The sequence below is a fragment of the Neochlamydia sp. AcF95 genome (assembly GCF_018342455.1).
GTDB lineage: Bacteria > Chlamydiota > Chlamydiia > Chlamydiales > Parachlamydiaceae > Neochlamydia.
In genome coordinates this window covers 1-57,671 of record NZ_JAEMUC010000043.1, presented here as the reverse complement: position 1 = coordinate 57,671, position 57,671 = coordinate 1, and the positions used below count along the sequence as shown (strand labels likewise).

Sequence of the window (57,671 nt, the reverse complement as noted above, 5' to 3'; positions counted from 1 at the left end):
ATTATCTTAAAGCTGAGAATGAAAAGCCTATTAAGAAGGAATAGAAGTAGTTTTTTGGCTGCTCACTTAAAGCGAAGGAAGTACAAAGCTGCCTTTAAGCCTTGGTGCTTTTTAAGTAGTAAAGACCCCATTTAACAAAACTTTTCCTAATACTAATGAAGCGATGTTGTTAAATTCGTAAAAAAGGATACTATGAGTAATGCTGATATCGACGAACAACTAAATAAATTGCTATCTATTAAAGAGAAAAGTTACACTTTTACGATAGGTTCCAATTTGCATGATAAACTTGAAAAGCATCTTTTTTCGCTGAAAGCGATCAATAAAAAATGCTCTAAGGGAAAATGGGTTTATGAAGCTATCGCTGAAAAGCTTAAATTGGAAAACGTGGGTGATTTATCCAAACAAAGAAGAATTCAAGTTTTTTTAGATGACACTATCTCCAATGAGATTGAAAAACGTATTCAAATCTTCAAAAAAGTATACTCCAGCTATTCAAAAAAACAGTGGATCTTAGAAGCTATCCATGAAAAGCTAGATCGAGAATTAAAGCTTATTAAAGAAGAGTTTAAAAAGACTTATGCGACTGAAATGGATTCAAATGATTAACTTAACGTTATAAGCCTTTCAATAATTTATACTCTTACCTCTAAATTGCTTATCCTACACCTTTAAATTTAAACTTCATAAGCCTCTATACTCCATGATGTACTTATTTCTTGTTGACTAATTTTTAATAAAATAATGTTGTAGCTTATCAACTCGTTAAAAATAATTTTTTGTCTATATCCCCTCCTTCCCCTTTCCTTTTATTAAAGAATATCTAAATCAACGTGAAGTGGCTCTCAAACAAGAAAATTCCCCAATAGCTTATTCAAAATTCAATGGTGTTCGCTGGCTTTTTCTTGATGGGCATATTAATTACAAATTCAATCTGTTGGGCAAAATTTGAAAGGGCTGGACTTAAAAGCTATAAAAAGATGGCTTTATCGGCCATGTTTAGACGGGCTAAGATTGCTTAGAACAGGCTGCTAATCTGTAGTGTTCGTGCGGTCCTGCGTAAACATAGCATCACAGAAGGGGTTCTTATTATCGATGATAAAGATCACAGGCGATCAAAAAATGCTGAGAAATTGCATCATTTGCATAAAATCCGGGATAAAAAAACAAGTGGTTATTTTTGTGATCAAAATATAGTATTTCTTCAGCTAGTGACTAAAAAATTTTGCATTCCCGTCTCCTTTGCCTTTTATTCTCCCGATCCCGTACTCACAAGATGGTGACAGGAAGTGAGGAAGCTAAAAAGGTGGGGAATTTCTAAAAAAGCCCGTCCCAAAGAGCCTAAAAGGTCAATAGAATATCCAAAAAAGTATACACTAGCTTTGCAATTACTTAAAAATTTTGCCTGTGAATTTCCTGCTTTTAAAGTCGCTTGCGTACTCACTAATACTTTTTACGGCAATAGCTTGTTTGTAGATGGAGTAGAAGCTATTTGGCCTGGAGTGCAAATCATTACTCAACTCAAGAAAGAATCAAAAAGTCATGCGAAGTAAAAAGTCTCTCTCGTGCCAAGAATTCTTTAAAGCCTACCAAGGCTGGAAGCAGGAAATCCTCATTCGCGGTGATAAAAAAAAATGGAGTCCAAGCCGAGGGAGCAAGGTTATATGTTCCTTCTCATCATAGAAAACGATGGGCAATAGTCCTCATATATGAGGAAGAAAATGAGTATCGCTATCTTATGGCTGCAAATCTTTCATGGAAGATGAAAGATGTGGTGCAAGGATATATTTTGAGATGATTATTAGAGGTTTTTTATTGAAGATTGGAGTAGTCATTGTGGGTTTTGCAGTTTGGCCAACAGCGCGGCGTTGAGGGATCAGAACGACCTTTGATTCTAAGCCTGCTGTTTACCACTGCTTTCTTTTTCATTTGTCTCAAACAAATTTCATTAAGAACAAACTCCCTTTAGCAACCTTGGGGAGCCCAGTAGAAAAGTCTAGAGTGGATGCTTTGTGCCAAATTGGAAGAGAAATTATTGAAAATGAAAATTCAAAAGAACTCTTCCGTAATTTCGAAAAGACGCTAGATGCAATCTTTGTTTTAAGGCCTTCTTGTGAACATTTAAATGCAGTACAAGAAAATGTAACTGTTGAGTTATCAAGAAAAGTTGCCTAGCTGTCAAGAATAAAAAAGTATATCATCGTGTATGCAGTTTAAGAGAAATAAAGAAAAAAATTTTGGTAGCTAGGGTGGGTCACTAAAACTGCCGACCCTGGGTCGCTAACCATGACGGATGGCACAGCTGCCAAATTAGCGATTAAGGAATAGCGTTAGATTCTGTCATCCAAATGCAGCAAGAGGCTGTACAACAATCCGATCAGCTCGCTTAGACATTAATGAAAATGCCAGACCAAGAAGCAAGTATCTTCTCTTGGAGTGCCTAATTTTACTATGAATTATAGAATCCAAAAAGGATTCTACAATTCATTTGGCTCTTTAAACTTCCTTCAAAATGATAATTTTGGAGACACTGCTTTTTAGAATTGAGATGAAATGCGAAACATCATTTTCGAATGGCAAGCGATACATTTAAACCATCCAAAATAACGATTGCGTATATATTTGATAGCTTCTTTGCCCTGCACAGAAAAGATAAACAAAAAAATGATTTCCCAGACACAGTAGTGATCCCTCAATCCAGCTATAACAGCTTTCCATAGAATTTTTTGTCAAAAGGTGAACTAAGGAAATATTAACCCCTTCTCCAAACGATAAAACGGGAGTGCAAAATATAGGTCGGAAAGCTGCTCTTCTTTCTAGATGCACGCTATCCCAGCACTCGAAAATAAAGCATGCTAAAGATTAATCGACTCTCTCCAACTCTCAAAAAACAGGTATTTTTATCGAATAAACGATGCTTTTAGATGAGCTAAAAACTGGTTAAAATTCCATCAACTTGGCAATTCGCCAAGTCGATGCCAAAATTTATCAACCGCGGATGGTTCCTTCCCCAGAATAAGAAATAGGAGGCAAAGAATAGGGTTTTTTAAGAAGAGAATCAGGGTTAAGTTGTTGAACGACCTTAGCCAGCTGAGATTTCAATTTATTAATCGCTTCTTGGTACTGTTCCACTCCTTTTTGCTCATAAAATTATATCAAATAATCAATGGCTACAGGATCGTGATTTTGAGCAGCTTTTTGATATAAAAGATGGGCTATTTCTATCCGTCCTTTTTCTTCAAACTTTTGAGCAACATGGCGCAACAACGCCGTAAATTTATCTACTTTGGTCAAATAATTATCAAAAATGTTACTAATCATTTCAACTCTCCTTTTTAGTTTACATTTTTTTATTTAGTGATATGTTCATATTTATCATACACTCTATTAATGTCACCAATAATGTCACCTAGGAAAAAATTTATGCGAGGCGCAGGATCAACTCCCCCCTCCCCACCTCTTGAAAATATGCCAGTTGTTTCTTCCTTTAAAACACGTACAACTGAAATCTCTCAAACAGAAGAACAGCAACCTCAGAGAGAGGAAGGACAATCCACCTCTTTGCCTCCTTCTGCTTCTCAATTAGAGCGCATCCAACAGGCGAATTTGAATCAATCTGCCTAATACAGCCGCTTATTAAGCCTAGCTAAAAAGCGTAAAAGTGAAACATCTCAAATAGAGGAACAGCAATCTCAGAGAGAAGAAGGGCAATCTGCTTCTTCTGCTTCTCGCGTGCTTCCACTACAGCAGGATCAATCTGCTAAACGACAGCGCATATCCCCCTCAGCACCACCACCGCCAAATCGCCCTACTCCCCTACCTTGCCAGCGGCTCCAAGCCTACCCCTGTTCCAAATAGTCACCATCCTTACCGTGCACCATCTCCTCTACCCTTTCCTATGCCTTTTCCTCAGAGTCTGCCTCCAACCTCAGCTGGTTACTATTCTTATCATGCGCAACCTCCAGCTACTTGCGCATGGCTTGGGAAAGTCAATGTATGAACGTGAAGAATTGTATCACTGGAAGGCTCAGCACCCCAATGAGCTTCCTAATCAGCGGCCAGAAAATATTCCTTTTCTGCCTCAAAATATGATGGGCGACAAGAAAAACCGAAAGATTATTGATGAACGCCTAGAGGATTGTTCAAATTTTTTTAAAATTGGACTTAACGCAGCGAGAACCTAAAGAAAATACTCATGCTTTATTTTTGCTTGGGCCGTTAAATACTTGGAATAAAAGGCTTTAAAACAGCAAAATATGTATTTAATTTGATTGAGGATTTTGATAACAGAGCCAAAAATTATGAGAAAAAATCCTTTTTATTTTAATGAAGCTATGATTAAAGAATGGTGTTTTCCAAACACTTTCCTTAAGGGTGAAAATTACATTGAAAAAGTTACTTTTTTAACCATAGCCACGGATACTTTATATGCTACAGTTCAAGGTAGCTCACCCGAGCCTTACCAAGTAAAAGTTTCTCTAAAAAATCAAGATTGGCAAAAAGGCTACTGCTCCTGCCCGTGTGATTTTTATCCTTGCAAGCACCTTGTAGCAGTCTTACTTAAAATGGCTCGTCAAGGTATTGAATCCTTGGAACCTCCTTTAGAAGAGATACTAAGAACCTTAGATCTGAGCACGCTTAGATCATTATTATTAAGGCTGATCGAGCAACATCCTTATCTGGTGAAGGATATTCGAATCTTTCTTATCCGCCCTGTAGCAACCGGGGAACCAACATCTCTTCTGGATACTCAAGTCATTGTTAGTGAAATGGAAGATATCCTTTATCAGGATTATGATTTTTGGGACGATGAAGGAGAGGGTTTAAGCCAGATAGCTTTAAGAATTGAAGAACTAATGGAACAAGTTATTCCTTTCTTAAAAGCTGAAGATGGGGTTAATGCTTTTGCTATTCTAAAGGCGATCACTAAGCCGTTAATAGAAAGAAAAGAAACCTTTACCGACTTTGGCGGAGATGACCTTTACGAGGAACTTTTAGATGCTTTAGCGTCGCTTTGGATAGAAGCCATTCTTATCAGTCATTTTTCTTCGCAAGAAAAAGCAGTCTGGATTGAAATTTTTTATGATTGGAACGAAGAATCGGATGGCGCTTTTGATGCTGCTCTTGAATTGATGAAGGTTGGCTGGGACTATCCCTTACTGAAAGCAGCTCTTACTAATCAAGCAGTTTTTGCTACTGAGCTAGATGAAGAGGTCAGCAAAAAAATTGCCAGCGTTGCTTTTCATGTTTTAAAACGACGAAAAAAGCTTGATACCTGTCTACTTTTAGCTCATCTAGCGCGCATGGACGAAGAATATGCGAAATTACTCATTGAGCTTAAAAGATATGTTGAAGCAGAAAATTTCATTAGTAGCCATATTCGAGACCCTAATCTACTTTTAGAGCTTTCTCAGCAATTTTATGGATGTAAAGAGCTCCAATTGGCTTTAAAAACAGCTCTTTGCTATAAAAGACCCCATGAAGAAGGTTGGCTAGCAAGAAATTTATTAAGATGGACAAGAGATCTAGCTTTTGAAGCAGGTCAAATCCAGATAGGTATAAGAGCTGGAGTAGATTTGCTTACTATGGCCTCTTCTTTGGAAGACTATAAAGCTTTACAAAAGGGGGCGCAAAGCCAATGGGATATCATCAAACCAGGCATTTTAAAATTTGTTCAAATTGACAGGCCCTACCATTATGAGGAGTCAATTAAAATTCTTTTATATGAGAAAATGATTGATGAAGCTATTAAGATTGCAGAAAAATTTAGGACTATGCCGGAGTTTCTTATTGAGGAAGCTTTAACTCAGCGGCCTGAATGGGCTTTAAAAAACTGTCAAAAACTTGCCACAGAGGCCATTCAGCAAGGGGCATCTTATTATGACCGAGCAGCAGAGTGGTTGGATAAAGCTTATCTTGCTGCTATACAAGCACAATCTATCGCTCAATGGACTAAAAATATCCGGCAGCTTCTTGAGGAACACCATCGTAAACGCAATTTGGTTCCCAAGTTAAAAGAACTCCTTACCAAACATAACATTGACCTATAACTTCCATACCTTAGGAGAGAGAATCTCTTAAATAAGTATAGACGCAAAAGGCTTAAGCTCTATTCTTAAAGCACGCTTAACGAGATTTAAGTAAGCCATATCTATTTTTCTAAGTCGATAAGAGTTTTTGGAAAGGAACTGCCTCCCCCAGATTGCTAAATATTCTTCTCAATTTTGAGGAGAATTTTTAGGCTCCATCGTGTTTTTAAGCATCTTTCCCTATTGCAACAAGGCCCCCCTTTGTTACAAAATCTATTAAATGTCCTCAGAATTTGATAGAGAAACCTCAATCTGCTGCTATGGATAAATCTTATCAATCCTAGGCATGGCAGAAGCGGCAATGCGGATAAAATTTTAAACAACGCGCCTTATGGAAAGTAATCTCATTAGTCGACAGTAATTGATAGGTGCTCAGGATGATAAAGTCATTTTTCTGCTCGAAGTAAAAACAATATGCTTTTCATCTACTCTTTATGCACTCACGTACTTTATAAAGCTCCTTTTGTTAAGCATAAGCGGATCTTTCAGAAGGTTGGGTATGCAGACTAAGTTTTTTTAAAGCGTATAAACAGTTACCTTTGCACTCTATAGAAAGCGACTTAGATCTATTCTTGATTGAGTTTAAACGTGAAGTTGGCCATACGTGCTTTAAGCTTATAGTAACTTTTTTAACCTAGCTCTATCGTGATCTTTAGCTCTTCCTTTTCAAATCCTTAACTCTTCTCTATCATACTGAAGTGCTGCGTCTCTTTGCTTAACGGCAGCAAGCACTACTTCTTCATCTTCTTTTAACTCCTGGCTGGCGAACTGAAGTGCCCTATCATTTTGCTTAACGGCAGCAAGCACCACTTCTTTATCTTTGTTTAGCATCTGGCTTGCGTAATAAAAGGCTAAGCCATTTTGCTTAACGGCAGCAAGTACCACTTCTTTATCATTCTTTAATGCCAGGCTGGTGTACTGAAGTGCACAGCCATTTTGCTTAACGGCAGCGAGCACCACTTCTTTATCTTCTTTTAACTCCTGGCTTGCAAACTTAAGTGCCAAGCCATCTTGCTTAACTGCAGCAAGCACAATTTCTTTATCTTCCTTTAGCTCCTGGCTGGCGTACTCAAGTGCCCAGCCATTTTGCTCAACGGCAACAAGCATTACTTCTTTATCTTCTTTTAATGCCTGGCTGGCGTACTCAAGTGCCCAGCCATTTTGCTTAACAGCAGCAAGTACAAATTCTTTATCTCTTTTCAATACCTGGCTTGCGTACTTAAGTACCCAGCCATCTTGCTTGAGGGCAGCAAGCACCACTTCTTTATCTTCTTTGCTTACATACCCAAGTGATCGGCCCTCTTGCTGCACAGCAGCAAGCACAATTTCTCTATCTTTTTTTAATTTCTTGCCTGCATGCCGAAGTGCCAGGCCATTTTGCTTAACAGCAGCAAGTACCACCTCTTTATCTTTCTTTAAACCCTGGCTGGCGTACTGAAGTGCGCAGCCATTTTGCTTAATAGCAGCAAGCACCACTTCTTTATCTTCTTTTAATTCCTGGCTGGCGTACTCAAGTGCCAAGCCATTTTGCTTAATAGCAGCAAGCACCACTTCTTTATCTTCTTTTAACTTCTGGCTTGCAAACTTAAGTGCCATGCCATCTTGCTTAACGGCAGCAAGGACTACTTCATTATCTTTTTTTAAATCCTGGCTTGCGTACTCAAGTACCGAGCCATCTTGCTCAATAGCCGCAAACACCACTTCTTTATCTTCTTTTAACTTCTGGCTTGCGAACTTAAGTGCCCAACCTTTTTGTTGAACGGCAATAAGTACAAAACTTCTCTCATTTTTAAGCTCTTCAGGCGCATACTCAAAGGTCGAGCCATTTTGCTGGACGGCAGCAAGCACCACTTCTCTATTTTCTTTTAATTTTTGGCTGGCATAATAAGATGCAAAGCCATGTTGCTTAACGGCAGCAAGCACTACTTCTTTATCTTCTTTTAATGCCTGGCTGGCGTACTCAAGTGCCAAGCCATGTTGCTTAACGGCAGCAAGCACCACTTCCTTATCTTTTTTTAATTCCTGGCTGGCGTACTGAAGTGCCCAGCCATCTCGCTTAACGGCAGCAAGCACCACTTCTTTATCTTTTTTTAACTCCTGGCTTGCCTCCCGAAGTAGCCAGCCATTTTGCTCAACAGCAGCAAGCACCACTTCTTTATCTTTTTTTAATTCCTGGCTGGCGTACTGAAGTGCCGAGCCATTCTGCTTAACGGCAGCAAATACTACTTCTCTATCTTCTTTTAATTCTTGGCTGGCGTACTGAAGTGCCCGGCCATCTTGCTTAACGGCAGCAAGCACAAAACTTCTCTCATTTTTAAGTTTCTCATGCGCATACTCAAAGGACGTGCCATTTTGCTGAACAGCAGCAAGCACGACATCTTCATCTTCTTTTAATGCCTGGTTGGCGTATGCAAGTGCCTTACCATTTTGCTGAACGGCAGCAAGCACCACTTTTTTATCTTTTTTTTGAACTTCACTTGCATACTGAAGTTTCAAGCCATCTCGTCTAACGGCAGCAAGCAGACATCTCTTTTCTTTATTTAATTCTATTTCTGATAGCCACTCCCCCACATGTCGCGGCTCCTTCTGAACGGCAACAGCTTCCTTACTTTTCCTGCTTTTTAGCTTAAGCTCAGCAGGCTCAGGGGTCCAAACGTTTTGCTGGACAGCGGTAAGCATAGCGGCTGTATTACTGGAAGGGAAGCTAAGCTGTGGAGATGCAGGATGCACCGCTGGGGGGGAGCTAGGGTAGCATTTTTGATGAGTAAAGTCCCAAATGCCTACAACTATATTTCCTAGAATAGGAATTAGCAAGATGATACACCGTTTAAAGCTTTTCTGACTAAGATGTCGATAATAGGAGCTTTTATTTATATTTTCTTTTTGTTTAGAGCGTAAAATGACCTGTTTTTGAAAAATATCAAATAGGTTAGTTACTGTACTGACGATGGGTATGTAATCAGCCACCTTATCTATATAACTGCAAGCCTGAGATAACTTATTTATTTCCACTGAATATCCCTCAATAACGAGCTTAAATTAAAAACAACTAAACACAATCATGTTATTAAATTTAAAAGAAAGCAACAAGTTAATTAAATACAACCTATTAAATAAAGCAGCTACTTCTTTCCTTAAAACGATCACTTTTACATAAGTAGGCAGATCTCTTTTTTATTTTTGCTTGGTAAGCTTGCAAGATGCTATGGAAAGAGCCAAAGGGAAAAAATTAAAGGCTATAAAAAAAGAAGCTGTGGCGCGGATGTGCAAGCAAGCTTTTGATCAAGAAGGTTGCTTAACCCATGCATAATTAGCTATTTTTTTAAAAATATCGCCACAAAGTGTAGGCAAATATATCAAGGAGTAGGAATTAGAAAACCGCGAGGTTCTTCCAAGAAGAGGATCTATCCATGATATAGGCCCTACTTTAACTCACAAAACAAATGATCATTAAAAAGCTCTTTATCGAGCAAAAAACTGTTCAGCAAGTGAGTAGAGAAACAAAGCCCTTTTTACCGGCGATACAAAGGTATATATCCACTTTCAAGCAAATATTGCTATGCAAACAAAAAGGTATGTCTACAGAAGAAGCAGCTTTTTCGGTGGGTAGGACTTCTCACTTAGTCAATGAATATAAAAAGATTATTGAACAATATAAGCGGAAAACAATAAATGAAGGTGTTGATAAAAAATATTAATCAGAAAAAAGATTGAGTTAAATGCCAGTTAATGACAAATGTTCTTATTTAAAATTTTTTAAAAACAGGGGTCTGTTTTTACCGTTATATAATTTGTCCTAAACAGTACTTGACCTGACAAACATAAGTTACCTGGCAGGTACTATTTCTGTCAGTTAATTCATGTTTGTCAGCTTAGATACTATTTAGGACAGGACTGATACGTTTAAAAAACTTATCTACATAACCCTCCCGCTGAAAGATGTCTCTCTAATTAATGAGAAGGATTTTATGAAGGACAGGGTTATATAAGAAGTAGCTCAAAAGCGTATAATCCACTGAACCAAAAACTTAAACTAAAAAGACGCCAAGCGATGAAATTCCTCCCTGTGGTCCACCTAAGGACTGTTTATTAATAGCGTCCTTTCTTATTATTAATTCTCTTCTATAGCTGTTCAAGCTTTTATAATTTTTTACCCTTAGGAAACGTAAAAAACTTAAGAGGCCGTTAGCTTTTTGCTTCTCTAGCCGTTAATGTTTTCCTATAAAGGGCTGATAAAGAGATCATTATAGAAAAGACTACAGAGCCCTCTGTATCCTTTTCTAAACTTTAGATCATCTTCTTTAAATCCTTGTAAATTTCAGGTAAGGTATCTTTGATAGAATGCTTACGATGAGCTATGTTCTTACTAGGAGGAAGAATTTTCTCTACTGTGCCTACATAAGCTATATTTTGCTTCACATACCCTCCGCCACTATAATAATAATAGTATTCTTCCCAATAGTGGTTATCCATATAGTACAAAAGGGCTTGAATATTTCCCTTATCTCCTGCATAAAGGTTGATAAGTGAATCAACCATTCCTTTTCTATCTTCCCAGAAAATTTTTACCGCATTTTGTAAGCTAGAGGAATCCTTACTATTTACGCCCCAATTCTTTTGTCCATCCCAATATTTACTCTGCTCATTAAAATTATCGGTCCATAATTTATCAAAGATAGCAGGAAGAGGCCATCCACCGTGAGATTTTGCCTGCGTTACTTTGGCACCCGCTTTTAATAAAAGAAAAATCTTTTCAAAAGTCTCCTGCTTTATTCGGCACCAATTTTGATGAAATATTAAGTCTAGCGCCGTGGAGCCATACTCATTTGGATGATCAACAGGCCAATATTGATAACTGATGAGCTCGCGAAGAATTTCAGGTCCTGCAGAATGCGTAGCAAAGTGAATAGGAGTATCTCCCTCTTCGTTAAGAGGTGCCAAGATTTTTCTCTCATATAGTTTGTAAAGCTGGGAAGGTTGTTTTAAGATAAAACTTTTCCATATTGCTTGTATAGTCGCCGGTTTCTGTACGATTGCTCCCTGTTCAACCAAATGAAGAATAGTGTTGCATAGCTTAGAAGTAGCTTCTCCTTTAACTAAGATATCTATTGCTGCTAATTGGTTAGCATTTATTACATTAATATTACTTATTTTCCGAGAGGACAAACACTTCATTACCTCTAAAGCTCGACGCTCAGCAGCCTTATGAAAGATTGTATTTTTTGAAGCATCCATCCTATTCAAGTCCACCCATTTTTGCTCATGGATAACTCGCAAGCAATCGTCATTGTAACAAGCAAATTTTAATAATTGATCAGTTTCCTCAGCTGTAAAGGTGATAGGGACCTTGCTCTTCGATAAAAGCCATTGAAGGGTGTCACAACCACCCGATCCAAAACAATGCCAAATCACCTGGTTGGGCATCTTGTGGAATAAGTCAAGGAGATAGGCTTCATCTTTTAAATTTTTAGCTTTATTCCAGATTAGTTCAAGCTGCCCTGATGAAAGACCTTGTGCTTCTGCTTGCAGAAGCACTTGAATACAAGAAATAAGTTCATCTATATCACAATCTTTTCCCTGTACCAGCTGTAAGGGGGTCAGGCCGCTTTTATTAAGAGCGTTGACATCCATTTTTTGTTGGATAAAGTACTTTAAAATCTCAACATTAAGAGCTTTGGCAGCCAGATGCAAGCCACCATTATCTTCTTCATCCTTTAAGGTAAGATCCAATCCTTCCTTTATTAAAGCTTGGACGGCATCTACTGAGCGACTACAGGCAACACTCCATACTTCTTGTAATTGTAAAGGTGAAAGAGTGGTAAGTGTACGAGGAGAACTCTTTAATAAAGTGGTTAGCATTGAAGAAGATTGATAGCGCACGGCATACATAATTTTTTGAGGAATAGTGAGCAGGGAAGAAGCGTCTTTAATTGCTTCTTCAATCCCCAGATCTTGGAACTCAGCTTCTTTTAATCGCAGGCTAGCATCCCCTATCTTTTCTAACCAGTGCTTAATGAAAAAGTTTCCCTCCTTGCCTAACTTAGGGAGGCTACCAGGTAAAGGAACAACCCCGTATCGATTATTTAAAAGCGCTTCCGCCACTGAAAAAAGCTGATGATCAATAGCGATGAGGAAACATTCTTGGTCAGGTTGTGCTCCTATTAAAACTAGATGGCTTACAAAATCCTGGTCTTTTAATTTTAAAGCTTCCTTAAGCAGTTGATTAATCCCTTCTTTCTCTATGTGGGCAACAGAATCCATCTTTAAAAGTTCTTCCCTTTTAATCTTATAAAGATCCTCGGAAGAAATTTTTGAAAACTCCTCTTTATCTTTGCCGGCATTTTTTCTAAAGAATCTTCTTAAATCATAGTTTTTACCTTTTAAAACAACTTTAGGCAGCGAACCTGTTTTAGAGGCTAAACGTATAAAGCTTCCATTATCTAAAAAAAATTTAAGGGTCTCTTCTGCAGCTGCGGATAAACCATCTTCTTTAGCCAGCTCCTCGCATAGTTTATATAAAGGTGTCTCTCCCCTACTATCATATGTCTGCAAAACTTTCTGTAGCTTTCCCTTCTCTGCATATTTTTGGCTGATGCGTTGGATTAGCTCATAATCACACCATTTAGCAGCAGCATGGAGCATAAAAGTTTCTTTCTTAAATTTAGCTTTTTCTAATCCCAGCTCGATTAAAACACGAAGCAGGGATGAATCTTTATAGCCGAGAGCTATTTTTAAAAGATTAGGAGTGGACCCGGCGTATTTAAATTCATGATCAAGCGATATAGCAGCTTTTATGCCTTCAATGTCATTCATTTCTATCACAGTTTGAATACGTGTCATCATCGAAGGAAGGCTATTAAATAGACATCCCCAGCGATCTGTGTCTGGATGATCCCATAATTTTTGTAAGTTTGGTTGCTCTATTAAATGCCGTTTAAAAGAGTTATGTTGCCATTTTTTTTCATAGGCAATAAAAAGCCCGGCAATGTCCTCTCTACCTATATTAATCGCTATTGTTAAAGGATCATGCGTTTCCGTAGGATCAAACTTCCAGGTGCGAATAGCATGCACAAGCAAAGTCATAACTCCTAAACGATTAGCTTTTTCTGCTAAAATGGCTAAAGGAGTTCTTCCCATAGCATTTTTTTTATTTATTCCCGGTGACCCACGGCAATGCGCAAGCATGCTACGCAAGATGTCTAGATCTCCATTGTGGCAAGCTAGGTGAATAATGGACTCATTGTCTATATTGACGGGAGGACTAGACAAAACCCAATTCGTCATCTTTTTTAGGAAGAATAAAGTGGCTTCTTTTTGATTGGATCGGCAGGCATAAAATAAATGCGAATCGCCAAAACGATAATCAGCATGAGGCTTGTAAGCCCATTTTTTGTCTTTTTTAATATTAAGCTTTACGTGAGACTGGCTAAATTCTTTTCCCTCAGGGGTCACATAAAAAGGTTTTGATTGAAGAGGAGCTTCCATGTATAGATCCTTAAATGGTAAATTTTTCTCTTGAGTTCACCTTATACAAAAACTTATTTTTTAAGAAAATTATTTATTTTTTAAGGTAAACTTTCTTGCTTTACCTAGAGATTTTTGTAGATCTTTACCATTACTCACCTTCTACAATTCCTTGAGGCAATGAAGATAGTGAGCTTAAGCTACCTTCAGCGGCCATGCGTACAATTCTTGGCTGGAATTTTCCTATCACCTCAACTAAGTCTTTCTGTTCTTCCATGACTGCCTCGATAGGTTTATAAGCTTGAGGTGATTCGTCTAATCCCCCACCTATTAAATTTATGCCCTGCTTTAATAAAGAATTGAGATGTTGCTCTAAAGAAATCGTCTTTTTTGCTTTAGTGCGCGCCATTTGCCGGCCACTGCCATGTGAAGCCGAGTTTAATGAATCTGGATTGCCCTTACCTACAACCACATAGCCAGCATCAGCCATCGTTCCTGGAATAATCCCTAACACACCTTTTCCACTAGGTGTTGAACCTTTGCGATGGACGATAGCCTCTTTTTCCTTTCCCTGCACATGAATCTTTTCCCGCCAAGCGAAATTATGGTGATTTTCTACTGTGGCAATGGGAGTTATTCCTGCTGCCTCTGCTATTCTTTGGTGAATAACATGGTGATTGGCAGAAGCAAATTGGCCTGCCAGCTGCATCGCTTCCCAATACTCCCTACCTAGATCATGATCTAAACGTAACCAAGCTAAATGCTTAACAGAATGGTCCAATTCTTTCAGCTGGGTCATGGCCATTTTAGTATAATAATCAGCTATTTTAAAACCCACTCCTCTTGAGCCGCTGTGTGAGAGCAATGCCAGGTAAGATCCCGCCGCAAGCTTAAAAGGATTTTCTGCCTCAAAAATTTTTAGCTCACCCCATTCTACGAAATGATTTCCTCCCCCGCTCGTACCAATTTGGTAAATAGCCGTTTGCCTTAAAGAACGTGTCAATGAGGTAAGTTCCCACTGGGATTTTTCTAATATTGGGTGATCGATTTTACCTTTGTGAATGCCGGCAGCGCCTGCGCCAAATACAGTATTATCTAATAAAGCCGAATAAAGATGTTTATATTCCACGCTTGTAGGATTTTCTAAAACGTGCGCCGGGAGAGGGTAAATGGTCAATTTCATCCTACAAGCAATATCTACCCCTACGGCATAGGGAATAACAGAATTTTCTGTAGCCAAAACTCCCCCGATAGGAAGACCATACCCTAGATGCGCATCAGGCATTAAAGCCCCTGCTAGCGCTACAGGTAGACGAGCAGCTCTATCCATCTGCGCTATTGTCTCTGCCTCAATATAATTCTCCCCCCAAACTTTATAAGGAACCGGTAAAGGGTGCAAAAGCAAGCTTCTTCTTATAGAGCCAAATTTATTTTCAATCGTTTGTAAGAAGGCAAGAGCTTTTTGTGGGCTTTCTTTCTTGTATAAAGTCCACGCCTTATCTTTTTCGGGCGAAGTAAATATCTTTTGATTAAGTAATGCTTGGAATTCTCTTGGATTCATAGGCCAACTTTTTATGATTAAAGCGTTTAAAGAGAGGGACATTTAATAAATTAGCAAGCAACTTCAAAGTCTTTCATGCCTCTTAAAAAAATTGGTAAATTGCTTTTCCTCACACTGGAGAGAAAAAATTGATCACCAGCTTAGAGATAAAAATAAAAAAATCTACCCTTTAGGATCTTTAAAACTAAGAAAAAATCCTTTAAAGATAAAAAGGCATTTTCTAAAAAACATGCAAGTTGTTTATTTAAAATTGTTTATTCTTTATAAAGAAATAAAAAGCAATCATACATGTAAAGGCATGATAAAACTTACTCTTTTCTAGTCTAACTTGTAAAAAATTTTATCCAAATCTAAAACCAAGCATATGAACAACTAAGTAGATAACAGAAGAGCAGCTTGCCATTTGACCAAAAGTAATTGAGAAAAATCCTTGTTCCTTTAAGGAAGGTGAAAGGATAGTGAGTCATTTTGTAGAAGCAAAATAAAGCTCTATTCTCTAACATTCATCCAATTGGCCCTTATCTAAAGCATAAAAAAAACCTAGCTTAATTTTTATCATCTCTTTATTTTGCTTACACAAAAGAAACGCTAAGAAGTTAAATTTTTTGGTTTCACCTTTGATAAAACAAATGGTCTTGTTCGTTTTAAAGGTTTTACGTAATCTAAGGTTTTACGTAGCCTATTGCTTGTAAGGAGCTCATCACAAAATTAAAGGTCATCATTTATTTTTAATCTTTATTTTTGGCATTATTTTTGGTACATAAAATATCAGAGATGATTTAAAAAGGTAGGGATCCATATGGTCGATCTCAAACAATTCTGTAGCCAGCTTTCAAAAGATCTAGGTCTTGATGAAGATTTACTTCAAGAAGAAGCACCAGGAATTTTTAGTCTGCCTATTGAGGAAGAAGTTTCTATCAAGCTAGGGACGCTAGCTGAAGGCTTTTCTTTACAATGCATTTTATGCGATTGCCCCAAAGAAAATCCTGAAGCCTTTTTGGCTGAAATAATGGATGCAAACTTGTTCGGACAGACCACTAGGAATTGTGTATTAGGCCTAACAGAGGATGGAAATCGATTGACGCTATCGCGTATGATCGATTATAATCTTGATTATAAGAGCTTTAATGAATTTCTTCAAGATTTCTACAATGTAGCTCTATTCTGGCGCGAACAAGCGCTTCATCATTTAAAATAATTCTCAATACGAAGATAAGATATAACAACGGTTAACATATGGTCGCCAAATTAGTTGCAGAAGAGGGTGTTCAAAAAGGTCTTGTACTTTCCTTAGATGAAGGAAACGAATGGGTAATAGGCCGTGATCCAGACGCTTGCCAGCTGCTTATTGAAGATCCCTCTGCTTCACGTAAACATCTACTCTGTCGCCAAACTCCCGAGGGTATTGTAATTGAAGCTTTAAGCCTTGCCCACCCGGTGTATGTTAACGAACAGCCTATCCAAGAGTCCTGGCTACTGCACCATGGAGATAGGGTTCAAATAGGAGAAGGGCTTTATCGTTTTTATGCAGAAGATGAGACTCAATGGCTCGATGAAGAAAAAAAGAATCTTCTTAATGGGCAGGAAGAATTAAATGATTCCGTGCAAGGAAACCTTCCTGAAAGTGTAGAGGATGAACAAACTTTGCCTACATTAGATGACGAGCACTCTTCTCAGCTTTTTGCATCTCATCCTTCTCTCAGTGAAGCCAAAGAAGCAGGAGAAAATTTTCCATCCTCTGCCCTAGATCAAGCACAGCCGCTAGGTAAAGAAGATGAGCAGTCAGATAAGGACAATGCATCTTTTGCTTCTACTACCTTTAATGAAGAAGGCTTTTTCACTCCTTTAGAGGAAAATAGAGAGGCAGCTTCTGAAGAGGAAAAAAAATTCACAGAGGAAGATAAGCCCTCTAAAGATCAATCGCCTGAGGGAAAAGATAAAACCCCGTTACCTCTTGCTGAGGATAAGGGTATTTCCCCACAAGAATTGGAGAGTGACGATGAGTTTTTAGAAAGCTCACCGGAACAAGAAAGAGAGCAAGAAACAATGAATGGTTCTTGGGCAGAAAGGCAAGGTGATTTAGAAATATCTACAGATCCCAAGGAAGATGAAAACCAGAGGATGAATGATTCTCATTTCTCACAGTTATCCCAAGAAGCAAGTCCATCTGAGGACCAGCAGAATGATGAAGATATTTCTATTTTTGAAGAGTCGCTAGAAACGGCTAATTATCCTGAAATTCACTTCGATTTAGCTGAAACAGGCCGTTGGCTGATTAAAGTGGTAGGAGGGCCTAATCATGGGGCCGAGTTTACTCTCCAGCCTTCTTGTACTTACCTCATTGGAACTGATCCTAATAGTTGTGACATAGTTTTCCATGATACTAGTGTTTCACGTCAACATGCTAAGATTACTGTAACGGAAGAAGATACGATAAGTTTAGAAGACTTAGGAAGTCGCAATGGAACGTTTGTAGATGGAAAGCCTTTAACAGGTAGAGAATCTATTCCTACCAATACTTTAATTCTTATGGGCACCTCCTCTTTTGTGGTTTACGACCGGGAAGGTGAAATGCAAACAATTATTGCTCCTTTGCTTCCTTCCATAGTTAAAACTCTAAAAGAAGAGCCTCAAGAATTAACTCCCGCCCCTGCCCCTGCGGCTGAAGGTGAAGCACCTGTCGAAGAAGTTCCCACGGCAGCACCTCCTGTAATCGCTCCACCTCCTAACAAGGTATACCCCCATGAAGCTTTAGGAGCTTTTATTTTAATCGCTATCATTACAGGCTTATTTGTTATCATTGGAATTGGTACCGCAACTTTATTTAAGAGTAAACCTGTGGTCTCCCAACAAGTTATTAATCCCGAACGTGACCTTACAGAAGCATTATCAGCTTTTCCACATGTTAAATACTCTTTTAATCGTAATACAGGGCGCCTACTTCTTGTGGGGCACGTTTTATCAGGATCAGATAAAACACAACTTTTATACAACCTACAAGGCTTCCCTTATCTACGTAGCATTGATGACAGTGGGGTGATTATTGATGAAGGGGTTTGGAGAGAAATTAACCAAATACTTTCCCAAAACTCTAATTGGAAAGGTATTTCCATTCATTCGCCTACCCCTGGTCATTTTGTCATCTCTGGCTACCTAAAATCTAGAAAGCAGGCCGAGCAGCTGTGGGATTATATTGCCTCTAATTTTCCCTACCTCGATCTATTAGAAAAACGCGTGATCGTTGAAGAAGATGCCGTTTCTGCGATAAGTGCGCTTTTACAAAACCAAGGTTTTAAAGATATATCCTCTCAAATGAATGAAGGAGAGGTTATTCTTTCAGGCCATCTTCCTGCTGGAAAAATGAATGATTACAATCAGACCCTCATTAAGATTAAAGAAATTCCAGGTGTACGCTCGATTAAAAATTTTGTGGCTGAGTTAGCACCTGAGCAATCGATGATCAATATAACCGATAGATATGAAATTACAGGCGTTTCCCACCAAGGGGATGTGAACACCAATGTGGTAATCAATGGTCGCATACTTACGCGAGGAGATGTTTTGGATGGAATGACGATAATAAGTATTAAGCCTAACGCTGTCTTCTTAGAAAAAGAAGGAGTTAAGTATCGTATTGAGTATAATCGCTAAAGAGAGAAAAAAAAAGTAATACTTCTCTTTCTTGCAATTATTTCCTATTCCATATTATAATAAACTTAAGGGTGCTGAAATCCCTATATTAATGCTAGTAGTGCGTGAATGAGGTAATAAATGTTTGGTCTTGAAAAGCAGAAAAAGAAAAAAGGCGAAGAGTTTACTTTTGAGCTAGAAAAAGAATTAAAAGCTTTTAATAGCCATCAAGATTATAAGAAAAAAGTCGAAGAAAGAATACAGGATATTAGAAGTTTATTAAGAAAAGGTGAAAATAAAGACGAATTTGACAAATTGGGAGTACTTTTACATGGGTACACCTCTTTATTAAAAATTATGTCCCGCCTCTCGCCTAAGTAAACTAAATTAAGCGCTCTGCTGGGCGGCAATTTCTAAAAGCAGAGATAGAGGATTGATTCTCTATCAAATTGAGGCCCAGCTGAACGCTTAACAACATGTATGAAGTGAGAAGTGATTCAGAAAGAAGATGAATGCTCATCTTCAGGAAATGAAATTTCCAGTATGAATCTCTGGCACGCTTATACTCCTAAATTAACAGGAGGATAAAATATGTCTTCAAATAGTAACCAATCATTTCCTTCAGCTCCTACTAGCTATAGCGGAGCTAATCGCCAATCGGGATTTGAGGTACAATCGCTTATTGGTATCATTAACAATGCTGTATCTAGCGCTAAAGCTAAACTACTGCAAATTCAAAATAATAGAAGTTCTATTAGTATTGGAGATATGTTTGAAATGCAAATGCTGATGAATCACCTTTCTCAGTTATCAGAAATGACTACTGATATTGTCAGTGCCTCTAATACGGCGATTTCATCAATGGCACGTAATATTAAATCATAAGCTTAAAAAAAAGACTGGATCAAAGTCTGATAGAAACAGGCATGTTCATAAAGAGCAAAGGCAAGATTACCTTTGATCCAGGCTAAGTCTAAAAGTTAAGTATCTGCAGGTATCATTGAACGATGGAAAAAAAGGATAGCAGGAACATGACGAAAGAAACGATTGAGGATTTCAAAGAAGATTTTTCTCTCTTCATTGAAGCAGGCTTTATAGCAGTGAAACAGCTTGATGAGATCAGTGCTTCACGTATCTTCCAAGCTGCCCAAACCCTCAATCCTGACAGCACAGCCCCTCAAATTGGCTTAGGCTACATCGCTCTTAATAAATTGGAAGTTAAGCAAGCTACAAAAATTTTTGAAGAAGTGGTTCAAAAAGAACCTGAAAATTATTTAGCACAGACTTTTTTGGGCATAAGCTTCCTATTAACAAAGCCTAAACGTAAAAAAGGGGAAAAGCTTATTCAAGAAGCTATGGATAAAAGCAATGACCCTACAGTTAAAAACTTGGGATTCCTTTCGCTGCAATGGGCACAAAAAGATTTAAATGACTTAAAATCACACTTTTTCAATCATGAAAAAGGTGAAGTAAAAAAATAAAAGTAGAGTAGCTTAACAATCTTAATAATTAGTTAACCTAATGAAATTAAGATAGGAAGTTAAATATTATGACAATAGATAAAATAGACGAAATAAAAAAGATAGGCAGTTCGAAGCTTAGTGCAAACGCAGAAGCAGAAGGACTGGTTGATAAGGATCACTTTGAATCTTTGATGCTTCAGCAAGAGCAACAGCAAAAGCAACAAAAAGAAGCCACGACTGTTGAAAAAATTGAGTCGATCAATAGTAAGCCTACCTTAATGGAGCAAGTGGCCGAGCTTAATAAAAAAGTTGATCAAGTTAAAAAAGTACAGCCAGTAGATATTGTAGCCCAAGCTCAAGATGTCATGTCACGCATGTCTCAAATTCAAGACCAGCTAGCTCTCCCTGGACAAGCTATTAAGCCAGCTTACCGTAATCTTTTAAAGAACAAGCTTACCCATATTAATGATAACTTGCGGATAGCTCTTTCTGCTGCCGGAGTAGAAAATGTTCCCCCTGCTCCTCAAGCCATCTCTCCCAATCCGATTGACCGCTTTTTAGGCTTTCTTACCGATGGGCAAGCCCAACTGAAATCGATTACTAAAGAAGTTCAATACATGCATTTAAATAAAAATAATATAAATGCTGCAGCCATGCTAGCCGTACAAATTAAAGTAGGTTTTATCCAACAAGAGCTAGAATTTTTTAGTAGCGTATTAAATAAAGCCCTAGAATCTACCAAAACAATTATGAACGTCCAAGTCTAGTTTCGAGAAAATGCTTGCAAGTTGATTTGAATCATTAATAAAAGCCTACTATTGCCATCACTTTAAGCATATTGAGAAGATTAAGGAGCACTATTAATAATGAGCTTGGATGATAAATTTGATAAACTCTTAGGAAGTATTGATGAGCTAGAGTTGACTACCGTCAATGGACGCATCACAGAAATAGTGGGAATGCTAATCAAAGCTATTGTTCCTAATGTGAAAATTGGAGAAGTTTGCCTTGTCAAACGTGAAGGTGAACCATTACGCACAGAAGTCGTAGGTTTCACCCGTGAAGAAGTTCTTCTTTCTCCGCTAGGAGAAATGAAAGGGATAGGCCCTTCTTCAGAAGTTATCCCCACTCATATGCCTCTTCATATTAAGGTAGGCCCTAATCTCTTAGGACGCGTATTGAACGGGTTAGGAGAACCTCTAGATGTAGAAACCAAAGGGCCTTTAGAAGTAGATGAGATTTATCCAGTCCTTCAAGCTCCTCCCGATCCTGTCAAAAGAAAAAGGATCGAATCCCCTTTATCTGTTGGAGTGCGGGCGATAGACGGAGTTCTGACTACCGGCTTAGGACAAAGGGTAGGAATTTTTGCAGCTGCTGGTGGAGGTAAATCAACCTTACTAGGCATGATTGCTCGTAATGCACGTGCGGATGTAAACGTAATCAGCCTTATTGGCGAGAGGGGACGTGAACTACGCGATTTTATCGAAAAAGATTTGGGACCCGAAGGTTTAGCGCGTTCTGTGTTGGTCGTATCCACTTCTGATCAAGCCTCGCAGCTAAGGCTCAATGCTGCCTATGTAGGAACAGCTATCGCCGAATACTTTAGAGATCAAGGTAAATCGGTAATTTTAATGATGGACTCTGTGACTCGCTTTGCGCGTGCCTTGCGTGAGGTTGGTTTAGCTGCTGGAGAACCACCTGCCCGTGCAGGTTACACTCCCTCTGTTTTTTCCACACTGCCTAAGCTGTTAGAACGTGCTGGCAACTCAGATAAAGGCTCTATTACCGCCTTCTATACTATTTTGGTAGCAGGTGATGATATGAATGAACCCGTAGCCGATGAGGTGCGCTCTATTTTAGATGGTCACTTAATTTTATCTGCCGATCTGGCGCGTCAATATCACTATCCTGCTATCGATGTACTTTCTTCTGCCAGCCGGGTTATCATGTCGATTGTTCCTAAAGATCATTTACAATTGGTGGGTAAATTAAAAGAAGTATTAGCTAACTATAAAAAAAATGAGCTTTTAATTAAAATTGGTGAATATAAACGAGGAGCCGATAAAGCAGGTGACTTTGCCATCGATTATATTGATAAAGTTAATAGGTTTTTAAAGCAAGGCGTGGAAGAAAAATGCTCTTTTGAAGAGACCTATCAATTGCTAAAAAATCTTTTCAAATGATAAGAACTATGAGCTCTCATGAATAATATAATATATCCTTTGAAACAGGTTTTAGATATCAAACGGCGACGTGTAGAAGATGCTGAAAAAATTTTAAAAGAGAAAAAAGAGTTATTAGCAAAGGAAGAAGAAAAGTTAAAAAATGTAGAAGCTGTAAGAAACAAGGTTTTGGCCCATCAACAAGACAAATTGCAGCAATTACGTGTTGAAAGTAGCCACCTTACAACCAGCCCCAAAGTCCAGCAAATGAAAATTTATCTAAAAGTAGTGGCAGAAAAACTACAGATAGAAGAAAAAAAAGTTAAGGATCAAAAAGATCAAGTTAAAATGGCTCAAAATAAAGTAGAAGAAGCTAAACAAGAATTGGATCGAAAGCGTTTAGAAGTGGATAAGCTCAAAACTCATCAAGAAGACTGGACAAAAGAAAGAGCTAAAGAATTAGAAATTATAGAAGCACGCGAGCAAGATGAGTTAGGAAGCACGATGTTCTTGGGCAGAATGCAATCCGCAAAAGCTTCAAAATGATAAAAATTAATTTCTGTCTGATGGGCAGTGAAAAAGACAGAAAAGGAGTTAGCTAATATGTATAACTTTAAAATTACAGGCGATCAGAATAAAGATAATGTCACTATTAATCGCGCCTCAAGCTCTAGGCCTTCAGGCTCTTCCTCCCGCGATTTCCAAAAGGTTCTTGGCGAAAAAGAACGTCGTCAAAAAGAGGAAGAAGAAGATTCTAAAAAAGCAAAAACTGTAGACCCCTCTTTTGAAGCAGAAGTTCTTTCTCTTACCGAAGAAATGCCTAGTCCAAAACAACCCTCCCTGTTTGATCTTTCTAAAGAAGTAGTTAAAAAGAAAAGTGAGAGCGAAACTTCTGAAGTAGCTAAAATGGTCTCCTCAGAAGAGCTCCCTATGGAATCTCCTAATGGGCTCTATAAAAACTTAGCATTAAAGGAAAAAGCTTCCCGAGCTAAAACAGGGGAAGGAATGTGGGAAGAATCTCATAAAGATAAGTTAGAAGCTAATGAAGATAAAAAGCCTATACGCTTTTCCCAAGAGGCAGGGGATTTATCTTATGTCAACCCTCTAGCCTTGCATGTAAGCTCTAGCTCTCAGTCTCATAATCAAAATCTAGAGGCAAATATGCCTTCTCAAAAACTGACCACGCAACAGCTAATAGATGCTATTGTGAAAGCTATCACTACCATAGATAGCCAAGGTAAGACGGATACCATAGTTACTTTAAAGCATCCCCCTATGTTTGCAGGTGCCAATCTGGTGCTCACCTCCTATGAAAGTGCCAAAGGAGAATTCAATATTCGCTTTGAAAATCTAAGCCAGGGTGCCAAATCATTCATGGATATGCAACAAAATCAACAATCCTTGCTTTCATCCTTAAATGAAAAAGGGTATACTGTCCATATGGTAGTAGCTACTACTCAAATTGAAACTCCTCCATTTAATCCTGCAGCACCTCAGCAACCACCACGTGATGGCCAGCAAGAGGAGCAGCAAAAACGACAAGACAATAGAAAGCAAAAAGAAGATGAAGAAAGTTAAGGACTACCAATTCTTAAGAAAGCTAAAAAGATGATAAATCGCTTGGGCCAGAGCTCCTACCCGACTAAACAAAACCTTTTTTTTCTAAAGGCTTATCTGATGAAGAATGGGTTAAAATAGACGCCTCTATCCTTGATAAAAAAAAACTGGAATTAAGTTAAAAATAGTGATAAACATGAAAATGTCAATCTTTTAAAAAGCGCTATCTTATAAGGCTTACAGTTTTAAAAAAGTCTAATACTTACTAGGTATTTTGCTAAGAGAGCTTAAAATTTTTTAAATTGTACTTTTGCATTGACAATCTCGACTCCTTTTATGTCATTATAAAGAGGTATATAACATTTTATGAAGGCGTGCGCGTGACTTCCCCTAAAGCTTCGATGCCATACGATTGGCTTAAACAAATTCCTACCGCTCTTTTGCAACTAGATGAAATCCCGCTCATTGGATCATCCCCTCCTTTTCCATGGGAAGATTTATCTAAAGGGCTAGAAGAGATCTTTCAGATCCCGGATTTTAAAATAGAGCCCACTCCTTTCCAATGGCGTACAAAAGACGAGCTATGCGTGGGGATGGGTCCAGTCATCCCCCTCTCTTGCTCGATTCCCTCTCTAGAAGGTCAATTGACATGGATAATGGCAGCAGAAGATATCTATCGTTTGATATCTCTTCTCCTTAACGAGGATGGTCATGAGCATGATGTACTCGAAGATGAATTCCTGCAAGGCTTTTATTGCTTTGCCGCCTATGAAGTGATACACTTAATCAATAAGCTTCCTTTCGATCAATCTCTTTCTCCACAAATTTTACAAGAAAGTAGTATACCGGTAGAAGACTCCCTTTGCGCAGACATCAAAATTCAACTGCGTGGAAAGACTTTAATAGGACGTATGATTGTCTCGCCTACCTTCCGCCGTTCTTGGAAAGAAAAATATGCCGAACGTTCTCTAGAACTTCCTTTGCATGCATCGTTGGCCGAACAACTGACAATTCCAGTGCATATAGAAGCAGGAAGAACCTCTATCCATCCATCAGAATGGAAAACCGTTAGAAAAGGGGATTTTATTCTTCTGGATTCTTGCACAGTAAAACCTTATGATGATAAAGGTGGACGCATTACCCTTACTGTCAACGGCCTCCCTTTTTTCATTGGAAAAATTAAAGACGGAAATATTAAAATCTTGGACCACCCATTGTATTATCAAGAGGAAGAGACCTTTATGAGTAAAATTCCCTCCGAAGAACAGGATGATTCATCTTTAGATTTTGAGTCAGAATTAGAATTCGATTCTGAAATGGAATCTGATATGGAATCCGATTTTGAGTCAGAAATGGAAGCAGAGTCTGAGCATGAGTCTGAAGAAACATCGAATTTGGCCCTCGACGAGAAACTTAAAGATAGAGAAATAGAAGAAGATCTTACCTCTTCAGAAGAAGAATCTTCGGCTGTGATACCCACAGAAACGTCGGTCAAAATTGATGAGATTCCTTTATCTGTTATCATCGAAGTAGGCCGTCTGCAAATGTCTGTAAAAAAAATGCTTGAACTGCAGCCAGGCAATTTATTGGAGCTAGATGTCCATCCTGAAAACGGTGTCGATCTGGTCGTCAATGGAAGACGTATTGCCAAAGGTGAATTAATTAAGCTAGGTGAAGCCTTAGGCGTAAGAATTCTAGATATTAGCTAAATCACCCTGCACTGCAAAGGAGAAAATTTATTTTGCCTGTATAGCTCTCATAATTATTGAGAAAATAAAAATGTAGGCTTGATTCTATCTTATGACTGCTTCTGAATCTCATCAACGCTCTACCCTACCTACCGCATCCTCGGATAAGGAAAGTTTTCTCTCCCTCCCTCTTCCTAAAAAAATCGGTCCTTACAAGATTGAAGCACTTTTAGAAAAAGGAGGAATGAGCATCCTTTATTTAGGCACGCATCCTGAAACCAATGAGCCTACAACCATCAAAGTTCTTTCTCCTAAATTTGTTTCTAATCCCGAAATTGTTGAACGTTTTCTAAAAGAAGCCGAGATTATAGCCTTGGCAGACCATCCTAACATTGTCAAACTGTATGGGCAAGGTAAATGGGCTGGAGGGCTTTACATCGCCATGGAATTCATTCAAGGTATTTCATTGCGCCAATACATCTTGCAAACCCCTATATCTCTTAGAAGAGCGTTAGAAATTATTATAGATATTTCCTATGCACTTTGTCATCTTCATACCCATGGGGTTATTCACCGAGATTTAAAGCCTGAAAATATCCTAGTGACTGAATCTGATGTCATCAAAGTGATAGACTTTGGCATCGCCCAACTTCTTAAAGAATCTTCTTCTGATCTCTCTAAACAACCAAGAATGATAGGTACACCTATCTATATGAGCCCTGAACAGCAGCAGCATCCCGACTCAGTCTCTTTTCCTTCCGATATATATTCATTGGGTATCATTGCTTATGAACTTATGCTAGGTAAGCTCAGCCAGGGGCATATTCATCTTTCTTTAATGCCCAAAGGCATGCAAAAAATTCTTGTGAAAGCTTTGCAACCAGAAGTTAGGGACCGATACCAAGATATTGTAGATTTTATTGCTGCTGTATCTGGTTATCTAAATTCTGAGAGCTTTGAGAAAGATAAAATTGTTAAAGATTACTTGAGCGAACTATCAGAAAGCTTACGCCGCACTCAAGCAGTTCTAAGTCATGACAAGGCCCCCCAATGGAACGGCGTGCACGTCAAAGTTACAGCCTCTAACACCCATGCTATTGCAGGAGTGTATTACGATTTTCTCGAAATAAATCCAGGCTTGTACGGCATTGCTTTTGCTGAATCTTCCTTAAATTACTCCGATGGTATGGTGGCTTGCTCTATCTTTCGAGGCATGCTAAAAGCTCTTTACAGAAGAGTAACTGATCTTAAAGAATTAGCTGATCTCCTTAACCAACTCGTCATCGAAGATGGTTTAGATAAAAGCCTCAAATTTAATTATTTAGTTATCGATACCCAGCAAAATAAGGTACAATATTTAATTTGTGGCCATAGCTATCTATGGGCTCGACCCCATCACAAAACACCTTTTAAAGTCATTTGTGAAAATCCCCCGCTAGGCGCTGATCCACATTCACAATTCCAAATTCAGCAAGTCGATTGGAAATCTAATGACTCTTATATATTAAGTAATAGTAATCTAGAAATGTCTGAAAAGGAATTGTTGGAGATTTGGCAATCAGCAGAAAAGCTAAGCCCTCCTCTATGGATGGAAATTTTTCTACGAAGAAAAAGGGCTATGCATAAAATTTTATCGGAAAAAACAATTACCTTCATTGCTATACAATCTCTAGCCTAAATTGAGCTAAAGCTTAAAGTTTAACTTATAAAGTTTTTGCGATAATACCTTTTAAAGAAACTACATCTGCATAAACAAAAAAGAAATTAATTTTTTTCCAAGCTCCCTCTACCCACCTTGTGGCATAAATGATCTAATAGCTCGTGCCTTTAAAGCCCAGCCTTATATTACGACTAAGCTAGCATCCAGCGCTCTTTGTGCATTCCAATCTTTGCCATCTTATTTGCCCCCAAAGATTTAGCATATAATTCTTCCCGCTGATAAGATAGCTTCCTAGAGGGTAAATTTCCTCTAAAACTTCTTTTAAAGCGGTACATCGTCAATTCGGCAAGCGATCTCCTATGCTAGTTTATTTCGAAGCTGCCTGACCTCCTTGTCCCCTCCAAAGTCCTGAATGACTTTTAAAGCCTCATTTCTCTTCTTCATCCAAGGCTTGTCCGTTTCTTGGCTTAAACCTTCCTTTGCTTCTTAAAGGCATTAAAGAATTTATACCTTAACATAAGTTGATTGATAGGAAGCTTGGCTATCATAAGCGTTATCTCTATAAGCGGTTTTTAAGCTCTTTGGCAGCTTAAGAATCATCTGGTTGTCCATCAAAATCTGCTTTATTGCTCTTCGTTAACTCGCTCGGAATAATCTCATGCGATCCTTAGCAAATGCTTAAGTGAATCTTTCTCCAAGTCCTCGACTTTGCTTTGCCCTGCTGACGCAATTTCCACTCTCCTTCTTCATAGGCCTTTACCCCAAGGAATCAAAGGCTAAATCTGTTGGACGCTTTAAGGCTTGATTTTTCTATCCAAGCTTTTTAGTGCTCCTGCAGATGCATGTATAACAAGGACAGGCAGTCTTGAAGGCCAGCACAGCAATCAAAGACAAGAAAAATTCTTAGAAGAGCTCGTCGAGCAAATGATAAACGGCTTTAATCATCAACAAGCATAGGATAGCATCAGCGGAATAAATTCTTGGGTGTCTCTTCTCTTAAGCTTTTATATTTCCTCCATCCTTTAATGCCCTCATCTGAAAACCATAAAGTTATGCTTCTTCTTTGCACTCAAGCTGCGTTAGAAGCGAACCTATTACTTATGCGGTAATGAAGCTTTTTTTTTTCATCGCTTGCTTATATTTTTAGTTTAGCAAACTAAATTTTATAGCTCTTAAGCATTAAGGAGCAAACTTAGCGCCTACACTTCTTATCATTTACGCAACAACGCCCTTTTCAGTAGCTTTCTGCACCCTAGCATGCTTTGAAAGACTGCCTTCAATTCAAAAAGCATCTAAATAAAAGTGGACTTTCTTTAAATAGCAGACTTTATTTATTTAAACAAAAAATTAATTAACTATCAATAAATTGGTAAATAAAACATTAATTTATTTCATAATTATTAAAAACATAAATCTAATTAATAAAAATTTAATTCTGAAAATAAAAATAATTTGTATCTGGATAAAGCTTAAACTTTTAGGAAATTTTGCTTGAAATAAATGAATAAATAAAATATTGATTAAGGGTAAGCTTTTCTTTATAAAGCTTTTTACCTATCTTTAATTAAATGAAGGAGCTTGTATGATTAATTTAGATTCAAAAGAGCTATTAGAAACTGATTTTAATGCCTTAGTAAGGAAAATACTAACTCTAGAAAACCAAACCAAAAATTTTAATGAAAAAGTTGATAACCTTGCTAGAGTTATTTTAATTAAAAATGAAAGCCATGAGCAGCACTTGAAAACGCTGTGCGAACAAAATCAATTATTCATGGAAACCATTGTAAAGTTAAAGAGCGATAATATAATTCTTACGACTGAAAATAAAGACTTAAAGCAAGAAACGCAAAAATGGAAAAATAAAGCCAGCAAAACCCAAGCTGCCATGCAGCTAGCCTTACAGGCAAACGAGCAATTTGAAGAAGCTATCCAAGCTTTAACGACAGACAAGGAAAATCTTTCGCAAGAAAATGGCTCTTTGAAAGAAGATAATGCTAAATTGAGGGAAGCTAACCATGTATTTAAACAAGACAACGCTAATCTTAGATCTGAAAACCAAGTTCTTAAAGATAAGAACAAAGGCCTTACAAGTGAGAACCAGAGTTTGACCACTCAAGTGCAAGCCGCTGAGAATGGATTTCAAACCCTTACAAAAGAAAATGAGCATCTTAGGGACCTTGGAAGAAGATTAAACCAACGAATGGCCTTGCTAACTCAACAGGCACAAGAAGCCCCTACTCTTCCGCCAAAAATATTAAAATTAATGATAGAGGGGGGCTTAAAAGTAAATCCCGATACGCCCCTAACCGAAGCTATTAAACAGATCTTTGAAATTAACGATAATTTAAAGAAAAAAAATAAAGAGTTGCAAGCTACTTTAATACGTATTGAAACTACTTTGGGATTACAAAAAGGGGTAAACTGCGATTCAATTTTAAGAGCCATCAACAAAGCAATCGTTATTCCTAATAAGCTTAAAGTTCTAGGGAACAAGCTGGTTATTGCAAATCTATTAAAGAAAGATTATCAACCTGAGGATGTATTAGAAATATTAAACGGCGTTTTAAATGATTATCTAGATTTTAGAAGGCACCAACCCATGATATGCAAAGAACTAGGTATAAAAGCAACTTCTAATATTGAAACAATTTTAAAGAAAATCCAGGAAAAAAAAGATGAAAGTGGCGTTAGTGCTTACTTTAGCAGGCTGGGAAGATCCACACTCTGCCTACTTTCTTTAGGATTTGCCAAAGTGGTATAAATAGCAAGCAAACAGCTATTTCTACTATTGATTAAGAAGTTAAGCTTACTGGCCCCCTTTTCGGGGGAGTAGAATCTAAAGAACAAACTTAAGCTTCTAAAATTGTAGAACAGGTAACAAGCTTATTAAACATAAAATGAGGTTTAACAATATGGTAGTCAAAGAAGTTCCTTCAGATAATCAAGCCCTCCTTTCTTCTGAACAAACGATACAAATTAATGCAAAAATAGCTCAATTGGAGCAGGATGCAGCCATCCAGAATGTAATCGACCAACTGTTTACAATGGACATTCGACAGATGGAAGATGAACGAATTAGGCTAAGCAACATTGTGCATTTGCAACATGCAGAATTAAGTAAAGAATTCAAGCAAAGGCGCATGGAGGTAGAAGAAGTAACAGCTATATTGGATATCACCCTAGAGAAACTGACGGCCTCAAATGAAAAATCCTCTAAACTTATGCAAGCACAAGTACAGCTTAGAAAAGACTTTAAATTAATAGGGAACCAGCAAGCCGAGCTAAAAAAAGCTTTCAAACTCATCGAACAAGATCACGCCCAAATAGCAAAAGATCACGCCGAAATAGCAAAGGATCAGGTACAAATAGCTGCAGATCAAGCAGAAATAAGAAAAGAGCACCAAAAGATAAGAGGAAATTTAGAGCGCGTAGAAGAGGGTTGCGTAAATCTTAGCAAAAGTTTTGCTAGCTTAAAGATAAGCTTTAAAGAAATAAGTAAACAGCTTGATGCTATGCTAGAAGAACGCCTCCTTCCTCAACAAGATGCAGATCTAAGTGAGAAAGAGATGGAAGAAAAAGCTGCTGTTAAAAGAAATGCGATTACTAAGCAATATATGCAAGATTGGGAGGATGAAATACAACGCGAATATGAGGAAAATAAGGCATTAAATTCACAAAGCCTTCAAGAATTTGCTGAACAGCTGGAAGATTCTAGCTTGAATGCAGAAGAAATAGCTGCAAGGGGAGAAACATCTTTCCTCTCCACCGCCCAGCAAACGCAAGAAAGTGAAGTCTTAAAAAGTCCCGGATGGTTGGGTGCATTAAAGCATAAGATGGGAACATGGAAACATACTGCTTTAAAGGTTACAGAATTTTTTACACGCTCAGCCTGCTTGGCTACTATAGTTTCAGTTAGCTTAACTAGCCTTTTTGCTATAACGGCTACCTTGGTATAATGGCATGAAAAAAGGCAAAGCTTTCTTTGCCTTTTCTCAAACTTTTGATGGAGGCTTAAATTGCTAAACTTTGTCACTCGCCATCCTACTATACTTCTTAAGCTTTCTTTCCTAGGAAAAGCTTTAAAGAATCTTTTCCTGCCTAAAAAATGCGAAGGATAAGAAGAAGCTGTTTTTGTTTCTTCAATAACCTCAAATCCTAAAGTATAAAGGTAATTTAGCCAAATACTTCTCCCTATGGAGAGGATTAAAAACACCCACCTACTTTTTTGTCCGATTCTAGCTTGCAAAGCTTATAAAGACGCTTAAAGCTAACATTACCTTTAGTTTTTGTCTAGGGCTATCCGCCTATTAAGCCTGCTTCTTTTGTCCCTGCCGTGAAAGCCTCTACTTTTAAAAAACCCATTCTTGGACCTCTTGTAATGCTCTTTATAATCCCTTTCGTATGCCTTAGCGTTCTTCCTAATAGTTTCTTTCATAGAAATCTTTGCTCATCCACTATCTTTTGCATAAGGGTGGAAAAAATTACCTTTCCTCTGATTTTCATGACCTTATAGCTAGTAAAGAGGTTGGTGGATGATCAAATAGCTTAATCAAAAAATTAATTATAAAATTGCATTAAATCAATCGAGACTTTATGATCCTGACTTTTTAGTATGACATAACCCCCTACTCTACATGAAAAAATATTATACCTATCCTAAAGCTTTATCGTTAGCTATCTTCATCTTAACCTCATGCTTTTGTTACACCTATATAAAAGCTGAACACTCTGTGCCGTTAACCCTTCCCTATGGTGGTGATGAAACATTAGATAATAAGGAAATACCAGCCGCTTTACCGTCTCTGGATACTTCTCCCCCAGATTCTTCATCTACTCAAGAGAAAAAGGAATCGCCAGAAATTGGCCGCTTTTTCTATCCTAAACTTTTTACTTATCCCCAACCTCATACAGCTGATACTCTACCTGAACTGGTACAGCCTACCGATTCTCCTAACACAGCCAACCAAGCAGCGTCCGAACTATTGCCTACTCTTACACAGCCTGCAGAAGCTCAACCTGCTTCTTTACAGCCCCCAACTATTTCTCCACCTCAGCTTTCTACTACTTCTGAATCTTCCTCTTTCCCGCAGGTCCACCCTTCTTTGACAACTTCTTCGAGTTCCACTGACCTTCCTTCTATGCTTAATCCTACTTCCGCAGTAGAACATAAGCCTACGGCTTCCTCGCCAACCATGGATAACTCTGCATCTCATCACTCAGCAGATTTTAATACTCCTATTCAACCTGCTTTTACCTCAGATTCCTCATTATCCCAAACACCATCCTTATTTCCATCTTCTTCTGCCCCCTTATTTCAACCCTCAGCGCCTTCCAAAGCTAACCCAGATACTATTCCTACGAACTCTAATATTGGCACCCACTCCTCTTCTCCATCAAACTTTAAACCTCTTGCGGCTAGCCATGCAAATACCAATGAGCCCCCTAAAACTATCCTCATTAATTTCAATAATGTCGCTATTACAGAATATATTCGTTTCATTAGCCGCATTTCTAATAAGAATTTTGTATTCGATGAAAACGATTTACAATTCACTGTTACCATAGTCTCAGAAGAACCTACCACTATTGATAATATTATGACAGCTCTACTGCAAGAGCTGCGTATCCATGGCCTAGAATTGATCGAACAAGAGAACACCATTATTATTCATCGTAATAGTAAAGTGGCCGGTATCTCCAAGGTGGTGACTGAGGAGGGAAGTATCGATCAAAGGCAAAATTTTGATATTATAACTAAGGTTTTTAGGTTAAATACGTTAGAAGCAGAACGTGCTGCTGTGATTTTAAAACCCATGATTTCTGCTAACGCTTTAGTGGAAGTACTTAAAGAAACTAATCATCTAATAATCACAGATTTGTCCTCGAATATTAGAGAAATCAGCGCTTTACTTAATAGCTTGGACAGCCCACAAAGTGGACTAGTTATCGGCCAATATGTTGTGCGTTCTCAATCGGCAGACGCACTTATTGCACTGGCAGCACGGATTATCCAACCAATTGCACAAGATCAAAAAATCAACTTCATTTCTCATAAAGCCGCCAATAGTATTTTTATCGTAGGAAGTCCTTATCTCGTAGAACGCACTCTATCTATTTTGAAATATCTTGATCAGACAGGGGCTACAACCCAAATAATTAATCCTAAAGATCTTAATTTTGGTACAAAACAGCAGGCAGGTCAATGGATTTTGGACAAAAATGGCAACTGGCAATTTATTCCTGAAGCAGCTGTTAATGGTAATGGTCCTCCCAAAGGTAATTGGAAAATTGATGAACAAGGTAACTGGTACTTTGAGCCCGGTGAACCTATTCCTAATGGAAAAGGACCTGATGGTAAGTGGGTTTTAGATAAAGATGGTAACTGGGTTTTTCAGCTCAATCCTGGCAAGCCTATTTCACCCCAAAAAGTTCAGCGTAAAGAAAGAATTGATGCTGAACTACCTGTAGGCCACATTGAAAGAACTCAATTTTCTATTTATAAGTTGCAATACCGTAAAGGCGAGCAAATTGCTAAGGCCCTAGCTAGAATTGCTGAAAGCCTCACAGCCTCAGGAGCTGGCACCAATACTGACCTCTTAGCTTCTATTAATAGCGTTCAATGGATTGAATCCTCGAACTCACTTATATTTACAGGAACAAGCGATGCTATTGATAAGATGAGAGAGCTCTTAGGCGATATTGATGTTCCTCTTCGTCAGGTTCTGCTGGAGATGCTTATTTTAGAAACAGACATCACTGACTCCTTAAACTTCTCTACTAATGTAGCTTCCAACTTTGGTGGGGGCAATACTTCTGGTGCGGAAGCTTTCTTATCGGGAGCCTCTACTCTACCGGCGGGAATGGCTTCATCAGGACTTGGTTTAATTCCTAATGCTGCAGCCCAAGCTACAAGTGTAAGCGGTTTTGTACTAGGAGTTATTGGACAGACCATCACTCATAATGGAAAAGAATATGCAACCTTAGGAGGTCTTGTAAAAGCTTTAACCCAAAGGTCTATGTCTCGCATTATCATGAACCCTAAAATTCTTACGGAAGATAACTCACCCGCAGAAGTTTTTGTAGGCCTCAACACGCAGTTTCCCACACAATCTATTGCTAACAACTTAGGTACTATTTTAACACAAAATTTTGAGTTTCGAGATGTCGGCACTAATCTAAAGGTTACCCCTATCATTGGCAGTAATGATATTGTTACTTTAGAGATTCAAGAAGAAGTTAGCTCTATTGTTTCTGGAGGAATTTCGAGCAGCTCAACTGCAACTAGCCAGATAGTGGGACCTACTACTAAAATTAACAGGACGACAACAAAAGTACATGTTCCCAACAAATTTTTCTTAATCTTAAGTGGAATGGTAAGCGATACGGACGAAAGAAACCGTACCCAAGTTCCCTGCCTAGGATCCATTCCTGTGTTAGGAGCAGCTTTTAGTGATAAGCAAGTTAAAAATACAAAGCAAAATTTAATGATTTTTATTCATCCCATCATCTTAGATACTGAAGAAGAAATTGACAACATCACTAGACATCAACAAAATGTCTATCGGGTCAAAAGCCGGCGCCCTAAGGAATGGATTTGTGAAACTGATGAAGCGATGGATTTCTTTAATATTATTAATACAGAAAATTCAGATGGCAGTGAAGATCGTTACTAATCTATTTTTAGGTTCACTATGTCTAGGCTTAGTAGCTTGTTCTTTTAAAGAAGCTGATGAGCTTGAACCAAATATTCAATTTGCTACACCTGTGCATGTTGTAGAAAATCTTCCCTCCGCTTTTCCGGATTTAACCCCGCAAGAGCTAAGAGAAGATTGGGCCAAAGAACTTCTTATTGCTAACAAGTTTGCTCGAGAAAATGACCTTTATCGCGCTATTACTAGCTATAAACGTGCTTTGATTCTTATTCCTTCCAATCAACTCCATCGAAAACAGCAGATAGAGTATGATATTATTTTAAGCTATTATTTAGGTGAAAAATATCAAGAGGCCGTAGAGACTTTTGAAGCTAGTAGCTTGACTAATATCTCAACTCAATTTCTAGCTTTTGAGAATCTTCTTCAAATTCTTTATGATGCATATTCAAGAGCGGGCCAGCCAGCTAAAGCTGAAAAAGTTTTTGCTCTCCTCGAAAAAGTTCGCCCTAAAGTCGCAGAGAATTTTCAACATGCTGAGGATGTACTTCATGCCAACTTCTCGGCTCTTCACAATCCCTGCCTAGGCTCTAATGAGAATTTATCCTATTTCCTAACTACTTATAATCAACATGCGAAGTCTGTAAGACATGCTAAGACACTTAATGCTCTGCTTCCGGGAGCGGGTTATTATTATTTGGGACAAAAGAATACAGCCATTACTGCCTTCTTAGTAAATTCTCTTTTTATCGCTACCGCTTACTACTTCTTTGATCATGGGAATTGGGCCGCAGGAGCCATTGCTACAAGCCTTGAAATGGGATGGTATATAGGAGGAATTAATGGTGCCGGCCTAGGAGCAAAAGAATTTAATGAACATTTATACAAAACAGTGGCTAAAGACTATATGATCAAGAATCATCTTTTTCCTGTATTAACTTTTCAAACTTCCTTCTAAATGCCTATACGTATAATCCTCAACCTCTTCACTCTCTATTCTCTTTTTTTATTCTCTTTTTGCCTTGAGGCAGAGCCTTGGGGGAAAGATGCCGATTTGGCCCGCACTAAGCCCGCTCCTTTGCAAGAGCAGCCTTATTACTGTACCACCCCCCTGATGGGCTCTTTGGCCGAAAGCCTCATTGGCTTTCATCAAACAATAATTACACCGATTGATGGCCCTCGCAGTAACTATTTACCTAGCAGTTCACAATACACACTGGATGCTATGCGCAAGTATGGTTTTTTCGTCGGCTTTAGCATGGGCTGTGATCGGTTAATGCGTGAAAATGATGATCCATGGATTTACCCTAAAGTTACTGACCGACAAGGTTATCTTTTAAAATACAATCCCGTCCCATAATTCTTTAGAAACCTAATCTCTCGCCAGCACTTGCTCAATACCCTTTTTGGCAAAGAGAGCTCTATCTATAAGCTGTTATTCGCACTAAAACATAAAAAATGTTATACTGACTATTTTTTAACTTATCCATTCCCCATTAGTATGCTGAATCGCCTTAATTATGTATTTCCTCTAGTGGTCTGCCTGCCTTTTTTAGAGAAGTATAGAAAAATTAATGCTCGGCTAATTTTTTTATTAAACCTGCGTAATAGGACTAGCTGTCTACTTTCCATAGCTACTACTTCTTCTTTGTTAGGTATTTGATATGCCACTACCTAGTGTTTTTAAACCCTTTCACGAGAAAGGAGAGAAGCTTTTACGAACAGGAAAAGTTAAAGAAGTAGAGTTTTCAGGGGAAACCTATCAAGTTAAAGTAATGGATGAAAAAAATCCTCAAGGCGTGTGGTCCTTCCTTCAATTTGATAAGGTTAACCGTTTAAAGGATGCTTTTTGTTCCTGTGCGGAAAGCGAGGAAGTGGCCGCCTGCCCTCATTTAGCTGCAGCTTATTTATATATTTTTAACAAGAGCCGCCAGCCTCTTCATAAGCGCTTCGAAAAGTCTCTTTGGAATAAGCTGTGCTATCTTTGTGCTGAACAGATGAAATTTGAGGAAGTAAAGTTTAGGCCTTCTTCCAAGGGGATTTATACCATTTATGCCAATCGCCAACAAATTTTTTTAGTCCATAGCACTACAAAAGCTACTGCCGATCAATTAAAACATCTACTTTTTAATCGCTATAAAGAGACGGAGGAAACTTCTTTAAAATTTTCCAATCTATCGCCAGAAGAGATTCGTCGCTGGAAAGAAGGTCGTCCTAGCCCTATGCTAAGCTATGCACTCTCTTTTTGGAATGACTTGGCAAAGTGGCTGATGTCTTTGCAAGAAGCTGAGGAAACCTATCAAATAGATTTTAGTTATACGCCTCAAGGTATCCCTAATTACATCAGTGTAAAATTTCCTACTCTCCATTGCAAATTTTATATTCCCCAAACGCATTTACCTTCGATTATCCCTGCGTTAGCTACCGTTCATTCACCTTTGCGTTTGTATCCATTAAAAGCTGACCCTAATATTAAAATAACTTATGATAAAGCACATGCTTGCTTTCTAATTGACTCGAATAAAATCCCTCCCCCTATTGCCAGGTCCCCCTCTCTTTTTCAAAGCTTTCAATTTGGAAGCTGGTTACTAGTACCTTTTAAAGGATTTTATCCTTTAAATCCTTTAGGCTTGTTAAGCTCTAAAGTGATTAGCCAAGCTCATCTAGCACAAGTACTTGATGAAAATTTAGCTTTCATCAAGGAACATCTACAAGGTTGTGTCATTCATGAGGGGATCTTTAAAGTTTCCTATGCAATTGCTTTTGATGAACAATGGAACCTTCATATTCAGGGTTACGTTCACTGCCCTGGAGATCTTAGCAAACCCATGTCCCAGCTTTTTGATTCATGGGCTTATCTAGAAGAGGAGGGCTTTTACAAGTTAGAAGGCTTGCGATTTAAAGAAGCGAAAACCCTAGTTTCTGCCGAAAAAGTGGGAGAATTTGTCCAGCAGCATCGTACGTGGCTAAACACTCATAAGGGATTTGAAACACACGTCGCGAGCTTAGAGGCATTACTAAACTATAAAATGGACAAAGAAAAAGGATTGCTTTCTTTTCAACGTACAGTAGCTACCCACGAGCAAACTTTGAAAAGCAAGGATTTTGGCCCTTGGATTTACATCGAAACCCAAGGGTTTTATGCTAAAAATACTCTGCCTGTAAGCCTTCCCTTACGCCCTGGGTCTTTCTTAAATCCTGATCAAATTCCTATGTTTATCAGAGATAACCGCGAGGAGCTAAAAGTTGTTCCGGGCTTTTTTAGTGAAAAGCAACCTATTGTCCATGCAGGAATAGTGATAAAATTAGCTAAAGACGAACATATCCTTGTTATTCCTACCTATGATCTATTGCCAGAATACACCCTTGAAGAAGTTTATTTTTTTGACGAATTTACTTATGTAGAGGGGGAAGGCTTTGCTGAACTCCCTTTAACTTGTCGCTTACCCCTCGCTTATCAAAAGGTAGTGGAAATAAAACCTGAGCATCATCTATTTTTTTTAGAGCATGAGCTCAAAAACTTAAAGCCGTTTATAAAGAGCCTTGATCCACGCCTTGAACCTCCCAAAGAGCTTGAGCTTACCGCAAGCGCTATCTCTAAATCAGATTTTAATACACGCGGGTGGTACACGGTTAACTTAGAGTACACCTCCACAGAGGGTGCTGTTCCTATTGCAGAGCTATGGACAGCTTCAAAAAAAAATCAGCGCTTTAAATTTACAGAAGCCGGGTTAATTGATTTTGAAGACAAACGCTATGATTGGTTGAAGCTTCTTGCAAAAAAACGCTTAGATAAACGTCATAATCTCCTCACCCTTTCTACGATTGAACTGATTCGTTTGAATGCCTTAGATCCTATAAAAGAAGGAAAAAAAGAAAAAAATTACAATCACTCCTCTTCTTTCAATCTTCTAAAAGAGCTTATAGAATTTAAAATTCCTGCCGAACCTAATACATTAGGTCTAAGTTGTGACCTAAGGTCCTATCAACAAAAGGGTCTTCATTGGCTATGGTTTCTTTATCAGCAAGGGCTGTCAGGACTACTTTGCGACGATATGGGACTAGGTAAAACCCACCAAGCGATGGCCTTAATCGCATCTATTATCAATCATGGCGAAAAGCAAAAACAAAAGGGTAACAGCTATTTTTTAATCATCTGCCCCACCTCCGTTATTTACCATTGGCAAGATAAGCTTGCGCAGTACTTGCCTAAATTACGTGTTTCTACCTTTTACGGGGCTCATCGCAGCCTGGATGAATTTCAGCAGCATTATGATATTCTCTTAACTTCTTATGGTGTGTGGCGGATTGAACACCAATTGCTTTCTAAGATATCCTTTGAATTAGCAATTTTTGATGAAATTCAAATTGCAAAAAACTATAGGAGCCGCCTTTATGCCACGTTAGCCCACGTTAATGCCCACATGCGCCTTGGGCTCACAGGTACTCCTATAGAAAATCATCTACGTGAGTTAAAATCTTTATTTGATTTAGTTTTACCTACTTATATGCCTGGTGAAAAAGATTACCGCGAGTATTTTGTTAAACCTATCGATAAAAAGCAGGATTTAAAGCGTAAAGCTCTCTTATCACGATTGATAAATCCCTTCGTGCTACGACGGAAAAAAGAAAATGTTCTTAACGATCTACCCGAAAAAACTGAAGAGATCTCCCATTGCGGATTAACAGAATCTCAAGCTATTCTCTACAATAATGTTGTGGAACAATCGAGACAGGTGGTGCTGGATAAACTTACCCAGAGAAGTCAGCCTATCCCTTACCTACATATATTTGCTATTCTTTCATATTTAAAACAAATCTGCGATCATCCGGCCTGCTATTTAAAAACCCCCTCTGAATATAAGCTTTACCAAGCTGGCAAATGGGATCTTTTCATCGAGCTATTGAAAGAAGCCCGTGAAAGCCACCAAAAGGTTGTTGTATTCTCTCAATATCTGAACATGCTGGATATCATTCAAAAATATCTAGAAGAGCGTCACATTGGCTTTGCTGCTATTCGGGGTTCAACGATTAACCGAGGAGAACAGCTTAAGCGCTTTAATGAAGACCCGCAATGCGAGGTTTTTTTAGGTTCTTTGCAAGCTGCAGGATTAGGAGTAGAGCTAACCGCTGCCTCTGTTGTTATCCATTATGATCGCTGGTGGAATGCCGCCCGGGAAAATCAGGCGACAGACCGCGTTCATCGTAGTGGCCAAACTAGAGGAGTTCAAGTTTTCAAATTGGTGACCAAAGGCACTTTTGAAGAAAAAATTGACAAGATGATTACTAGAAAAGGAAAACTCATGGAAGATATTGTAGGAGTGGATGATCATCGGCTTTTAAAACAATTTAACCACGATGAAATTATAGAGCTTCTTCAAAATGTTACTCCTACCTCTTTGCAAGAAAATTAAATTTCTTCTAAAGAAAAATAAAAAATAGGCTTTTTTAAATGTACAGGTAGTACCCGTAACTTAAAGTTTTCTTGCTTCTTTTAGCTTTCTTCAACATCTTTTACTTTAAAAAAGCCTAAAAAGGCCAGCAAATGAACCCTTGCTCTTCTATCACTCTTGCACAAGTGCCTAGTGAAATCCTAGTTCCTATTTTAAGGGCTTGCCGTACTTTAGCCAAGCATTACCTTAAGGGCAGTGAAAAAGAAGCCAAAGTCTTTATTAAGCTCATGCAGCAAGAATTTTCATGCCCAAACGTTGCTAAGCGTCTATTAGATAATTTTGTAAAGACTTAAATATATACAAATTATAGGATCTCAAATGATAGCCAAAAGCATGCTATGCCTGGTCGGCCCAAAGCTGAGCAAAAACCTTCTATATCTAGCTATCACCTAAAAGGCATAATAGCTTGCACTTTGCCTAACAAGTTAGCCGATACCCTCGCGATGATAAGGCTATGATTTCGTTTGACTTGCTTTTTTAATTTTTATACATTGTCTTTAAATAATAAAAATGCTGAAAATTTATCACTACCTAAGAAATAAAATGCATCCTATCTCTTCGGCCTCTATTGAAAGCTTGCCCAATGAATTGCTACTCCCTATCTTAGAGGCTTGCGTAGTTCCTTCCTTATTTAGCGTCTGTAAAAGATGGCATCATCTGCTGGCTTCTGAAGTCATGCCTTCTCTTTATAAGCAAATAGGTAAAGTGCATGTTCCTCAAGGAAATGTTAAGGAGCAGGCTCTTATTGTAGATAGGATTTATAAGCTAGAAGAAAAGCTTTCTGAGGCCGCAAAGGTAAATGCAATCTTTAGGCGAATCTTTACTTTAGCCAAGTCTTTTTCAGCTTTAGAGTTTAAAGTGCAAATAGAAGAAAAGAGGTATCTTACTCTGGCTAACTACTCTTCCTATCTTCTAAATATTAATCGCCTTTTACTTTGGAAAAAACTTCCTGGTGGGGAAGAATACTTGAGCCGAGAAGAAATTAAGCACGTGTTTCTAGGAAAAAAAGGAGAGCTTTTTAGAGATTGGATTGCAGAAAATCGTGAAAACATCACGGCTTTAGATTTATCTAGAATAGGCTTGACTTATTTACCCTCAGAAATAGGCCAATTGTCTCAGCTGCAATATCTTTACTTAGATCATAACCAACTCACCACTCTGCCTGCAGAAATCGGGCAGTTATCTGAGCTACAAGTTCTTGGCTTAGGAGAAAACGAGCTCACCAACCTGCCTGCAGAAATCGGTCGGCTACCTCAGCTGCGACATCTTTTCTTAAATCAAAACCAGCTCACCGCTCTGCCTGCAGAAATCTGGCAATTGTCTAAGCTGCACACGCTTGAATTAAATCAAAACCAGCTCACCACTTTGCCTGCAGAAATTGGGCGGCTGTCCCAGCTGGAACGGCTTGAATTAAGAGAAAACCAGCTCGCCGCTCTACCTACAGAAATCGGGCAATTGTCTAAGCTGCACGCGCTTGACTTAAGAGAAAACCAGCTCACCACTTTGCCTGCAGGAATTGGGCGGCTGTCTCAGCTGGAATGGTTTAACTTAAACCAAAACCAGCTCACCGCCCTGCCTGCAGAAATCGGGCAATTGTCTAAACTGCACACGCTTGAATTAAATCAAAACCAGCTCACCAGCCTGCCTACAGAAATCGGGCAGCTGTCTAAGCTGCAATATCTTTTCTTAAATCAAAACCAGCTCACCAGCCTTCCTGCAGAAATAGGTCCATTGTCTCAGCTGCAAGGGCTTTGTTTAAATCAAAACCAGCTCACAGCTCTGTCTATAGAAATCGGTCGGTTACCTCAGCTGCGACATCTTTACTTAAATCAAAACCAACTCACCGCTCTGCCTGCAGAAATTGGGCAGCTATCTCAGCTGCAAGAGCTTGATTTAAGCCAAAACCAGCTTACCGCTCTTCCAACAGAGATAGGGCAGCTACCTAAGCTGCAAAGGCTTGAATTAAATCAAAACCAGCTTACCACTCTTCCTGCAGAAATCGGGCATCTGTCTCAGCTGCTAGTGCTTGACTTAAATCAAAACCAGCTCTCCGCTCTGCCTGAAGAAATCGGGCGGCTACCTCAGCTGCGACATCTTTTCTTAAATCAAAACCAGCTCACCACTCTGCCTGTAGAAATAGATCAATTGTCCCAGCTGAAACAGCTTGACTTAAATCAAAACCAACTCACCAGTCTGCCTGCAGAAATCGGGCAATTGTCTGAGCTGCAATATCTTCACTTAAATCAAAACCAGCTCACCACTCTGCCTGCAGAAATCGGGCAGTTGTCTGAGCTACAAATTCTTGATTTAAGAGAAAACCAGCTCACTGCTCTGCCTGCAGAAATAGGTCTATTGTCTCAGCTGCAAAGGCTTAAATTAAATCAAAACCAGCTCACCGTTCTGCCTGCAGAAATCGGACGGTTGTCTCGGCTGAAAAAGCTTGGATTAGCGGAAAATCCTTTGAAAGATATTCCAGAAAGAATAAGGCAACGTTTTCAATTGTAGAATGGTAAGTACTTTTAAGATCTGGGTAGGCTAAATGAAATAAAAAACTTTTAGCCCTCTTACTTTAAGCAAGTCATCCGCTTTCCTCCCGCAACTAAGCAAAGTTAGACTAACCTTCACATTTATAAGGACAAGAAGTTTTTCTCTTTTTCTACAGAGTGTTATAGCTGGGAGAACAACCTTTCTTGGCAGGAAGAAGCTAGGCGTATATTTCATCATGCGGTAGAAGAAGTAAAACATTGAGCTAAAAAGAGCTGTTTTTCTCAAATAAAGCAAAGAATCAATCTCTTTCTTTTAGCCAAACCAGAATTGCCGCGTCACTTAATCCCCAAAACCTGTGGCTGCTCCTAAATCGGAAGTTCCATTTTTTAAAACTAATTAGTAGTAAACAAGCTTTTGATTATTAAAAGCTTATGTTTTTTGTCTACGTTTTTTTCTAGTGACTACAGGCTCATGATTCTTTGATAAAACTTTTGGTAACCCTATTTTTAAGGCTTCAAGCATTTGTCTGTTTTGGTGGCGTGGTTCGGGGATTTGCTGAAAACTTAAGCCTTCATTTACTGTCCATTCTATTAATGTTAAAGTAGATAAACTGCGTAAGCCCTCTTCTACTGTTAAATAAAGGTCCTTCCAGGCTTTATCAAGCTCTCTGATAATCACGTAGGCTAACATTACAATTAAAACATGGCCCTTTGTACTTTCTTCTGAACATACATAGACTGGCCTTATTTCAAGATCGCTTTTTACTGTTCTAAAAGCTGATTCAACCCTAGCTAAATCTTTATAACGATCATGTATTTCTTGCATGCTCACTTCTTCGCAACCAAGATCGTTTTTAATCACATAGCAATCATCTAGCTTAACATCCTCAGCTAGCATTTCCTGATTAAGGCATATAGATAAGCTTCTATCTTGCGCACTAGCTGTCACGCAAGTTTTAAGCGCTAAACGCTCGATTTTAGCTTTAATTTTTTTCAGGGCTACTTCTACCTGTGCTTTGCGATATGCATGTAGATAAACATTTTGCGCGGAGACTTATTTTTCTATGCTAGCTAGCTTGCTGAGACGAGAATGGGCGATTTCCTGGGCGCGCACACGATTACGTTTAAGAATATATCTTATCCCATCTTCTTTGACTTCAGCTAAGTTCTTATCAAATAACGTATATTCGATCACACCTCTTTTCATTAAGGTCTCTATTTGAGCCTTTGCCATAAATGGGTACCCTCAATATTATCGACTGGTGTAAAGAAAATGGAAACCCTAAGCCCACTTGGGAAATGCGAGCGGAATCAGTCGTTACTACTTTCTTGCCCTCGTCTTTCTTTGCCACAGGGAAAAGGCCCGAAGAACAGGCAGAAGAAGCCGAAAAAGTCAGACCCGAGTCAAGGCCCGAGTCCTTGGAAAAAGAAGTGATAAAATTGCTTCGAAAAGAATCTTTATCGAAGAGTGAAACATCTCAAATCCTGGGACATAAACACATTTCAGGGGGATTAAAAAAAGTTCTCTCTTCGTTGCTTAAACAAGGAAAAATTATCTACACATTACCTGAAAAGCCTAATAGTAGGCTGCAAAAATATAAATTGACTGATAAAACTAAGGATTAAACTCAAAATTAAAATATTTTCAATTTAAGTCTCTTTTTTTACTGCTTGAAAATCAAAATTTCCTTAGACTTAACACCTTTAAACAGCTAAAAAGGGCTGAGGAAATGGATAGGATTTTTTTACGATACTATCTCTTAATGCTTTTTGCTTTGTCTCTGTATACGCCTGCTCTTTCTGCTAGTCAGTTACAACTTGTAGCTACCGAATCACATCCAGAGGCGTTTATTCAAAATAAGAACATTTGTCATTAACTGGCATTTAACCTAATCTTTTTTCTAATTGATATTTTTTATCAACAATTTTCCATTAAAGCATCTGTTTAGCTAATGAAACATAGTCTTTTCTTTATCAGCTAAAAACTGAGCTTGCTGAATAAGAAAGCTAAAAGCAATCTTCAAGCACGTTTTTACTTGAGCTAACTCTTTTCTCCCTGCGAAGCTAAAGTGAAATCGGCCGAAAAATATTTCAGAAAAAAATATAAGAAAGAGAAGCTAAAAAAATCATATGTAAATTTTATTTTTAAATCATAAAATTTCATTATAAATAGATTGTCTCTTGCCCTTTAAGTTTATTCTTGGTTAAGCTATTTCTGTTATTTAATTTTGGTTAGTTCATGAAGAAGCTTATTTGCTTATTTATTATTTTATTCATCAATTCCTACGGTGCCTATACGCAAGAGCTCCCCTCTTCTTCATTATTACCTTCCTTGCATGAGTGGCAAAATCCTACTTATGTATTTGATTCAGTAAATATCATGACCGGCCAGTACACGGAAGCTCAAAACGATTTACATCTTAGCGGGCCGGCTCCTCTCAGCCTGCGCAGATATCACACGGGAGAAGACTGTTTTTTATCGGGATGGCAGTGTAACTTCCCTAACCTATTTAACGCATCTACGCCAGGAGAGGCAGGCCATTTTACCTCTACGCACAAAATCTCGTATGAATATGATCAGCAAAATCGCTTAAAAGCTGTAAAAGCCTCTGACTTTGCTGATAAGCATCTCTATAGCTGGTTGAACATTCAACATAGCGATGATCCTTATAAGCAATGCATCATTCAAACCCATGATAACCAGCAAATCACCTATCGCTTCCGTAATCCTCGTTTAATTGCCGAAGTCATTTCCTCAAGCGCTCCTTCTATTGCTTATTACTATCAAAAGCACCCTTCCCAAGAAGGTTACCTTATCAACCGACGCGAATTACCAGAAGGCCGTTATGTAGAATACGAATATTATGAAAAAGGCCATCCTCATGCCGGAAAAGTTAAAGTTCAAAAAAGCCCTGTAGGAGAAGATGCCACCGCTATTGTTACTCGTAGCTTTGTTTATCATGAAGGGTCTACGGAGGTCTATGATGCTCTTAATTGCAAAACCATTTATCGCTTCTGCGATGGATATATAACAGATATTGAAAATTACGATTCAGCCGGCCAATTTTCTCGCCTAGAAAAATTAATATGGACTCAAGCTTTAGGAAAAAAGGAAAACAGCAAACAGCTTCGTACCCGTTATATAGCCGATGCTCAGGGTACTATTCTTATTGCCCACTCCTTTTCTTATGACAACCAACAGCGTTTAATTAAAGAAACCCTATATGGCAACCTTACTGGCACATGCACGCTAGCTATTCAAATAGGCCACGATGCTTATCCTTTAAAAAATGGGATAGAGCATTATAGCATAACCTATGAATATGCAAATGATCTTCTAAAGAGCACAGAAGAAGATAATGGAAAAAAAATAATTTATGCATATTTCCCTAATACTCCCTACCTTCAGTCCAAGTTAACATGCATTAACGACAAAATTATTCTAAGAGAATTTTACTCTTACAATCAAGCTGGGCAGGTCACCACCTTTAGCAAAGACGATGGATCTTCAAAAAATATAAACGACCTTACCAACGTCAGCGAAAGGCAGATAAAAACAATTAGTTATCGTACGGACCATCCTGCCTTAGGTTTACCAGAAAGCATAGAAGAGAGGGCATTGAATCTTTCTACCGGCCAAACTCATCTTATAAAAAAAATCATCTATCACTACAACCATCAAGCGAAGGTTATTCAAGAAGACTATTACGATGCGAATAATCAACATTATTATTCCATAAATAACACCTATGATGAGCGCCAAAAGCTTATTACTTCATCCGATGAAGTTAAAGGGCTTACCGAGAAGAGCTATGATTTAAATGGCAATCTATTAAAACAAACATGTATCAGCCCTACAGGTATCTCACAACAAATTATCCATACCTATGATTTTGCCAATCGTTTAATTAGTAGCGAAGTTTTAGATAACAATGATCAGACTAAAAAAACTTACTTTCATTATGATTTAAAAGGCAATAAGAGAGCATTTATTGACGAGTGTGGTAATCAAACTACCTATGAATATGATAGCTTAGGTCGTGAGACTCAAGTGATTTATCCGGCCGTCTTGGACGAAAACCTTAACATTATCAATCCCTCTAAGCAGACGAGTTATGATGTACTTAATCGCGTGATAGCCCAAACGGATGCAAAAGGTTGTACTACTTACACTCAATACAATGCTTATGGTAAGCCTATCCTCATCCTCTACCCTGATCAAAGAGTGGAAAAATTTATTTATAATTTGGATGGATCCTTAAAAGTTGCTTTTGATATTCAAGGAAATTATATAGTTTATCATCGTGACCCTTTAGGGCGACTCTTTAAAAATGAAGCTTTTGATAAAACAGGCGCTTTATACAAAGCCACTACTTTTATTCATAATGCCTTCCATTTATTAGAAGCAAGGGAGGCCACAGGTCGAAGAATCTGTTATAAATACGACTATATGGGCCGTTTACAAGCTCTCGAGCAAATGACAGGGAAAACTATTAGTAAGCGATTAACCTATGAATATAATCATTTAGGTCAACAGACTATTTCTAAAGAATGGTATGGCCCCCATCTTGAAAATTTTATTGCCACTATTAAAGAATATGATTTTAAAAATGATTTAAAATCTACCCGTCTTGAAAATACCAAGGGCAAGATACAAAAAATGAGTTGGGTAGAACCCACCCCTATACAACCTTCTCCCATTGAAGAGCTTGTTTTCAATTCTCTAGGACAGCAAGTACTTCAACAAGCTGTGACTGACCCGTCAGGAAATGTGACTCTCACTCTTTACGATGCGATGAAACGACCTGTGAAGATAACCAAGAAAAACAGTCTAGGTGACATACTTTCCTTACAAGAATTACAGTGGGATATGAATAATCATAAAGCTAAGGAAACTTACTTTTTAAGCCACGGCAAAACCATCAGTACAGTATGGCATTATGATTCCTATGATCGCCTTATTAGATGCATTGAAGGATTTGGTACAGTAAGACCTATGACTACCCAGTATACTTACAATGAGGCAGGCCAGCTAAGTGCCCTTCTTAAGCCGGATGGGGTGACCATTTTTTATGAATATGATTCTCTAGGCAACCTTTCTTCCCTTCATTCTTCTGATCTTACGATCCACTATATTCTTTCCTATGATTCTCTCCAGCATATCACCCATATTGAAGATAAAGTTCATTCCTTATCTACACGGCGCACGTTTTCTCTCGACGGATGCTTATTAGAAGAAGTACAAGGCAACGGATTAAAAACCACCCGGCATTATGATGAGCTCAACCGCTGCATTCAATTAGATCTTCCGGATACATCTTCCATTAAATATAGTTACGACAGTCTCTACCTTAGAGAAATTGAGAGGCAGCGTCTTTTAAAAGATCCCTTGATTCATAAGTATCAAGAGCGAAATTTAAATGGTCATCCACTGATTAGTGACTTGGCGGGCGGCATAGGTCAAGAGCTACGTAGTTATAATAGCAAAGGTTATCTTACTCATATTTCTACGCCTTTTTGGTCTGAAGCTATCCATTATTTGCCTGAAAAGCCGCAGATTATCGAAAAGATTACTTTTAAAGATTTTACTGGGGAATATAAGCACAATTTTATTTACGATGATCAAAACTACCTAACAAATGAAGCAGGACTTTTTAGCAACACCTACACCTATAACTGGCTAGGAAATCAAACGTCTAAAAATTATGAAGAGTGCGCAATTAATCCTTTGGGGCAACTAATCGGTTACCATAACACCCACAATTGTTATGATGCTAACGGCAATTTGAAAGAAAAGATAATCGAAGGTAAGAGACTTCGTTTTGAATATGATGCTTTGAACCGCATGATAACTATGCGCCAGAATAACGGGGAAGTTTATCGATATACTTATGATCTTTTTCATCGGCGCTTGTCAAAAACATGTTTTGCTTCTAATGGCGAAAAAAAATGGGAACAAAAATATCTTTATGATGGTTTAAATGAAATTGGAGCAGTCAATGATAAAAATCAAATAACTGAATTGCGTGTGCTAGGTGAGGGGCTAGGAGCAGAAATCGGCAGCGCCGTCCTATTAGAAATAGAAGATCAAGTATACGTTCCTTTCCATGATCATCGCGGCTCAGTCTGTGGACTTATCTCACTTGCCGATCAAACCTTGATAGAACAAGCCCATTATTCTGCTTTTGGGGAAGAAAAGAGAGAGCCCTCCTTCTGCAATAATCCATGGCGCTTTTCCAGTAAAAGAATGGACCTAGAGTCTGGACTGATTTATTTTGGAAAACGTTACTACGATCCTTCCCTAGGCCAATGGACCACACAAGATCCCTTAGGTTCGATGGAAAGCCCTAACCTCTATGCTTTTTCCTCTAATAATCCCATCAATCGCATGGACCCTTATGGCCTATTCTCTTTTAGTAACCTATGGAGCGCTATTTACTCCCAAGTTACCGATATCGGTCAGCAAATTTTTAGCTTACTTCGCAATATGCACGCCTTCATGTCTACACATCTTTCATTGGAACATAATTTTAATGAGAAGATTGAAGGAACAGCCAGCGCTATTTTTGGAAAGCTGACCTTAGGCATCTGTGGCTTTTATATAGGAAAGAATGAAGCAGGGGTGATAGGGCAAGGAGAAATAAATGACAAAGTCAGAATTACTTTGATTAATGGGATTTTAAATGCTCGCCATGATGTCATGTATAGCTTAGAAATAATTTCAAAATTTCATGGGGACAATAACATCCACTATATTTTCCGCCCCACTGAAGGATGGACTTACGATTTTCTAAAATCTCTAGCCGTTAGATGTGGATGGGTTTCTCCTCAAGCTAAACAGCTTGCTTCAAAGTGGCGGGAATTGATAGCACAAATAGGCGGTGTGGAAGGCGGAGGAAGAATTATTCATTATGCGCATAGTATTGGGGCTTCTGATACCTTAAGAGCTAAAGGTCTTTTATCAGCTGAAGAGCTAAATATGATAGACGTATATACTTTTGGATCTCCTTGCCTACTGGCAGCAGGGGGATTTCAAAATGTGATTAACTATGTAAGCCTTGGAGATGCGGTCTGCTATTTAGATCCTATTACCTATATTAAATCTTTCTTAGATCCTCAAAAGCATATTACATTTTTACCTAGCTCCTGGGGTCTTCCCCTTATAGATCATCAGCTAGGATTTCCCACTTATCGTAAGCTTTTAGAAGCATTAGGAAAGGAATTTTTAGAAATCCACAGGGCCAGATAAAAAATTAGGGGAAAAGATTGAATCCTCTCTTTTATGCAGGGACGTTGGAATGAAATGAAGCGAGGAAAAAAGCTAAAGAAGGAGAAAAAGAAAACCTCCTTTTAAAATGCAGGCGCTAAGAAAACTTTAGGTTAGATTAGGTCCGACTAACCAAGCGACAGGCAAAGCCTCCATCCCATCCTTCTGCGTTAGGCAAGATGGAAATAAGTTTCTTTTTCATTAACCCCAGTTCTTGGCACGCTATAGCTACTATCTCTTCATTTTCTTCAGGGAGAATACTGCAGGTCATGTACCAAATTTCACCCTCATTTTCCAACAGATGAGCAGCATTTTTTAACAAATTGAGCTGGATGATTTTAAGCTGCTTTGCTTGATCTTCGTTTAATCTCCAGCGAGCTTCAGGGCGTTTACTCAAAACCCCACTATTACTACAAGGCACATCTAAAACGATAAGATCAAATTTTTTATCAAATTTTAACTTCTCGCCCTCACAGCAGCTTACTTGAGCTTGCACACCATATTTTGTAAGATTGTCTTTTAATTTTTGTATTTTTGGCAAGGAGACATCATTGGCATATAGGGCTGCTTGAGGGAAAAAATCATGTAGGGCCAAAGTTTTACCGCCAGGCGAAGCGCATAGATCCAAAATGCTGGTAGGAGTTTTGCTTATTTCTTGAGAAAGATTCCCTATTAAGCTTGCTGGTGTAACATTTTGAATATAATAATTTGCAGAAGAAGCCACCCTTTTAACCTCAGAAGCAGGGACGGTAATGACCTTGACTGGCTTTTCTATAACTGTGTTCCACTCTGTCGGGATTGCTACTATATTTCTTAGCCGAGCCATTGTTAAAGCAGGCTTATTGCTAGCCTCTAAAATCTTTATTGTCGTCTGCAAGCCGTAGTGCTTGTTGAGAGCTTTAATAAAATAAAGGGGGAACGAATAGCGGATACTAAGAGAAGATGGATCCATCCCTTGGGGTAGACTTAAAGAAAGAAAAGAAAGCTTCCTTAATATAGCATTTAAGTAAGCAACAAAGTAAGAATGAAAATGCTTCTTTGCAATCTTGATTGACTCATCCGCAATAGCGTAATGAGGGAGCTTGTCTAAGAAGTAAAATTGATATAAAGCTGTACGGAGTAAAGCTTTTTCTTTTAACTTTAAACGCATCTTTTTCTTTTCAGAGAGCTGCAAAGCCAAATAATCTAAGGCTAGTGCCATCTGAGCAGAACCGTACGCTATTTGATGGGCTAATTGATAATCTTGAGAAGAAGGCTGCTCTTTTTTAAACCACTCCTCTAAATATTCGGAAATAAAGCTCTCCCCTTTTAAGGAATGTAAGAGGGCGAAAAATGCTGCTTCACGACTGTTTATCATCAAAATATAGCCATTGCCGGAACACCCATTCTTGAAGCCAAAGATGTAGCTTGCTTGCTGCCTCAGCATAAAGCTGCTCATCTTGTTGCTCAAGCCATTCACAGGCTTTTTCAAGACTGGTCCCTGTTGAAAAAAGATTTAGGAAACGAAAAGCAGAAAAGTCAATTTCGTCCCACTGTAAATTATTTTTACTATTACGGTATACCACAAAATAATGGGGACGATCTTGAGCTAGGTTAGGAAAATCATGATTTTCCCAGTATTCTACCTCTTGTTTGATCATTTCCTGACGGAAAGCAAACATATCATAACGCAAATTAAATAAGAAAACGTGAGGTTGTAAACACATGCGACGTTTAAGAGTTTTATCCATCCCTGCTGCTATTGTATGGGCATTTACAGGTGAATAATGGGCAGCAAAAAAAGAATAGTTTAAAGCGGCGTCAATCTTTGCTGCATCTAATACTAATTGTTTATCCTTTTCCTGATAGTTCTCATCTATCCACCGAGGAAGCCGATCACTAAGAAAATTTAACGACCAGGTATCAGGAGGATAATGAGTAAGATAAGGCTTGCCAATTTTTTCATTAAAGTCATGATATCCAAACAGGCGCACCACAAGAGGTGTGGCATCATGCAAAATGCTTAAAAGCCTCCACCAATATTGCTGATTATAAAGCTCTATACGTTGAGCGGGCCTTAAAGTAGGGCTAGGAACAATGTAGTCAAATGCTTCTTCTTCCATGCTTTCTTGTGAAGGAGAGATAGGATTCATACGGCTATCTTGATCGACAGGCCTTACTAGTATACTTGCAAACCACTCTTGCAGCTTTCTAAGGTTAGCGGGTACTTGCTTATCTAACGTTAATTCCATTGCCTTCACACTTCTACCCCTTGCAATTGGCGCATCGGTCTTTCAAGGCTAGCCTTGTCATGTAAATATTTCTGAAACTTTTTTGCTTTTAGAGCCTCCTCCCAAGTTTCTTGAAAACTAAGAAAATTATCATCCCATTCAAGTAAAGTGGAAACACCCCCTGTGCGGGGATAAATATCGGCATATAAATCCCACACTTCATCGCGGACATAATTATCATGGGTATCTAATACATAATCGCCATGATCGCTATGGCCCGCTAAGTGGATTTGCAACACCCGATCATAAGGAAGGTTTTGGATATATTTTTGCGCATCAAAGCCATGGTTGCGACTAGAGACATAAATGTTATTGACATCCAACATCATAAAAATGTTAGCTTTCTCTACAACAGCCGTGTAAAATTCCCATTCAGGCATCTCATCCTCTTGAAAAGCTACATAAGAAGAAAGGTTTTCAAGAGCAAAAGGAATTTCTAAGTAATCCTGTACGATACGTGCTCTTTCAGCTACATAGTTGATGACTTCTTGGGTATAAGGCAAGGGAAGTAAATCATGATAGTGAGCGCCGGGCAGATGCCCCCAACATAAGTGATCAGATAACCAAGGGGTCTTGGTTAAACGTGTTAAGGCTTTAAGTTTTTTTAAATAAGTGTAGTCTAAAGGCTCAGCACTTCCGATTCCTAGAGCTACTCCATGTTGCACGACCTGATATTTAGCTAAAATTTTCTCAAGATTTTCAAGAGGTTTGCCACCTTCCACCATGAAATTTTCACTAATAATTTCAAACCAGTCAATTTCAGGTTGTAAGCGAAAAATATCTTCGTAGTGTACATGCCTTAAACCTATTCCAATTCCTAAGTTAGGAATGTTTGCATTTTTCATAGCCATCCTGGCAATACTTAAATTTTTTTGTTCCTACTACCCGTTTGATGAAGAAAAATTTCTAGAACTTCAAAAATATAGGCCTGGTATTTAAAGTTTAATTTCCGTTAGCAAGTGCCCTTTTTTTCATCATTTTATCATAAACTAGCTTAACAGCAAGGTTTTTGTCCGCGATTGCACATTTACCTTGACCCTTGCACGAGCCTTGCCCGGCACACTCATGCTTATCAGTTTTACAGGCATTTAGCCCTTTACATTGATTAGTATTTCCACAACGTGCGCTTGCCACCTGCCGTGCTAATTCTTTATTAGCTACATCTAAAGCTTGGTAATTTTGCTGGCCCTCCTCATTAAGCTCAAGCAGCAACTCCTCTTCATCCATCAGATGATAGCCTAGATTACCAGCATTAGGATCGACTTCAGCTTGCGTAGTAGCCGTAGAAGGGGCCGAAGGAGGACTGCTTTTGTCAGGAGTAGAGACGGCAGCTAACAGGGTAGGATAAGTAGGGGAAGAAGGCTGCTGCGCATGGACAGATTGCGAAAGCATCATGCCACCTGCCAAGCCCAATAACGCCAATTTTTTAAGATCTCTTTTCTTCATTTCTCTCCTCTTGTCCGAATCATAAGTTTTTTAAGCTCAATCATGAATAAAAAAGTTAACCAAAGCTTAAAGGTTAAGTGCTTATAAAATAGCCTATCAATTTAAATTCTATTTAATTAGCAATAAAAGCTACCAAAAGTGTGCACACATCCAAGCATTTAAAACTTAAAGATATGCACACACTAGGAGTCAAACCTTAATTAGAGCCTTGATTGGTTTGTGCACGTTTTTCGGCTTGTTTTTGTGCTGCAACTTTGATAGCAAGATTCTTATCTTTGAAGTTGCAAGCGCTCGATCCTGCACAAGAACCTTTGCCTGCACAGCTATGCTCCTCTGTTTTGCAAGAATTTAAGCCTTTGCAATCATTATTTCCTTTGCATGTTCTGCTAGCTAACTTCTGTGCTAAAGCTTTCCCTTCTGCATTCAAACTATTATAATTTTCTTTACCTTGTTCATTCAATTGGCTTTTCAATTGATCTTCCGTCATCAATTGAGTAGCAGAGCTACTTTTAAGGCTTTCATCAGCCTCAGCGATGATACGAGATTCACGATTTAAACCAGAGGAGGGTTTGCCTTGATTTCCGCATGTGCCAGCTCCGCAACCGCTAGCCATGAGCACTCCAGGTGTTGCTAAATGATTGCTAGTATCAGCATAAATAGAACCGTGAGAAGCCATCATTACGCCGCCTGTAATACCTAGCAAAGCAAGTTTTTTGAGATCTTTTTTATTCATTCTAACACTCCTAAAAAATTTATGGGTTTTCTTCAACTTTTACAGATAAAATATTCATTTAACATTCATTTCTCTCAAATGCAAGTTTTTTTATTACCTTTTTTTCCTACAGAGAAAAATTTTTCATTGCGTCGCATTTTACACTAGGCAAAGATGGCCATTCGCTCTTAAGAGAGCTTTAGATGAGACTGTTAGCAAGCAAAAGGCAAAAGACAAACTTTTTAATAGAAAAACTTTAAGTTATACGCTTTCAAGCTACTTTTTATGTAATCCCGTACTTTATAAAATTCCTCTCATTAAGTAGAGAGGCAAATTTCAGAGGGCTAGGTATGCGGACTTAGTTTTTTTAAAGCGTATTATTCAAAATAGAGGAGTTATTATACATAATCCCCTAGGGAAACTTGCGAAGACAAACTCTTTATAAGCCGCTTTCTAGTTAAAATTTATAGCCTTAAGAGAAAAAAATAAGTTGAATGCTTGGCTCCGTCCTATATTTTACATAAGTTGATAAGATAAGCTTTTTAAAGATAGAAAAGAAAAATTTAAATGATAAGAAATTAAGAGAGATTATAGATCACTACAATAGCTAATGGAAAATTTTAAAAGTTACATTTAAGCGTTTATAGCAAAGCTTTTGCCTGGCCTTTAAAGGGCTCAAGGCAAAAGCGCGGTAAGTTCTTCTTTGCAACACCTTCAGTAGAAAGGTAAAAGCCTTACTAACCTTAAGAAGAAGGCCAAAGCTCAGCGATAGGAAGAGGCAAAACTTGCCTGATATGTTCAATTTCTCCTTTAGAGACATGCTGGGTAACTACTTCGAATACAGCACGCACTATTTTTTCTACATCAGAATATTGTACTAATGCTAGGCTATTAAAGTGAAAAGCTACAAAATCTAAAAATTCTTCCGTAGTTTTAACCTTAACGGGCATTATAGACGGCTTCCATCCTTCATAATAGAATCCTCGGACTAACATAGGCAATTGAGCACTTAATTTCGCAGACACTTCTACGGATAAACGATCACGCAAAGCTTGCAGTGTTCCTTTTAAAGCCAAATAAGCTTTTTTTTCGTCAGTCCATCCCAGTAACTTCATAAGATCTTTAAGCCACTCATGGGTTTTTTGTAAAGTTGTCTCAAATACATCTACTGACATATCAGCCTCCTTATGTTAAAGGTACCTCAAGAATAGCGTAAGACTAGAAAACTATATTTTCAAGTTAATAAAATCAAAAAAATCTACAACTATAAATTTTTTAAAATCCTAATCCCCTCATCAGCTAGTTTAGCTAGGATAAATTAGCTTAAAAAAACTTTAAGATTAGATTTTCTAGGGTTATCTTTTTTGGACCTTTTTCAAAAAGGCAAAAGAAGTTTAATCCTATCGGTTGATGGCTTGTAAGATAAAAACAGTTTGATCAGCTTTTCATCTATCGAGGAAAAAAAGCTTTTTTAAAACTTAAGGGGAGGAAGGAAATTATTCTCACCAGGAATCTTCTCCATAAAGTAATCTTTAATCCTCATTAAGATTGCTTTTATTATGCCAAAAACATTTAAAACTTAGATTAACCAAAAGCCTTCTACACAGGTTTCAAAGAAATCGATCTACCCTTATTTTTTTTAAAGGCTTCCAAATTTATTATTGCAATAATGATGGAGGTGCGCCTATCCGCTCCCATAAAAATGATAAAAAATAGTGCACAACTTAAGGGAAAGAAAACTAAACATAGAGGCAGTAAAATGATTTAATCTAACCTTCTCCTGCATTTACGTCTAAAAAACATCTTAGCACAATTTTAAGCATTATTATATTTTTATTAAAAAAATTAGTAAGCTATAAGGAGGCTTATATGGAAAAGAATTCAGCTTTAGACCTATTTTTAGAGACAGGTCTTAGACATCTTTACAATGCTGAAAAAGAAACCTATGATAATTTAAAGACATTAGCTAATAAAGCTTCTAACCAAGCATTAAAAGATGCTTTTTCCTCTCATATTTTAGAGACAGAAGACCAAATAGGACGATTGCAACAAAGTTTTGGGATGCTAGATATTGATCCCTCCTCTAGTAAAATTCAAGGAATTCCTAATTTTGCTGATAAAGGAAGAGAACTGATGAAAACCTTACTAGATCTTAATTTTACAGATCGTAGTAAAGGCATGGATGGCATCCTTAACGAAGGGAAAGAGCTAATCAGGCATTTTGCCGATACAGATTCTAACGATATTGCCTTGATAAATGCTGCTCATAAGGTCGAACATTATGAGATAGCTTGCTATAATCTTATTTGCTTCTTGTGTGGACATTATAAACAAAAAGAAATAGTCAATTTAATGAAGCTTTCTTTGGAAGAGGAAAAACGTATGGGAGAAAAACTTTTGGAAATAGCTCAGCGCGAGATTACGCTGCCAGTCTTCCCCCCTAGTTAATCATCGTTTTGCCTAATGTAGAAAGGTGTGATTCTAACTGGCAGAGAGGACGCATACACATTTAAAAAGCTGGTCGTTTAAATGTTGGATGCAAGTCCTCCCTAGTGCAGAACAGAAGCTTAAAAAACCAATTTTTTTTTAATTAAGGCAATCTATGTAACACTTTTAATGCAATTTTCATTATGGCTTATTAGAAAAAATTTAGAAGTGGCAGATAATTATCTTTTATTCAGGAGCTTTTAAGAATAGCATCCCTTAACCTCTGGGCTACTCCTAAAAGCTCCTTTAAATGCCAAGTGGTCTAGCTAGCATGCTCCTTATGGCTGGTGCCCCGCGCCTCTTTTATCTCCTAAACTGCGTTAGCGGGTAGGGCATTCACTTTCTCCTAAATCCAATTCTTGCTGGCCCCTATCATAATCATTAAACTCATCCACCAAATCTCCTTTTTCCTGATAAGGCATTTTATCAAAGGGAAAAGGGGCCACTTGATCTTTATCATAATTTTTATTTTTAGTCATTGCATAAGCTCCTTTTCCCAGGGTTAACGCATTTAATTTTACTTGATAAGTAAAAATATTTTCCTCACAAGTTTTCCTTTAATACAGGAGAAGCCATGTCAGAGGATAACACCGTCATTATGGGATTTTTAAAAATTGTCCCGGACCC

At 38.2% G+C, this 57,671-nt stretch carries 44 protein-coding genes and 1 pseudogene; 31 read left to right on the top strand and 14 right to left on the bottom strand.

Annotation, left to right across the window (positions count from 1 at the left end; translation table 11 throughout):
* Positions 1-192: 192 nt before the first annotated feature.
* From NEOC95_RS04630 to NEOC95_RS04615, 4 genes are all read left to right on the top strand, one after another.
* Positions 193-609 carry a hypothetical protein gene (locus tag NEOC95_RS04630; RefSeq protein ID WP_042242503.1) on the top strand — a complete coding sequence of 139 codons (417 nt, stop codon included), beginning with the start codon at positions 193-195 and terminating at the stop codon, positions 607-609.
* Positions 610-1,382: 773 nt separating this feature from the next.
* A complete protein-coding gene (locus tag NEOC95_RS04625) occupies positions 1,383-1,553 on the top strand; it encodes a hypothetical protein (RefSeq protein ID WP_213151869.1) in 171 nt (56 codons plus the stop codon).
* A 68-nt stretch (positions 1,554-1,621) separates the two neighbouring features.
* A complete protein-coding gene (locus NEOC95_RS04620) occupies positions 1,622-1,798 on the top strand; it encodes a hypothetical protein (RefSeq protein ID WP_166158347.1) in 177 nt (58 codons plus the stop codon).
* A gap of 176 nt (positions 1,799-1,974) precedes the next feature.
* Positions 1,975-2,175: a hypothetical protein gene (locus NEOC95_RS04615; protein WP_213151866.1), complete on the top strand. Its 201-nt coding sequence runs from the start codon at positions 1,975-1,977 to the stop codon at positions 2,173-2,175.
* Between the two features lie 813 nt (positions 2,176-2,988).
* Here the strand turns inward: NEOC95_RS04615 and NEOC95_RS04610 are convergent.
* Together NEOC95_RS04610 and NEOC95_RS04605 are read right to left on the bottom strand one after the other, a co-directional pair.
* Positions 2,989-3,132, bottom strand: coding sequence for a hypothetical protein (locus NEOC95_RS04610; protein WP_213151864.1), 144 nt, complete (start codon positions 3,130-3,132; stop codon positions 2,989-2,991).
* Positions 3,133-3,150: 18 nt separating this feature from the next.
* On the bottom strand, positions 3,151-3,321 hold the full coding sequence (locus tag NEOC95_RS04605; RefSeq protein WP_213151863.1) for a hypothetical protein: 171 nt from the start codon (positions 3,319-3,321) through the stop codon (positions 3,151-3,153).
* 81 nt (positions 3,322-3,402) lie between these two features.
* On the opposite strand from NEOC95_RS04605, the gene NEOC95_RS04600 reads away from it, so the two are divergent.
* The 3 genes from NEOC95_RS04600 (at position 3,403) to NEOC95_RS04590 (ending at position 6,050) form a co-directional block, all read left to right on the top strand.
* Complete coding sequence (locus NEOC95_RS04600) at positions 3,403-3,624, top strand: hypothetical protein (protein ID WP_213151861.1); 222 nt, start codon at positions 3,403-3,405, stop codon at positions 3,622-3,624.
* Between the two features lie 197 nt (positions 3,625-3,821).
* Entirely contained in the window at positions 3,822-4,184 is a 363-nt protein-coding gene (locus tag NEOC95_RS04595; RefSeq protein WP_213151859.1) for a hypothetical protein, read from the top strand.
* Between the two features lie 117 nt (positions 4,185-4,301).
* Positions 4,302-6,050 (top strand): SWIM zinc finger family protein, encoded by a 1,749-nt coding sequence (locus NEOC95_RS04590; protein ID WP_213151857.1) that lies wholly within the window; start codon positions 4,302-4,304, stop codon positions 6,048-6,050.
* Between the two features lie 705 nt (positions 6,051-6,755).
* Here NEOC95_RS04590 and NEOC95_RS04585 read toward each other — a convergent pair.
* Positions 6,756-9,101 carry a DUF4116 domain-containing protein gene (locus NEOC95_RS04585; protein ID WP_213151855.1) on the bottom strand — a complete coding sequence of 782 codons (2,346 nt, stop codon included), beginning with the start codon at positions 9,099-9,101 and terminating at the stop codon, positions 6,756-6,758.
* Positions 9,102-9,492: 391 nt separating this feature from the next.
* On the opposite strand from NEOC95_RS04585, the pseudogene NEOC95_RS09600 reads away from it, so the two are divergent.
* A pseudogene (locus NEOC95_RS09600) lies at positions 9,493-9,543 on the top strand (hypothetical protein); the annotation flags it as partial.
* The gene (locus NEOC95_RS04575) at positions 9,533-9,787 is read left to right on the top strand and encodes a DUF1670 domain-containing protein (protein ID WP_213151854.1); all 255 of its coding nucleotides are present in this window, start codon (positions 9,533-9,535) and stop codon (positions 9,785-9,787) included. The pseudogene NEOC95_RS09600 and the gene NEOC95_RS04575, both read left to right, overlap by 11 nt.
* Positions 9,788-10,376: 589 nt before the next feature.
* Here NEOC95_RS04575 and NEOC95_RS04570 read toward each other — a convergent pair.
* Together NEOC95_RS04570 and NEOC95_RS04565 are read right to left on the bottom strand one after the other, a co-directional pair.
* Entirely contained in the window at positions 10,377-13,574 is a 3,198-nt protein-coding gene (locus NEOC95_RS04570; protein WP_213151853.1) for an ankyrin repeat domain-containing protein, read from the bottom strand.
* Between the two features lie 130 nt (positions 13,575-13,704).
* Positions 13,705-15,114 carry an RtcB family protein gene (locus NEOC95_RS04565; RefSeq protein ID WP_213151852.1) on the bottom strand — a complete coding sequence of 470 codons (1,410 nt, stop codon included), beginning with the start codon at positions 15,112-15,114 and terminating at the stop codon, positions 13,705-13,707.
* 799 nt (positions 15,115-15,913) lie between these two features.
* Between NEOC95_RS04565 and NEOC95_RS04560 the strand changes: the two genes are divergently transcribed.
* The 19 genes from NEOC95_RS04560 (at position 15,914) to NEOC95_RS04470 (ending at position 42,881) form a co-directional block, all read left to right on the top strand.
* The gene (locus NEOC95_RS04560) at positions 15,914-16,312 is read left to right on the top strand and encodes a type III secretion system chaperone (protein ID WP_166156763.1); all 399 of its coding nucleotides are present in this window, start codon (positions 15,914-15,916) and stop codon (positions 16,310-16,312) included.
* Positions 16,313-16,350: 38 nt separating this feature from the next.
* A complete protein-coding gene (gene sctD / locus NEOC95_RS04555) occupies positions 16,351-18,765 on the top strand; it encodes a type III secretion system inner membrane ring subunit SctD (RefSeq protein WP_213151851.1) in 2,415 nt (804 codons plus the stop codon).
* A gap of 120 nt (positions 18,766-18,885) precedes the next feature.
* On the top strand, positions 18,886-19,125 hold the full coding sequence (locus NEOC95_RS04550) for a DUF5398 family protein (RefSeq protein ID WP_213151850.1): 240 nt from the start codon (positions 18,886-18,888) through the stop codon (positions 19,123-19,125).
* Positions 19,126-19,335: 210 nt separating this feature from the next.
* The gene (locus NEOC95_RS04545; protein WP_039386809.1) at positions 19,336-19,629 is read left to right on the top strand and encodes a DUF5407 family protein; all 294 of its coding nucleotides are present in this window, start codon (positions 19,336-19,338) and stop codon (positions 19,627-19,629) included.
* 146 nt (positions 19,630-19,775) lie between these two features.
* Positions 19,776-20,225, top strand: a complete 450-nt coding sequence (locus NEOC95_RS04540; protein ID WP_166156774.1) for a CdsG family type III secretion system protein — start codon at positions 19,776-19,778, stop codon at positions 20,223-20,225.
* Positions 20,226-20,293: 68 nt separating this feature from the next.
* Entirely contained in the window at positions 20,294-20,974 is a 681-nt protein-coding gene (locus NEOC95_RS04535) for a hypothetical protein (protein ID WP_166156777.1), read from the top strand.
* Positions 20,975-21,070: 96 nt separating this feature from the next.
* The gene (fliI, locus tag NEOC95_RS04530) at positions 21,071-22,390 is read left to right on the top strand and encodes a flagellar protein export ATPase FliI (protein WP_502710273.1); all 1,320 of its coding nucleotides are present in this window, start codon (positions 21,071-21,073) and stop codon (positions 22,388-22,390) included.
* An 18-nt stretch (positions 22,391-22,408) separates the two neighbouring features.
* Positions 22,409-22,915 carry a type III secretion T3S chaperone gene (locus NEOC95_RS04525; protein ID WP_166156783.1) on the top strand — a complete coding sequence of 169 codons (507 nt, stop codon included), beginning with the start codon at positions 22,409-22,411 and terminating at the stop codon, positions 22,913-22,915.
* A gap of 57 nt (positions 22,916-22,972) precedes the next feature.
* On the top strand, positions 22,973-23,947 hold the full coding sequence (locus tag NEOC95_RS04520; RefSeq protein ID WP_213151849.1) for a hypothetical protein: 975 nt from the start codon (positions 22,973-22,975) through the stop codon (positions 23,945-23,947).
* A gap of 359 nt (positions 23,948-24,306) precedes the next feature.
* Positions 24,307-25,635 carry a type III secretion system cytoplasmic ring protein SctQ gene (gene sctQ, locus NEOC95_RS09420; protein WP_166156789.1) on the top strand — a complete coding sequence of 443 codons (1,329 nt, stop codon included), beginning with the start codon at positions 24,307-24,309 and terminating at the stop codon, positions 25,633-25,635.
* A gap of 91 nt (positions 25,636-25,726) precedes the next feature.
* Positions 25,727-27,292 (top strand): protein kinase domain-containing protein, encoded by a 1,566-nt coding sequence (locus NEOC95_RS04510; protein ID WP_166156792.1) that lies wholly within the window; start codon positions 25,727-25,729, stop codon positions 27,290-27,292.
* 1,564 nt (positions 27,293-28,856) lie between these two features.
* Positions 28,857-30,035: an SH3 domain-containing protein gene (locus tag NEOC95_RS04505; protein WP_166156795.1), complete on the top strand. Its 1,179-nt coding sequence runs from the start codon at positions 28,857-28,859 to the stop codon at positions 30,033-30,035.
* A gap of 151 nt (positions 30,036-30,186) precedes the next feature.
* Positions 30,187-31,230, top strand: a complete 1,044-nt coding sequence (locus NEOC95_RS04500) for a coiled-coil domain-containing protein (protein ID WP_166156798.1) — start codon at positions 30,187-30,189, stop codon at positions 31,228-31,230.
* Between the two features lie 678 nt (positions 31,231-31,908).
* Positions 31,909-34,947, top strand: a complete 3,039-nt coding sequence (locus NEOC95_RS04495) for a secretin GspD/PilQ domain-containing protein (RefSeq protein ID WP_213151848.1) — start codon at positions 31,909-31,911, stop codon at positions 34,945-34,947.
* A complete protein-coding gene (locus NEOC95_RS04490; RefSeq protein WP_213151847.1) occupies positions 34,925-35,881 on the top strand; it encodes a tetratricopeptide repeat protein in 957 nt (318 codons plus the stop codon). The genes NEOC95_RS04495 and NEOC95_RS04490 overlap by 23 nt, the downstream gene beginning before the upstream one ends.
* The gene (gene yidD / locus NEOC95_RS04485) at positions 35,882-36,283 is read left to right on the top strand and encodes a membrane protein insertion efficiency factor YidD (protein WP_166156807.1); all 402 of its coding nucleotides are present in this window, start codon (positions 35,882-35,884) and stop codon (positions 36,281-36,283) included.
* 304 nt (positions 36,284-36,587) lie between these two features.
* Positions 36,588-40,337: a DEAD/DEAH box helicase gene (locus tag NEOC95_RS04480; protein WP_213151842.1), complete on the top strand. Its 3,750-nt coding sequence runs from the start codon at positions 36,588-36,590 to the stop codon at positions 40,335-40,337.
* Between the two features lie 131 nt (positions 40,338-40,468).
* Positions 40,469-40,669, top strand: a complete 201-nt coding sequence (locus NEOC95_RS04475; RefSeq protein ID WP_213151840.1) for a hypothetical protein — start codon at positions 40,469-40,471, stop codon at positions 40,667-40,669.
* A 250-nt stretch (positions 40,670-40,919) separates the two neighbouring features.
* Positions 40,920-42,881 (top strand): leucine-rich repeat domain-containing protein, encoded by a 1,962-nt coding sequence (locus tag NEOC95_RS04470; protein ID WP_213151838.1) that lies wholly within the window; start codon positions 40,920-40,922, stop codon positions 42,879-42,881.
* A 411-nt stretch (positions 42,882-43,292) separates the two neighbouring features.
* On the opposite strand, the gene NEOC95_RS04465 is transcribed toward NEOC95_RS04470, so the two are convergent.
* Together NEOC95_RS04465 and NEOC95_RS04460 are read right to left on the bottom strand one after the other, a co-directional pair.
* Complete coding sequence (locus NEOC95_RS04465; RefSeq protein WP_349305250.1) at positions 43,293-43,811, bottom strand: hypothetical protein; 519 nt, start codon at positions 43,809-43,811, stop codon at positions 43,293-43,295.
* Positions 43,812-43,916: 105 nt separating this feature from the next.
* Positions 43,917-44,096, bottom strand: a complete 180-nt coding sequence (locus tag NEOC95_RS04460; RefSeq protein WP_213151836.1) for a hypothetical protein — start codon at positions 44,094-44,096, stop codon at positions 43,917-43,919.
* 2 nt (positions 44,097-44,098) lie between these two features.
* Here NEOC95_RS04460 and NEOC95_RS04455 point away from each other — a divergent pair, with 2 nt between their 5' ends.
* Both NEOC95_RS04455 and NEOC95_RS04450 read left to right on the top strand, forming a co-directional pair.
* Positions 44,099-44,488: a Fic family protein gene (locus NEOC95_RS04455; protein WP_213151834.1), complete on the top strand. Its 390-nt coding sequence runs from the start codon at positions 44,099-44,101 to the stop codon at positions 44,486-44,488.
* A 613-nt stretch (positions 44,489-45,101) separates the two neighbouring features.
* Complete coding sequence (locus tag NEOC95_RS04450; protein ID WP_213151833.1) at positions 45,102-50,111, top strand: RHS repeat-associated core domain-containing protein; 5,010 nt, start codon at positions 45,102-45,104, stop codon at positions 50,109-50,111.
* Positions 50,112-50,247: 136 nt separating this feature from the next.
* On the opposite strand, the gene NEOC95_RS04445 is transcribed toward NEOC95_RS04450, so the two are convergent.
* From NEOC95_RS04445 to NEOC95_RS04420, 6 genes are all read right to left on the bottom strand, one after another.
* Positions 50,248-51,567: an RsmB/NOP family class I SAM-dependent RNA methyltransferase gene (locus NEOC95_RS04445; protein WP_213151831.1), complete on the bottom strand. Its 1,320-nt coding sequence runs from the start codon at positions 51,565-51,567 to the stop codon at positions 50,248-50,250.
* Positions 51,470-52,360 carry an HvfC/BufC family peptide modification chaperone gene (locus tag NEOC95_RS04440; protein ID WP_249270172.1) on the bottom strand — a complete coding sequence of 297 codons (891 nt, stop codon included), beginning with the start codon at positions 52,358-52,360 and terminating at the stop codon, positions 51,470-51,472. Before NEOC95_RS04440 ends, NEOC95_RS04445 begins: the two co-directional genes overlap by 98 nt.
* 5 nt (positions 52,361-52,365) lie before the next feature.
* On the bottom strand, positions 52,366-53,244 hold the full coding sequence (gene bufB / locus NEOC95_RS04435; protein ID WP_213151827.1) for an MNIO family bufferin maturase: 879 nt from the start codon (positions 53,242-53,244) through the stop codon (positions 52,366-52,368).
* A gap of 97 nt (positions 53,245-53,341) precedes the next feature.
* Complete coding sequence (locus NEOC95_RS04430) at positions 53,342-53,845, bottom strand: hypothetical protein (protein ID WP_213151825.1); 504 nt, start codon at positions 53,843-53,845, stop codon at positions 53,342-53,344.
* Positions 53,846-54,041: 196 nt separating this feature from the next.
* Positions 54,042-54,578 (bottom strand): hypothetical protein, encoded by a 537-nt coding sequence (locus tag NEOC95_RS04425; RefSeq protein ID WP_213151823.1) that lies wholly within the window; start codon positions 54,576-54,578, stop codon positions 54,042-54,044.
* A 722-nt stretch (positions 54,579-55,300) separates the two neighbouring features.
* Complete coding sequence (locus tag NEOC95_RS04420) at positions 55,301-55,732, bottom strand: DUF2267 domain-containing protein (protein WP_213151821.1); 432 nt, start codon at positions 55,730-55,732, stop codon at positions 55,301-55,303.
* Positions 55,733-56,426: 694 nt separating this feature from the next.
* Between NEOC95_RS04420 and NEOC95_RS04415 the strand changes: the two genes are divergently transcribed.
* A complete protein-coding gene (locus tag NEOC95_RS04415; protein WP_213151819.1) occupies positions 56,427-57,005 on the top strand; it encodes a YciE/YciF ferroxidase family protein in 579 nt (192 codons plus the stop codon).
* A gap of 359 nt (positions 57,006-57,364) precedes the next feature.
* Here the strand turns inward: NEOC95_RS04415 and NEOC95_RS04410 are convergent, their stop codons facing one another.
* Positions 57,365-57,523, bottom strand: coding sequence for a hypothetical protein (locus NEOC95_RS04410; RefSeq protein ID WP_213151817.1), 159 nt, complete (start codon positions 57,521-57,523; stop codon positions 57,365-57,367).
* Between the last annotated feature and the right edge of the window lie 148 nt (positions 57,524-57,671).

Excerpts from the sequence above, each read along its gene's own strand:
- NEOC95_RS04560 (WP_166156763.1), top strand. The coding sequence starts at position 15,914 with ATGGTCGATCTCAAACAATTCTGTAGCCAGCTTTCAAAAGATCTAGGT.
- NEOC95_RS04470 (WP_213151838.1), top strand. The coding sequence starts at position 40,920 with ATGCATCCTATCTCTTCGGCCTCTATTGAAAGCTTGCCCAATGAATTG.
- NEOC95_RS04410 (WP_213151817.1), bottom strand. The coding sequence starts at position 57,523 with ATGACTAAAAATAAAAATTATGATAAAGATCAAGTGGCCCCTTTTCCC.
- NEOC95_RS04490 (WP_213151847.1), top strand. The coding sequence starts at position 34,925 with ATGGCAGTGAAGATCGTTACTAATCTATTTTTAGGTTCACTATGTCTA.
- NEOC95_RS04445 (WP_213151831.1), bottom strand. The coding sequence starts at position 51,567 with ATGAGCAGCTTTATGCTGAGGCAGCAAGCAAGCTACATCTTTGGCTTC.
- NEOC95_RS04430 (WP_213151825.1), bottom strand. The coding sequence starts at position 53,845 with ATGAAGAAAAGAGATCTTAAAAAATTGGCGTTATTGGGCTTGGCAGGT.
- NEOC95_RS04545 (WP_039386809.1), top strand. The coding sequence starts at position 19,336 with ATGTCTTCAAATAGTAACCAATCATTTCCTTCAGCTCCTACTAGCTAT.
- NEOC95_RS04460 (WP_213151836.1), bottom strand. The coding sequence starts at position 44,096 with ATGGCAAAGGCTCAAATAGAGACCTTAATGAAAAGAGGTGTGATCGAA.
- NEOC95_RS04510 (WP_166156792.1), top strand. The coding sequence starts at position 25,727 with ATGACTGCTTCTGAATCTCATCAACGCTCTACCCTACCTACCGCATCC.
- sctD (WP_213151851.1), top strand. The coding sequence starts at position 16,351 with ATGGTCGCCAAATTAGTTGCAGAAGAGGGTGTTCAAAAAGGTCTTGTA.
- NEOC95_RS04505 (WP_166156795.1), top strand. The coding sequence starts at position 28,857 with ATGATTAATTTAGATTCAAAAGAGCTATTAGAAACTGATTTTAATGCC.
- NEOC95_RS04565 (WP_213151852.1), bottom strand. The coding sequence starts at position 15,114 with ATGAATCCAAGAGAATTCCAAGCATTACTTAATCAAAAGATATTTACT.
- NEOC95_RS04600 (WP_213151861.1), top strand. The coding sequence starts at position 3,403 with ATGTCACCTAGGAAAAAATTTATGCGAGGCGCAGGATCAACTCCCCCC.
- NEOC95_RS04520 (WP_213151849.1), top strand. The coding sequence starts at position 22,973 with ATGTATAACTTTAAAATTACAGGCGATCAGAATAAAGATAATGTCACT.
- NEOC95_RS04450 (WP_213151833.1), top strand. The coding sequence starts at position 45,102 with ATGAAGAAGCTTATTTGCTTATTTATTATTTTATTCATCAATTCCTAC.
- NEOC95_RS04425 (WP_213151823.1), bottom strand. The coding sequence starts at position 54,578 with ATGAATAAAAAAGATCTCAAAAAACTTGCTTTGCTAGGTATTACAGGC.
- NEOC95_RS04420 (WP_213151821.1), bottom strand. The coding sequence starts at position 55,732 with ATGTCAGTAGATGTATTTGAGACAACTTTACAAAAAACCCATGAGTGG.
- NEOC95_RS04415 (WP_213151819.1), top strand. The coding sequence starts at position 56,427 with ATGGAAAAGAATTCAGCTTTAGACCTATTTTTAGAGACAGGTCTTAGA.
- NEOC95_RS04500 (WP_166156798.1), top strand. The coding sequence starts at position 30,187 with ATGGTAGTCAAAGAAGTTCCTTCAGATAATCAAGCCCTCCTTTCTTCT.
- NEOC95_RS04480 (WP_213151842.1), top strand. The coding sequence starts at position 36,588 with ATGCCACTACCTAGTGTTTTTAAACCCTTTCACGAGAAAGGAGAGAAG.
- NEOC95_RS04535 (WP_166156777.1), top strand. The coding sequence starts at position 20,294 with ATGACAATAGATAAAATAGACGAAATAAAAAAGATAGGCAGTTCGAAG.
- NEOC95_RS04540 (WP_166156774.1), top strand. The coding sequence starts at position 19,776 with ATGACGAAAGAAACGATTGAGGATTTCAAAGAAGATTTTTCTCTCTTC.
- NEOC95_RS04630 (WP_042242503.1), top strand. The coding sequence starts at position 193 with ATGAGTAATGCTGATATCGACGAACAACTAAATAAATTGCTATCTATT.
- yidD (WP_166156807.1), top strand. The coding sequence starts at position 35,882 with ATGCCTATACGTATAATCCTCAACCTCTTCACTCTCTATTCTCTTTTT.
- NEOC95_RS04495 (WP_213151848.1), top strand. The coding sequence starts at position 31,909 with ATGAAAAAATATTATACCTATCCTAAAGCTTTATCGTTAGCTATCTTC.
- NEOC95_RS04455 (WP_213151834.1), top strand. The coding sequence starts at position 44,099 with ATGGGTACCCTCAATATTATCGACTGGTGTAAAGAAAATGGAAACCCT.
- NEOC95_RS04475 (WP_213151840.1), top strand. The coding sequence starts at position 40,469 with ATGAACCCTTGCTCTTCTATCACTCTTGCACAAGTGCCTAGTGAAATC.
- NEOC95_RS04605 (WP_213151863.1), bottom strand. The coding sequence starts at position 3,321 with ATGATTAGTAACATTTTTGATAATTATTTGACCAAAGTAGATAAATTT.
- NEOC95_RS04590 (WP_213151857.1), top strand. The coding sequence starts at position 4,302 with ATGAGAAAAAATCCTTTTTATTTTAATGAAGCTATGATTAAAGAATGG.
- NEOC95_RS04440 (WP_249270172.1), bottom strand. The coding sequence starts at position 52,360 with ATGGAATTAACGTTAGATAAGCAAGTACCCGCTAACCTTAGAAAGCTG.
- NEOC95_RS04550 (WP_213151850.1), top strand. The coding sequence starts at position 18,886 with ATGTTTGGTCTTGAAAAGCAGAAAAAGAAAAAAGGCGAAGAGTTTACT.
- NEOC95_RS04570 (WP_213151853.1), bottom strand. The coding sequence starts at position 13,574 with ATGGAAGCTCCTCTTCAATCAAAACCTTTTTATGTGACCCCTGAGGGA.
- NEOC95_RS04525 (WP_166156783.1), top strand. The coding sequence starts at position 22,409 with ATGAATAATATAATATATCCTTTGAAACAGGTTTTAGATATCAAACGG.
- bufB (WP_213151827.1), bottom strand. The coding sequence starts at position 53,244 with ATGAAAAATGCAAACATTCCTAACTTAGGAATTGGAATAGGTTTAAGG.
- NEOC95_RS04575 (WP_213151854.1), top strand. The coding sequence starts at position 9,533 with ATGATCATTAAAAAGCTCTTTATCGAGCAAAAAACTGTTCAGCAAGTG.